The organism is Candidatus Cryosericum hinesii (assembly GCF_003570985.1).
Classification (GTDB): Bacteria; Caldisericota; Caldisericia; order Cryosericales; family Cryosericaceae; genus Cryosericum; species Cryosericum hinesii.
In genome coordinates, this window is the sequence record NZ_QXIW01000024.1 from 22907 (window position 1) to 69405 (window position 46499).

A 46499-nucleotide genomic window follows, 5' to 3' on the forward strand; every position below is an offset into this window, starting at 1 on the left:
GCTCTTGGCGCCTTCGTCCAGGTTGTCTGTCGTGAGCATGAGCTCTGCATACTCACCGAGGCGGCCGGTCGCGGAGCTGATGCGCTCTTCTTCGACCATGAACTTCCTGAGCTCGGCGGGGGAAATCTTGCCGGCTGCAACCCTGCCGTGGTACTCTGCAGCGAGAGCGGCGGCGTCCCGTCGCACCGCTTTCATGTCGCGTGCGATGCGCGGATCGTCAAGGCTCGCGTACAGAGCGCTCAGGTCCCATATGACATTCTCAGACCCCAGTTTTCCTGCTTTCATCGATTCCTCCTCAAGAGCATGGTTGTTCGGGCACCTTATGATACCACACAACACCGGGGCCTCAACTGCGCCAATCCGTCAGGGAATCCAGTCCAGTCATGACGTATGGGTCCCCGCCTTCGAGAGGGCACCACGATGTGGCGGTGGCGCACAACGCGGCTATACTGATATAACACAGGTCGGCGTGTTTACATCGATTGTGGCGGCCTTTGTGAGTTATGTTTTTTCGCTACACTAGTAAATGAGAGCGAAGCGGTCGGTTGCTGCAATCTGGCCCTGCGGGCGGTTCAGAGACTAACGCACTCTCGCCAGAGGCACGGCGGAGAGGGAGGTTGAGATGGCACGAAGACCACGAGCTGTTGAACCAGAGGTAATCGACGAGTCCAGTGAGAACGAGGGTGCCCGTCGCTGCGCTTCGTTGAACGCGTACGGCAGTTATCTGTACGGCCAGGGCAGATGGGAAGAAGCACGTGGTGTCTTTGTCAAAGCCACGAAGGTCCTGCCCGGCGACGACGTGACGCGCAAGAATCTTGCGGTTGCCTCGAGTGCATGTGGCTTGAACGACGAGGCCATCGAGATCTTTGCCGATCTGACTGCCAGGTTCCCCGANNGAGCAGGCCGGGATCGAGTTCGCTCAGGCAGCCGAGCTTGCCCCAACCGAGTACATGTACTGGCACCACAAGGGGACGAATGCTCTTGCCCAGAACAAGACGTCCATCGCGGTAACAGCGCTGGCCCGTGCCATCGCTCTCCCGGGTGCCGCCTCCGTCTGCTACTATAACTTGGCCATGGCTCTGGGTGCGGCACGCGAGACGGAACGTGCCACGATGTTCTTGCAGAAGGCGATTGCGCTGCGACCGGACGACCCTGAACTCCTGATGCGTTCAGTGAGAATCATGAACGGTTGGGGGAGACGTGCCACGGCCATCGAGTGCCTGCGGGCATTCACCCGTTCAGGCAGGCGAAGACACGACGTCGAGCTCCTGCTCAGCGAACTGCTTGCTGACAGCTGATCAGGCTCATGCTTCAGGACGACGTCTGGTCATACTGCACCTCTCTTGAGCTGCTGGTCCCTGGTACCCGGGTGGTCGTCGCCGTTTCGGGTGGGTCGGATTCGGTCGCGCTGCTACGCCTTCTCTGCTCATTGCGGGAAAGCTGTCATCTCGACGTGGTCTGTGCCCATTTCAACCATCAGCTCCGCGGTGCCGAAAGTGATGCGGACGAGGCGTTTGTGCGGGGACTGGCAGGCTCACTGAACGTGCCCTGCGAAACAGGATCCGACAATGTGGGCGCGTACGCTTCCGAACATCATCTGAGCCTCGAAGAAGCGGCCCGGGAACTGCGGCTTCGCTTTCTCCGCATGACGGCGCTCAAGACAGGAGCTGCATGCATCGCAACGGCTCACACGCAGGACGACCAGGCTGAGACGGTTCTGTTTCGACTTCTCAAGGGGACTGGCTTGCGGGGGATGTCCGGCATGGCGCCGCGGGCGGGGATGTTCATCCATCCGCTGCTCGCAGTGTCAAAAGAACAGCTTCAGGGCTGGCTGCGGGCGCAAGGTTTCGTCTGGCGGGAGGATTTGTCAAATGCGGACGAGCGGCACGAGAGGAACTTCATCCGTACGAGCGTGATCCCGTTGATCGAGAGCCGGTTTCCTGCCGCGAAGACGGCCGTCGCGCGAACGGCGAACATGGCGCGTGCCACATGTGAGTTGTTTGAGCGGCAGACCGAGCAGGTGACCGACAACATCGAGATCCTGGAAGCGGGCGATGGAAGGCATCCGGGAGCGTTGCGCCTTGCCAAAGGGGCACTTGCGAGCCTACCTGATCCCCTGCTGCAATATGCACTTGAGGAGATTTTCGCCACGTCGGGCGTCGGTCCCAGCTTCGAACGGTTGACGCGGAGTACCCAGGCCATACGGAACGGCAGGACAGGCGTGCGCGTAACGCTGGATGACCGTGTGACGCTGGAGGTGGGTTACCAGCACGTTTATGTCTATGGCGCCGCGTTCACCGGTCGTGTCCAGGAGCCTCAGGAGATAGCGAAGCTCCCTGCAACAATCGACTGGTTTCGGAGGCGCCTGACCTTCGAGGAGAAGACGCCTGCGGACGTTCCGTCAGACTTAAGGGACGTCGGGCCGAAGGAAGCATGGTTCGACGTGGACGCGTTGCGGTTGCCGCTGACGGTACGCCACGCACGGCCTGGTGACCGCATGACGACGTTTGGGGGGCATCAACACAAGCTGCAGGACCTGTATGTCGACGCAAAGGTCGACCGGGTGCTGCGGGCGCGGCGTCCCGTCGTGTGCGATGCAGATGGCATTATCTGGGTGCCCGCCCTCGCTCGCAGCGCCGCAGGAGTGGTAACAGTTGAGTCGCGCCGCTTCCTGCGCATTGTATACTATAGTTCACAGTGCTAAGTTGTCTCACAGTGGGAGCGGGGTAGAATACATGGACATGAGAGATGAAATACTCGAGGTTCTGGTCTCGACCGAGGAAATCCAGAAACGCACAGCCGAGCTGGGACAGCAGATAGGACATGATTACGAGGGCAGGAACCCGCTGATGATCTGCATTCTGCGGGGCGCCGTCGTGTTCCTTTCCGATCTCATACGCTCGGTGCCGATTCACGTCATGGTGGACTTCATGGGCGTGAGCAGCTATGGCGGTACCAACTTGGATAGCACGGGCGTGATCAAGATCACGCGTGACGTCGACGCCAACGTGGCGCACCGCGACATCATCATCGTCGAGGATATTGTCGACACAGGCCTTACGATGAAGGCACTGGTCGATCTCATGAAGACGAGGGGCCCCAGCAGTATCGAGATCTGCACGTTCCTCTCCAAACCGCAGCGCCGCAAGGTGGACGTGGACATCAAGTACTGCGGGTTTGAGGTTCCCAACAAGTTTGTCATCGGTTACGGGCTGGATTACGACGAGAACTACCGGAACCTGCCATTCGTCGGCGTCCTGAAACCCGAGGTTTACGAGAAGAGAAAAGAGGAGAAGGGATAAGTGGCCAACCAGAAGAAGAACGGAGGCTCAAACCCGAATCTGCTGAAAGAGCTCATCGGATGGGCGCTTCTCTTTGCCATACTATGGGGCGCCTATTCGCTGTTCAAGACTCCTGTGGCCCAGCCGGCGCAACTCACATATACCGATTTCGTAACCAAGGTTCAGGCTGGAGAGGTCAAGGACGTCAAGTTTGAGATTGCCGACGTTGTCCAGACCGGCACGGGGACGCTGAAGGATGGCACGAAGTTCACAACCATCGCGCCGTTGTACGATGCCAGCCTGTATCCGCTGCTGATCGCAAAGGGTGTGCAGGGGGACTTCAACAAGGCACAGACGAGCATCTGGGTGATGCTGCTGACCAATGTCCTGCCGTATGTGCTGCTGATCGGGTTCTTGTTCTTCATGATGCAGCGCATGCAGGGAGGACAGAACAACCAGGTGTTCGGGTTCGGCAAGAGCAAAGCCAAGCTGTTCATGGACAACCGCCCGCGTGTGACGTTCAAGGACGTTGCGGGTCTGGATGAGGCCAAGGAAGAGACGGGCGAGCTGATCGACTACCTCAAGAACCCCAAGAAATTTTCGGTAATGGGCGCCAAGATTCCCAAGGGCGCGTTGCTGGTTGGGCCTCCTGGTTGTGGAAAGACACTGCTCGCGCGTGCAATCTCCGGCGAGGCCAAAGTGCCGTTCTTCAACGTGTCGGGTTCGGAGTTCGTCGAGATGTTTGTCGGCGTGGGCGCAAGCCGCGTCAGGGACTTGTTCGCACAGGCGAAACAATATGCTCCATGCATCGTGTTCATTGATGAGATCGATGCCGTGGGACGCCATCGCGGCGCAGGCATCGGCGGCGGCAACGATGAACGTGAACAGACCTTGAACCAACTACTCGTCGAGATGGACGGTTTTGATGCGAACAAGGGCATCATCATCCTTGCGGCAACGAACCGGCCTGACGTTCTGGATCCTGCTCTGTTGCGCCCGGGTCGCTTTGATCGGCGCGTTGTCGTCGATCTGCCGGATGCCAAGGGACGGGAGGAGATCCTCAAGGTGCACGCTTCGGACAAGCCGTTCGTGGCTGACGTCATGTTTGGCACGATCGCCAAGGAGACCGCCGGATTTACAGGAGCCGATCTGGAGAACCTGCTGAATGAGAGTGCATTGCTTGCTGTCCGCAGGGGAAAGGCGGATATCACGATGGAAGAGGTCGAGGAAGCCATCGACAAGGTCATCGCTGGACCACAGAAGAAGTCGAGAATCATCAGCGACGACGAGCGCCGGCGCATCGCCTATCATGAAGCCGGGCATGCTGTCGTCGGCAAGGCTCTGGCCGCACGTGAAGAAGTCCACCGCATCAGTATCGTGTCACGCGGCATGGCCCTCGGGTTCACGCTGCAGCTCCCCACAGAAGACCGGTACATGCGCACCAGCGAGGAACTCCTCAGGGACGTTGCCGGCCTGCTCGGCGGAAGTGCTTCCGAGAAACTCTTCCTGGGAAGTATCTCGACCGGACCTTCGAACGATCTCGAGCGTGCCACGGACGTTGTCCACCGCATGATCCGTGCATATGGCATGAGTGAGAAACTCGGTCCCCTTACCTATGGCAAGACCAGTGACCTGGTGTTCCTCGGGAAGGAACTCAGTGAGGAGCGCAACTACAGTGAGGAGACCGCTCAGACCATCGACGCCGAGGCCAGACGCCTGGTCGAAGAGCAGTACCAGCGCGCGACCGAAGTCCTGGAGATGAACCGTGTCGTACTGGAGAATCTGGTGACTGTCCTGCTGGACAAAGAAACGCTGCAGGGGCCGGAACTCGAAGAGGCGCTCAGGGGCGTCATCGATCTGACGGCGAGCACTGTCCACATTCAGGCGCCCGCTTCACAGTCTGGTTCGCCGGTGAGCACACAGCCTGCTTCCTAGTCGAGACACAGCAATATCAGGAAAAGGCCCCAGCCTGACGGCTGGGGCCTTTTGAATGTCCTGGAAGCCTGTAGCGTTCTCAGGCGCGGTTGGCAGTGCCGAACAATTCGATTTTGCCACGCACGCCGTCCATGATGGCCTGCAACTGTGGCTTTGCAAGATCCCGGAACCCAATGGCGTCCGGGGTCTGCTCGAACATCGCCTTGACGGCGAGAGCGGCCTTTTTCTGCAGGAAGGTCGCAATATTGATCTTGCTGATGCCCAGCAGGATGACCTGCTTGACATCCTCATCCACTGCGCCGGAGGCGCCGTGCATGACAAGCGGCACAGTCGGCATGGCTTCGTGCAGCTTGCGGCAGAGTGCGATGTCGAGATGGGCTGCCTGGACGGCCATGGCGTGGACTGTTCCAATGGATACGGCCAGGGCGTCGACGTGCGTATCGCCAATAAAGCGAACTGCCTCGTCGACCGCGGTGTAGTGCATATCCTCGGCCTCGGTGCTTGCGCCGTCCTCAGACTTGCCGACCTTGCCGATCTCCGCTTCGACTGCCACGCCTACCTGGTGGGCGGCTTCGACGACCTGACGCGTGATGGCGACGTTCTCGGCATATGGCAGCGACGAACCGTCAAACATGACGGAGCTGAACCCGGCACGCAGTCCTTCGACGCAGCGCAGGAAGCTCTTGCCGTGATCGAGGTGCACGACGACGGGAATGGCATACTTGCCGGCGTAATGACGGGCGATCATGCACAGTTCTTCGAGCCCCGCAAAATCAGAGCTACCCTGCGAGATCTGGAGGATGACGGGCGCCTTCATCTCATACGAGGTTTCGACAACAGCCTTGGCATATTCCAGGTTGTGGATGTTGAACGCGCCGACCGCGTAGTGGTTCTTGAGTGCGTCCTGTGTGACTTCTTTCAACGTTACCAGCATTGTGCCACCTCCACGTGGTTAGACAGCCTTGATGAATTTTCCGTAGCCGGCTCCTGCAGGGAACTCCCCCGAACTGTCGTAGACCTGACTGCCACGCACATACGTCTGGCGGACTACGCCTCGCAGCTCCCGTCCCTCGAAGGGCGTGTACTTGTTCTTGGCGTAGAGGTCTTCGGCGTGCACAGTCATCGGTGCATTCAGGTCGATGCAGGCGAAATCAGCATCGGAACCGACTGCAAGTATACCTTTCCGCGGGAATAAGCCAAGACGCTTCGCCGGGTTGGTACTCATGATTTCGCCAAAACGGTACAGATTCATGCCCCGGACCGTGCAGCCCTCGTAGAGCATCAACGGGACACGGAGCTGAACGCCCGGCATGCCTGCGTAGGCATTCCAGATGTTGTCCGTGACCTTTTCCCGAGGGTAGATGCCGGCTGCATGATCGGTCGTCACATAGTCGATGGTCCCGTCCAGCAGACCCGCCCAGAGCACTTCGTTATCATAGCGGTCGCGCAACGGCGGCGTGCACTTGGCCAGACTGCCCAGGCGCACAAAGTCCTCTCGGTTGAGCAACAGGTAGTGTGGGCAGGTTTCGGTCGTGGCGTCGATGCCCTGACCCTTGGCTTGCCGGACAAGGTCGACACCTGCGGAAGTCGACATGTGGACGATATGGACACGCGTATGCTCGCGTCGGGCGAGAGCAAGAACTGTGGAGACCGCGAGAGGTTCTGCATCGTACGTGCGGCCGTCCTTGTACGCCAGGGGGTCCGAACGGCCCTCCCGAATGATCTTGTCGGTGTAGTACGTGGCAAGGAAGTAGTCTTCGGCGTGCACCGCCACCAGCATGTTGAAATCGCGTGCAGCCTCGAAGAGCATCACCATCTGGCGCGTATCGAGGCGCGGATAGGTCTGCATGCCCGAGATAGTATAGGCCTTGATGCCGACGACGCCCAGCTCCTTGAGTTCCGGCAATAGTCGGCGGAAGGCGCCGCTGTCGATGAAGGTTGGGGTCGTTCCGCCCCAGAATGCGTAATCGACGTAGGCCTTGGACTCGACAGCTCTCATTTTGGTTTTGAAGTTGTCGGGCGTGGTCACCGGCGGAAGCGATGTGCACGGCATGTCGACGATGGTGGTGACACCGCCGGCGGCAGCTCCCATCGTACCGGTGCCGAAGTCCTCACGTTCCGTGAAGCCGGGATCGTCGAAGTGGACATGTCCGTCGACTCCGCCCGGCATGACAAAGAGTCCATGCAGGTCGATGGCGGCGACTTCAGCCGGAGCAGGCTCACCGAGTGCGGGAGAGAACTTCTCGATGATACCGTCTGTGACCAGAATGTCGACTGCCAGGAGCGTGCCGTCAGGCTGTGCTATCTGAGCGTTCTGAAAGAGCTTCTGCATGGTAAACCTCCCTTAGATGAACAGACTGACAACTTTGAATTTCTCAACGTCGATCAGGCCAAAATCCGTGATCTTGAGCTTTGGAATGACTGGAAGAGCCATGAATGCCAGTGTCATGAACGGATCGTCCAGCGGACAACCTGTTGCGTCGCGCATGATCTTTCCCAGATCATCCAGACGGACCGCGACCTCAGGTACGGACAGGTCGGACATGAGACCGCCATACGGGAGAGGGAGAGAACCGACAACGTGTCCGTTGTTCGTCACCGCGAGGCCGCCACCGATGAAGGCGACCTGCTGTACGGCCAGCAGCATGTCGCGGTCGGTAACGCCGCACACGACGATATTGTGGGAATCGTGGGCAATCGATGACGCCACCGCTCCCTGTTTCATCTGGAAGCCGCTGATGAACGCCACGCCCACGCGCCCGGTAGCGTGATGGCGTTCGAAGACTGCCACCTTCAGGACGTCCTGATCGGTGTCCGACACGACATAGCCGTGCGTGTCGACTCTTGCGTTCACGCGGCGCTCGTCGGTTACAACCTGATGGGGTATCAGCTGCAGGACTCGCAGCTGCTTGCCCGGCTCGGCCTTGACACGCAGGCTCTGGTAGGTAGGAGTGGCAATGTTGATGCTGTTCTTGATGCCGTAGCTCCTCGAAGGATGCCCGTCGTCGGGGCCCAGCCAGGCACCGTCCCTCGCTACAAGTTTTCCCTTCGCGTAGGTGGATGACGGCTGGACGTGCTGCGGGTCCGGGAAGATGATGAAGTCGGCCCAGTAGCCGGGGGCAATGGCACCTTTGCGGGAGAGGTTGTAGTGAGTGGCCGGGTTGAGCGAACCAAGGCGTACGGCGGTCGGGAGGTCGATCCCCGCTTCAAGCAGCAGGTTGACTGCATAGTTGATATGCCCTTCCGCAACCAGGTCGGACGGGTGCCGGTCGTCTGTCGCCAGCATGATGCGGTGCATGTTCTCTTTGGTCAGCAATGGGATCAGGGCTTTCACATCCCGTGTCACCGATCCCTCGCGCATCATGATCCACATACCGCGAGCCAGCTTCTCGCGGGCTTCATCCGCCGTCGTGCATTCGTGGTCGGTAGAGATACCAGCGCCGATGTATGCCTCCAGGTCTCGCCCAGTGATGAAGGGCGCGTGTCCGTCGATCAACTGTCCGTCGAAGGCGGCCAGCTTGGCCAGGACTGCCGGATCCCTGAACAGGATGCCAGGGTAGTTCATGAACTCCGCAAGACCCAGGACTCGCGGGTTGTGGCTCAGTTCCGACAGCCGATCGGCGTCGAGTGACTCGCCGTTCGTCTCAAGGTGCGTGGCCGGGACACAGGAGGGAAGCATGAAGTAGAAATCCAGCGGAGAGTTGCGCGTAGCCTCGAGCATGAACCGGATGCCGCGTGCTCCAGCGACGTTGGCGATCTCATGCGGGTCTGCGATCACTGCGCCAGTGCCACATGCGAGCGCCACCTTGGCGAATTCGCCGGGGACGACCATGGTACTCTCGATATGCATATGACTATCGATGAAACTGGGCGCAGCATAGGCGCCTTTGCCGTCGACGACCGTCACGCCGTCATACCGCCCGATTCCTGCGATCTGACTGCCTGACAACGCAATGTCGACATCGTCCTCGATGTGCCCGTCGAAGACGTTGACCAGGTGGATATTCCTGACGACCACGTCCGCCGGTATGCGTCCGGCTGCGACGTCGATCAGCCGTGCGATGCGTTCCTGAGCTGTCTGAGTTTTGCTGTTCATGCGTCTTACCTCAGGCCTTTTCCAGGATGCGGACAAGCTCGGCGTTTGCCTGTTCGATAAGCGCTTCCTCGTCATAGCCGATGACTTGGCCATCACGGTAGACGATTTTTCCATTGATGATAGTGCACGCTATGTTGCTTGTGGATGCCTCGTAGACCAGTCGACAGTACGCGTTCGTGTGAGCTCCCGGCTGAGCGAAAACGTCCCGTCCAGGGTCCACGAGCACAATGTCGGCTCGCTTGCCCGGTTCCAGCGTTCCCAGTTCTTCGTCCATGCCGAGTGCTTTTGCGGCATCCACGGTCACCATGGAGAGGACCTGCTCGGGAGTCATTGTCTGTGGGCCATATTGCGGTCGAAAGGCCGTTGCCAGGACGGTGAGCTCACGTATGGCGTCCATTCTCCCTCCATACAGGGGACTGTCGAATCCGGGCAGAACCGGTGTTCCCTTCCGGACAAACTCGGGGAGGCGGGACAGGGGGCGGCCGAGTTTCAGGTCAGTCGACACGTTGATGACAACGCGCGCACCGGCTTTGCGGATGACGTTCTGTTCCAGTTCCGAGGCAAACGATGGGTTGACGAGGAACGTGTTCTCGCCCAGGACTCCCAGTGTCTCGAGAGAAGCCAGCTCCTGAAAGCCGCTTTCGCGGCGCATGCGCTCGACCTGGCTCTTGTCCGTTGTGAGGACGATCTTAAGGGGGTAGCCGCCTGCGTCAGCCAATGCCTTGGCTTGGGTCAGGCACTCATCAGTACAGAACGGAGGGTTTGTGGTGCTCACCGCATATCGCAGCAAGCCATCCTCGTCACTCGATGCAATGTCGTGGGCAAGCGCCTGTGCGTCGGACATCTGTTCGCGGAGCGACATACGCAGAGCCTCGGGCCAATCCGGCGTTCGGTCGGCCAGCATGCGTCCGCCGATGAGCCTGAACCCGAGCGTGCGGGCTGCCTGGAGGATCTGGTCCGTGTGGCGCATCGAGCCGCCTTCGAAGAGCGTCGTGACGCCGCTGCGTATCGATTGACAGATGCCGAGTTCAGCCGAGCAACGAACCTGTTCGGGAGAAAGGCCTGCAACAAGTCTGAGGGCCGTTCTCTCGCGCTCTGCATCGTCCAGGATCTGGTCGGTCTGACCACGGAGCAGGCTGAAACCGAGGCGAGCATGGCCGAAGATCAGACCAGGAAGGACAAACATGCCTGAGGCGTCGATCGTGACGTCAGGGCGTTCGCCGCGGCCGATGGCAGTGTCGATGCGCTTGATACGTCCATCAGCGACGAGCAGGTCAGCCTTACTGGGCTGACGGTCGCCACCCATGGTCAGCAGTGTTCCGTTCTTTATGAGCAGCTTGTTCATAATGGTTGTTGCTTATTGTACCCTGCGTGCAACTCTTTGTCAAAGCACGGATGCCTTTGCGAAACCATATATACTGTCCTGGGCAAGGAGGTACCATGAGTCAGACAGTCATGATAGAAGCATTGGGACAAGAGATCGATGCTCGCACTCAGGCGCTCGACAATGTGTTCGACTGGATGGAGCCACAGGGGATTGATGGCAAGCGAGTTCTTGTGTTGCTTGGCGACCTCCCGGTACGGCTGGACCTGGTGGAACGGACGGTGCGGACGCTGTCCGGGGCCGCCCGGGTCGATCTTGCCGCAAGGTCTCTGGCCGGCTACGATGAGGCATATCGCAGCGCTTTGACGGGTCTGCTGGGCGAACGTGGCGACCTGATCGAGATCATCTCCGGGGAGTACGAGTCCCTGACGGTACCCATGAGGTCCTATGCACGCCAACTACACAAGATGGAGACCCCCGAGCGTCGATACATCAAGCAGGTGTTCGTGTCACGGTGCCTCGCCGAGGCCGACCTGTTCGTCGTTGCGCGCGGCCTGGATCTCAACAGGTTCTCCGGCGTCCACGGCATCTTCGCCACGGTCCTCGACTGCCTTGCCACAAAGACGCGGACGGAGGTCCTGAGCTATGCTGCATATGGACTGATGGGAGAGGCTCTCCTGGATGTCTGGTCGGCGATCAGGGGAGCTTTCCTGTTCGGTGTCCTCGACGGCGAACGCGCCCGCGAAGAAACGTACGGGAGAACCGTCGAGACTGGCGTGATCCTGGCTGGTATCGATCCCGAAGAGCTGGACGGCTACGCGCTCATCGCAAGTGGCGGCAGGGTTTCCTGGTCGCCATTCAGCTCTTCAGCGTCGGTACGTATCGGCAGGGGGCGTCGTGGCAGAACGGCGGACGTTGCCTCCAATATCGCGCTGGATGAACTGCGGGCACGAGTGCCCGATGGGTTCTGGCAGAGGCCCCCTGTCCACAGTGCATTTGGCGTTCCACCTGTTTTCCGGTTCTCCAGGCGTCCAGAGAACTTCGACACGCTTGTCTGCCCGATGGGCGCGATCGAGGAAGGACAAGACGACATACCACTCGTGCGGCGTGCGGCGTGTGTCGCCTGTGGGTGGTGTCTCAAGGAGTACGCCGAGGTATCGACATACAGGAAGTAGGTTCTCAAGGAGGTCAGCATGAAGAGGGGCGCACACGTGCGCCCCTCTTCATGCTCTGTGTCCGCCCGGGCCTAGCTGAAGGAAATAAGATCCTCGCCGGATTCCGTCGATATCTCTGGTGCCTTGAGACTGGCTGTGTCGACGATACTGACGTCTTTGTAGTTTTTCGAGATGTTCTTGTACGTCGTGAGATAGTTCTCATACCCCATCTTCTTGGCCACCAGCAGAGCTTCGCCGACAAATCCCGGCGTCTCGAGGCGCATTGCCAAGTCCCGGGCAATCGACAGCTCGATGGGGGACAGAGCGACGACAGTGAGCTTGATCACCTGCCGCATCTCCTCTGGCACGTTCTGCAGGTCCTTGGCCGACACGGCGAGTTTGGAGATACGATTGCGATACCCGCCACGGAACAGCTGCGCCAGCGCGCCGGCATCGGTGACAACGCCGTTGTGTAACAGCGTGTCGAGTTCGATATTGCCTGAGAAGACAGAGGGCTGTGGGGCCGGCCTGTTTGCTGGAGCCGGTACGAACGGGGGTACAGGTGCAGCGACGCCTGCTGTGGCGCCAGCCGCAACCATGGTTTGCTCGAAAGACTCTTCGTCATCCAACAGCCGCGATAAAAGGTCGGTGCTGGACGGTGTCGGCGGATTGGTCTCTGGCAGTTGCGCCCCCGGAGATTCGTGGTCCGGCTCAACGGGTTCGACTTCGACAGGGGCTTCTTCATGGACAGGAATAGTCATTTCCTCCGTCGAAACCGGCTCTTCGATGGAACCATGTTGCGGAGCAACAGGTGCTTCTGGAACGGGAGTCTCTTCAGTCTGAAGGGTCTCCTGGGTTACCGAAGTTTCCTCAGCAGGCATGGGTTGCTCGAGAGGCAACACAGTGGCAGAAACGTTGCCCTCCGACTCGATGGGCTGGACCGGAGCTTCTTGCCCGATGGGTCTTAGTTCGGGTTCAGGGAAAGGTTCGAGGAGCGTTTCTGTGGGCGATTCCTGGGCCGAGGAACTCTCCTGTGGAGGCGGGAGGAGGGCTTCCGAAAGAGCGTCGGCTGGAACTGCTGGAGTGGCCGTGACGGGTTCCGATAGTTTGTTCTGAGTCGCGGGCAATTCTGTCTCGGGCGGGGTGAACTCCAAAAGTGGTGGCTCAGCCGATGCAATCATGGTGGCAGGCATAGTGGGCACTGTCGTGGGCATCGTATCTGCGCCGGCGAAGAAGCCAAGTGGCTCCAGGGAAATCTCCGGGACCGACGGTGAATCGAGCCGGGCATGAGATGATTCCTCCGTCATTGCGAGCTGGGCTGCCGGTTCCTGCACAGGCGGTGTTTCCTGGTTCTCATGGGTTTGTGCCAGTTGATTGAACGATGTCGCGGACGACGGTTTTGGGCCTTGTTCCACAAGGCCGAACTCTATGGTGTTTTCTCCCTGCCCTGCTGTCCTGGGTGTCACCCTCGGCAGGCGCTTGCGCATATTGTGCCGGGGACGCAGAGCGAGGATGAGGATGATAAGGGCAAGAACGACGATGATCCAGAACATCCACACAGCCACAAGCTCGGGCGTTACCGAGAGGCCGGACACCGTGCGTTCCAGAATTGGCACAACCAGCACAGACAGAGGCAGAAACAACCGGACGGCGAAATCTGTGATCGCCTGCGTCGCGGTCTGGACAACTTTCAGTGCCTGACCCGAGACGAAGAAATCACGGGTGCTCATATACAGAGAAGCAATCCACGTACCAGTCGAGTGAGTTGCTTCTGCAATCCACATACCGGTCGAGTGAGTTGCTTCTGCAATCCACGTACCAGTCGAGTGAGTTGCTTCTGCAATCCACATACCGGTCGAGTGAACTGCTTTCTGGATCCAAGCCCACGCCGTCTGCCAGGGTCCCGACGATGGTGATTCCACGGGAGCAGCTGTCTGTGCCGAGACGGCGAGCGGATAGGCCGTACGTACGAGATCGGCATTCTTCGTGACGACGATGTTGCGTCCAGCCGAGCTGGACGAATCCGCCTGAACATGCACCACGGGCACAAAGCCCGCAACGACGCAGCAGAGTACCAGAAGTCCTGTCAGAACGCTTCTCGCTCGTTTTCTCATACTATGCGCACCATCCTTGTAGCAAGAATGTTACAGGCCATTCACCGTTTTGCAATAATGCAGGGCCTGCCCGTGTGCTGTCTCGCCCGGTCAGCTTGTGCGGACTGATACAGCAAGTATAATGCCAATATTGAAAAGAGTGATGCACATTCGGACGTCAATGTGGAGGTGCGCATGCCATTGGCTGGTGATCTATCGGGATTCAGCGTCGATGAGGTCGTTTCTCTTATCATGAGGGGCGGCAAATCGGGACGCCTCGTTCTGAAAGACAACGCTGCCGAGAGCTCGCTGTACTTTGACGCAGGGGCGATTGTCGAGGCGATCCACGGTCGTGTTCATGGCCCGGAAGCCCTGGTCAGTGCGCTGGCCGCATTCTCTGCTGGACAGTTCATGTTCTACGAGGATGAACAGATACCGGCGCCCTCGATGCACGTGGACGAGTCCCAATTGTCGAGTGTCTCGCAGCAGACGCACATCGAGACGGACACGATGGCTCCTGTGCTTCCTGACGTCGACGAGAAACTGACGCTGATGCTGTCATTCGCAGACCCGCTTTCACTGACACCATTGCAGTGGCTGCTCCTGGCCCAGATCCCCCAGCGTTGCACGTTGCGGCACCTGAGCGAGGGACGAGACCCGTTCGCGGTCAAGAAGGCTCTGTCCTCCCTGCTCCTCAGCGGACTCGTGCAGCGGACTGGACAGATCATGCCCGCGGGTACCATTCGAGTCCGTCTGACCGTGGTTAAGGGGTACACCCGGGAGGAGGAAGCCGTCGAACTCGACCAGGAGATCGTTGCTGGATGGCGTGCATCGGGGGTTTTCGCGGGACGGGTGCTTGTCGGAGGGCATGTCTTTACTGCGTTGGCGAGACAGGGATTGGGCAAGAGCATCGTAATGTCGGCACCTAGTTGCCGGCTGTGCGGTGTGCGCGACAGTCAGGAGGTCGACGTCACCCTCGCACCTTGAGACGCTGCGTCAGGACCCAGAAAACCAAACCCCCGGCCGTATGGCTGGGGGTTTGCCGCATGACGACTGAGCTGTTCTCGACAATCAGGACGTGACGATGTCCTTCTCGATGAGCTTGAAGACCTTTGTGGGACACTTGGCGACGCAGATGCCGCATGAGGTGCACAGGTGCTCATCCACCACAGGGAGTCCGCGTTCCATGTGGATGGCTCCTTCGGGGCAGGACTTGACACATATCTCGCACTTGATGCAGCCGATCTTGCATGTCGCGATGACCTTTGATTTCACGGGATTCCGATTGGAACAGAGAGGCATAGCGCCCTTCTTGGCGCGTGAGACCCTGGTGAGAACGTTCTGAGGACACGCATCGACGCACTTTCCGCACCCGGTACACTTGACCGTGTCTACATGAGGAAGGCCGTCGTCTCCCATATGGAGTGCGTCGAACGGACAGATTCTGGTGCAGTCGCCCAGGCCGATACAGGACCACTGACACAGCTTCGTGCCCCCCGTCGTTATTTTGGCGGCGCGGCAGGACTGGATGCCCTCATAGTCGGCCTTGAGAGGGGCCTTGTCTTTGGATCCCTGGCACACGAGAACGGCGATCTGGTCGACTGCGCTGGATGTGAGGCCGAGCAGTGCGGCGATCTGGTCGCCCGCTTTCTTGCCGCCCGTCGTGCAACGGTCGGGAGTGGTCGTCTGGTGAGCGACCGCAATCGCGTAGGCGTCACAGCCAGCAAAGCCGCAGGCGCCGCAGTTGGCACCAGGGAGGATGGCTCGGATCTTGTCGACCAGCGGGTCGCTGGGGACCGCGAACTTCTCGCGGAAGAAGCCCAGGGCAACGCCGATAAGCAAACCGAGGACCGCAGCGATGATTGCTGTTTCGAGGATGATTTTCATCGCGACCTCACTTGATGAGCCCAGCAAAACCCATGAACGCCACTGCAATGATGCTTGTCGTGAGGAACAGGATAGGCGTGTCCATCATGAAGGAGGGAATCGGAGAATTCTTGAGCCGCTGACGCACACCCGCCAGGAGGAGCATTGCAAGCAGATATCCCAGGGACACGGCGATCGAAAAGACTATGGACTGCACAAAATTGTAGTTAAACGTGATCTGGTCGAACGTGACGGCCAGGATGGCGCAGTTGGTCGTGATCAGAGGCAGATAGATGCCCATGGCGTGGTAGAGCGTGGGTACGCTCTTCTTGAGATAGAACTCTACCAGCTGGACCAGCGCGGCGATGACCACAATGAAGACCAGAATCTCAAGGAATTCCAAACCATTCGGCTTGAGAATCCAGTAGTAGATGGGCCATGTGACGGCTGAAGCCATCACGGTGACGAAAGTCACGGCCAGCCCCATACCTACGGACTGCCCCACGTCGGATGTCATGCCGATATAGGAGCAGAGCGCGATGAAGCGCATGAGGATGATGTTGTTGATGAGGAACGCTGCGACGAAGATCTTGATCAGGTCAGTCATCTTTCCTCCTATGCCTTTTCGGCCGAACCGTTTTCGGGCAGCGTGCAGCAGCTATCCTGGGTCGGTTCCGGCTTTTTGCCTGCCAGCAGTTTTCGGCGCAGGTTGTTGCTTGCAGCCATCCAGAGGGAAAAGACGAGGAAGCCGCCAGGTGGCAAGATGAAGAAGATCATAGGTGAGAAGGATGCCGGCATGATCTGGAATCCCAGAAGCGTACCATTGCCCAGCAACTCACGGACTACCGCAAGGGCGATAAGGACCCATGTGTATCCGATTCCCATGCCCAGACCATCTACGACGGAGTCAGCTACGGGCTGCTTGGAGGAAAATGCCTCGACACGTCCCATGACGATGCAGTTCACCACGACGAGCGGGATGAAGACGCCCATCGACTTGGAAAGGACAGGGAAGTACGCCTGCATCTCGAGGTCCATGATGGTCGTGAATGCGGCAATGACGATCAGGAAGATAGGCATGCGAATGCTTTCCGGAATCAGGTTCCGGAACAGCGAAATGATGAGCTCGGACATGACCAGGACGAAGGTCAGTGCGACGCCCATGCCAATGCCGTTGGCGACTGTGGTCGTTACGGCCATCGAGGAGCAGAGACCGATCATGATGATAAACAGCGGGTTCTCGATGATGAGGCCGTTGACGAAGACACCAAATAGGCGTTTCATAGTCCACCTCCTGCCAGAGCTGTGACCAGCGCGTCCGCAGTCGCTTTCACGAGCGCTGTGGCCCCCCTGCTGCTGAGTGTTGCCCCTGAGACTGCGTCGATGTTCGTGCCGATCTCGAGAGGGGTGCCTGCTTTCTTGCCCACGAATTGCTGGGCGAATTCCGGCGCGAGAATCGGGCTGCCCAGGCTGTCGGTGCATTCCAGTATTTGCACGCCGGTGATGGTTCCGTCGGTCGAAACGCCGACGAGAACAGTGACATCACCGTCATAACTCTTTGCCGTGGCCTTCCCGGACGCGCCGACGATCGTTCCGGCTTTTGTTCCCACCAAGGTTTCCAGGATGGAGACGCCAGGAACGCTGGACGTCGCGGCCCTGGAGGACGGTCGGACGGTGTCGGCCGATGGAAGGACAGCGCTGGAGCTCGGTGAGGAGGGGACCGGTGCGGAGCCTGCAGTGCCGAGGGCGTCGGAGGCGGCCTTGGCGACGGCCTGAACCAGGTTCGTAATGGATCGGCTCGTAATAGTTGCGCTGGTGATGGCGGTCACATCCTGCTTGACGATGAAGGCATCGCTGACTTTCTTGCCGGCGAACTGGCCCGGGAAGGTTGTCTTGGTCGCTTTGTCGACGTAATATTTGGGATTTGCAGCATTCGCGCCGAGACCGGGGGTGTCCTTGTTTTCGAGGACTTTCACGCCGGTAATGGTTCCATCGGTCGAAACGCCGACGATCAAGGTCGTCGGGCCACCGTAGCTGGGGCCATGGGCCTTGACAGCTATGCCGAGCGAGCCCGAAGGGCCGTCCGCTGTGTACGCCGCATCGAAGACGATCGTGGAGTTCGGGGACTTCACCTTGTCTGTTGGGGTGAATCCAGTGGCCGTGGGGAACACTTCGTGAAGACCGGCCTGAAGATCGGCCTCCTGACGTTGTGCGATGGTCTTGCTCGTGCTGTTGTAGACGAATGCAAGCCCGACGCAGCCGACGATGGTGTACACTGCCAGGATAAGTCCCAGCTTGATCATCTGCCAGCGTTTCATGCGTTCACCTTCCTGGGCTTCACGAATCCAAATTTGCGGGGGATGATCTTGTCCAGATAGGGAACAAGGACGTTCATGAGCAGGATGCCGTAGGTGACACCCTCAGGGAAGTTGCCGAGCTGACGGATGAGAACCGTCATGAGTCCCGCACCGATACCAAAAGCCCACTTGCCAATGGGTGTCACAGGGGTCGTGACATAATCTGTGGCCATGAAAAAGGCTCCCAGCAAGATGCCGCCGGCCAGCACTGAGAAGGTCGGGTCCTGTCCAAACAGCCAGGATGCGACGAATGTCGCGGCGATCATGGCGACTGGTGTCCGCAGGTCGATGACTCGCGTCACCACCAGGAACGCTGCTCCCAGCAGGAGCAGTAACGCAGATGTCTCACCGATACTGCCTGAGTGGTTGCCAAGGAACATCTGAAGGTACAGAGCCGGCTTTCCACTGGCTCCGACACTCTTCATGACGTCGGTGATGGTTCCACCCAGCTTGAGGATACCCAGAGGCGTCGCAGTCGTTGTTGCATCGACGACAGCCGCGTGCAGAGAGGGAGACCAGCGCGTCATGAACGCCGGCCAGCTCATCAGCAGAACGGCACGTCCCACGAGAGCAGGGTTCGCGAAGTTGCCGCCGAGACCGCCGAACAGCTCCTTGGCCACGATAATGGCGAACGCGGAACCGATCGCAGCCATCCACAGCGGTGAGGACACCGGCAGGATGAGCGCGAGCAGCATCCCTGTGACAACGGCGGACAGGTCGGTGACGTGTGTCTCGCGGCGAAGCGCCTTGCGGAACAGGAATTCGGCTGCAACGGCACTGACAATAGATACCGCTGTGACAAGCAGCGCCCGGAGTCCAAAGAAGTAAACGCCGCCTGCCAGGGCCGGGAGCAGGGCGATGATGACCATACCCATCGTTTTCTGAATATCGTAGCCGGTCACGAAGTGCGGTGCGCCGGACAACACAAGCTTCATCGTCTTATTTTCCATGGCGAGCCTCCTTGGCACGCTGGTTGCGCAGAAGATCCTTGCCGAGCTTGAACCGCTGGGTGAGAGGAATACGTGCTGGGCAGACATAGCTGCAGGCACCGCATTCGAAGCAGTCAACAAGGCCGATGGCGTCGGCACGGTTCACGTCGTTTGCATCCAGTGCAGCATTCATCAGCATAGGCATCAGCTGTGCGGGACAGGCATTTGCACAGCGGCCACAGCGGATGCACAGACGCTCCTCGTACTGTTTTGATTCAGCGGCAGTGAAGAACAGGACGCCACTGGTGCCCTTGGCGATCGGAGTCTGCAGCGATGGTACGGTGACGCCCATCATGGGACCGCCGAAAATGACTTTGCGGACGTCGTCGCTCATCTGAATCACGTCGGGAATAAGATCGGCGATCACTGTCCCGATGGGGGCGTACAGGTTCTTTGGCGTCTTGCAGGCTCCGCCTGAGACAGTGAACCCACGTTCGATGAGGGGTTTTCCGTCGATGAACGCTTCTTTGATAGCCTTGAGCGTCCCAACATTCTGGCAGATGACGCCGATGTCAAACGGGAGGCCCTTCGAGGGGACCTCGCGACCGGTAATAGCCTTCATAAGCATCTTCTCGCCACCTTCTGGGTACTTGGTTGCAGCGATGATGGTCCCCATGCGGATGCCGTGACTATGTCCGGCAAACTGCTGTTCGATGACAGGCAGAGCGTCCGCTTTGTTGGATTCAATGGCGACGATTGCTCTCGTGGCTCCCACAATGTGAGCCGCAATGGCCAGTCCCTCGACGACATCTGCCGGCGATTCCATCATCGTCCGGTAGTCGATGGTCAGATATGGCTCGCATTCCGCCCCATTGGCAATAATCGTGTCTATGGGTTTGTCTGCTGGGGGAGCCAGCTTGACGTCAGTGGGGAAGGATGCTCCGCCCATGCCGACGATACCGGCATCGCGCAAGCGTTTGATCGCCTCCTCACGTGAGCAGGCAAAAGCATCGAGTGGCGCCATATATGCTGTCTCATCGGTGCCGTCGGCTTCAATGAAGACGGCCATGCCGTCTTTCAGATTGCTCTGGGGAGCAGGCTCGATCTTGCGGACGATACCGGTGATCGACGCATGGACGGTGGCTGCCGGGCAGGCTTGGACGTCGCCGATCATCTGTCCCTTGACCACCCGGTCTCCGACCTTTACCAGAGGCTGGTTCTGAGCCCCAATAGCCTGTGTCAGGTGAATGACGACGGACTTGGGCGTCGGGACCCGCTCGATGGGCAGGTCTCTCGTTGATTCCTTGTGTTCAGGAGGGTGAATGCCACCTCTGAATGTTTTCAGACTCATCTAGACCAGTTCTCCTTTCACTTCAGGCTGTTCAACCTTGTGCCCGCAGTGGGGGCACGATTTCCAGTTTGTTTCCATGAGTTCGCCGCATGCCGGACATACCGTGTGGAGTTCATTGCTACATGCGGGACAGAACCGGTACCTTGACTTCACTTCGTGTCCACAGACCGGGCATTTTCTGTCCTGCTCGTCCATGAGGAATGCATAGTAGCTTCTCTCGAGCTTGAGAACGTCATTGTTCAACTTGTCCGCCATGTGATCGTCCAGGGTCAGGGGGTCGCGGACCAGAAAGTATATAATCAGTGGCAGCAACCCGAGGCCGATCACTGTGAAGACTGACCAGACAAGGGTATTGGCGCCTCTCCTCGAGGTGTCCTTGATGATCCAGATGAGGATGACAGCGACAAGAACGGCCGCACCCAACAGGATGGAACTGAAGTTCGGGATGACGGTGTTCTGCCAGAATTGAACCAGTAGTGTAGTGATGATGTCACCTCCCGGTGCGAAAGAATATCATGGACGCACGAATGTGTAGAGACCCATGAGCTTGCGGACTGCTCCCACAAGGTACAGGGAGCCTGTCACGAGCAACCACGAGCCATCTGGTGTCAAGCTTCGGGCTTTCTCGTATGCCCTCTCTGCGTCGTCTTCTACGATGATGGAACCGTGGGGATGGTGGCGCAGGAACTTCTCCTCCAGTTCCCACGGGCTGGCAGTCCGGCCGTTGTCAGGGACGCGGGTCAGGACGACGGTGTCTACCTCTGGAGCCAGTATACCGGCGATACCGTCCATATCCTTGTCCATGAGCACGCCAAACAGCATGGTGAACCGCCGGCCGGGGAAATGGGCATGCAGTGATTCCACCAGGTACTTGGCGGCTGTCTGCGTGTGTGCACCATCCAGAAGGATCGTTGGAGTACCGGGAACGAGCTCCATGCGTCCGGGCCAGAAAGTCTGCCCCAGGGCACGTCGCATTGCAGGTTCAGGCACGTCGATGCCATCCTTGACAGCCAGAGCGACGACCGCCGTGATGGCGCTTGACGCGTTCTGGACCTGATGAGTCCCGCGAAGCGAGATGGTCACGTCAGGGAGCGAAACCTGTCGCCTAAGGATCACACCGGCATAGTCGAACGTGACGGAGTCCGGTGTGAACCGCTGCGAGGAGAAGGCGTAGTCTCGTCCAGCAAGGGCAATCTGGTTTTCCATCGTCTCGGCCTGGGCGAGCAGGGTCGCCTGGGCGGCAGGGTAGTCCTGGTGGCCGATGACCGTGATGCCTCCCAGCTTGATGATGCCGGCTTTCTGGGTCGCGATCTCTTCGACGGTGTTGCCAAGCCGGTCTGTATGTTCCAGTCCGATATTTGTGATGACGGCAACCTCGGGCACGGGGATGACATTGGTAGCATCGTACAGTCCTCCGAGACCGACTTCCCACACGACCATGTCGACCTTCCTGCGGGCGAAGTGCACGATCGCCATGGCGGTGAAGACCTCGAAGACCGTGACAGGATCATCTTCCGAGACGCTGCCAATCGCACTCCATACAGCGTCGAACGCGTCAAGGAAGTCCTCCGGCGAGAGCATGGTCCCGTTGACCGAGATGCGTTCGCCGACATCCACGAGTGAGGGACTGATGTAAAGGCCGACGGTGTAGCCGGCTTCCTCGAGGATACGTGCTGTGAACGCACAGACCGATCCTTTGCCCTTGGTACCTGCCACGTGAACGAATCGGAGCTGCCGTTCCGGGTTTCCCAGACAGGCCATGATACGACGAATTCTCTCCAGGCCCAGCTTCGAGCCGAACTTGGAGAGTGAGAAGACGCAATCGAGTGCTTCAGCGTACGTTGTTCTTCGCTCGCGAGTCTGCACGCCGTGCCAGGTCTAGCCCTGCCCCTGCAGGAAGGTTGCGATGAGCTGTTCCTCAGCCTTGAGGTCTTCCAGTTTCTGTGTGTCCTTGTCGACGACTTCGGCCGGCGCACGTGCAAGGAAGTCCTGGTTGCCCAGCCGAGCTTCGAGCTTGGTGGTATCTGCGTGCAGGAGCTCCAGTTTGCCCGCGAGGACCTTGAGCTCGCCTTCATAGTCGAAGTCCGACTTCGCAAGGATCATGACCTGCATCGTCCCGTAGGCGCCTTTGATGTAGCGCTGGGTCGAATCCAGCTCCGTGCCGATGTCGGCAAACCGTCCAACGAACTTGACTGCCTCCGCATTTGCCATGATTGCCGCGATGTCGCTTTCCGCCCCGACCGCCACCACGCTCTGTTTCTCGGTTGGCGGCAGATGGAAGACCGCCTTGAGGTTCCGGACTGCCTTGATGAACCCGATGAGGAAGTCGGCCTGTGTGGCGTTCTTGTCGTAGGTGGTCATTCCATCGGCTTCGGGGTACGCCGTCGTCGCCATCAGATGGTCGCCGCCGTACAGCTGCTGCGTGATGGTCTCGGTGACGAACGGGACAAACGGGTGGAGAAGGCGCATCGTGTTTTCCAGGACATATGCCAGTACCCAGCGGGTTGCGGGTGCTCTGGCCTCGTCGCGGAGCGGGATCTTCGCCAGCTCGATGTACCAGTCGCAGAAGTCGCCCCAGACAAACTCGTAGAGCCGGTGCGAAGCCTCGCCGAAGTCGTACACGTCCATTTTGGCTGTCACGTCGCGCGTTGCATCGGCCAGGCGCGTCAAAATCCATCGATCGAACAATCCAAACTGATCGTCGGATAGACGGGGGCCGGCCAGCGTCTCCTTGACGTCCACATTGGCGACGACGAAGCGTGTCGCATTCCAGAGCTTGTTGATGAAGTTGCGCGACGACAGCAGCTTCTGGTCGGAGGGCAGGATGTCCTGTCCTCCGTAGGTGGAGAGGGAGGCCATCGTGAATCGCAGGGCATCGGTGCCGTACGTACTGATGAGGTCCAGTGGATCCACCTGGTTCTTGAGCGACTTGCTTATCTTCCGTCCCTGCTCATCGCGGACAAGGCCCGTGATGAAGACCGTATGGAAGGGAACGTCATCCATGAACTCGAGGCCGGACATGACCATGCGAGCGACCCAGAAGAAGATGATATCGTATCCGGTGATGAGCAAGGACGTCGGGTAGTAGTAGGTGAGAGAGGCAGTCTGTTCAGGCCATCCCAGCGTAGCGAACGGCCACAAGGCCGAGCTGAACCACGTATCCAGGACGTCACTTTCCTGGGTGATATGACTGCTGCCGCATTTCGGGCACACGTGCGGGGTGTCGACGGAGGCGATGACCTCCCCGCAGTCCTCGCAATGGTAGACCGGGATGCGGTGACCCCACCACAACTGACGGGAAACACACCAGTCGTTGATGTTTTCCAGCCAGCTTTCATAGACTTTCCGCCACTTGACCGGCAGGATTTCGACCTTGCCGTCGCGTTCAGCCTTGAGTGCTCTGGCGGCCAGGTCCTTCATGCGCAGGTACCACTGGTCCGTAACGATGGGCTCAATTGTAGAGGCGCAGCGCGAGCAGTGCCCAACGCTGTGTTCGTAGTCGTCCACCTTTTCCAGCAGCCCCAGGGCATCGATCTCGGCCACGATCTTCTCACGGGCTTCAACCACAGACATGCCACTATAGTGCAAGGCGTTCTCGTTCATGAGGCCGTCGAGACCAATGACAGCCATGCTCGGAAGGTCATGTCGCCGGCCGACCTCGAAGTCTGTGGGGTCGTGGCCGGGAGTGATCTTGAGGGCGCCCGTGCCGAAGTCCAGCAGGACGGCTTCGTCCGCGATCACCGGGATCGTCCGGTTGGCGACGGGGACGATGACCTCTTTGCCGACGATATCCGTGTAGCGTGGGTCAGTCGGGTTGACAGCGACGGCTGCATCGGCGAGGATGGTCTCCGGGCGCGTGGTGGCAATCGTGACGGACCCCGAGCCATCGGCGAACGGGTATCGGACGTACCAGAGATGGCCCTTCTCGTTTGCGTACATGACCTCGATGTCGGAGATGGCCGTGTGGCAATGGGGGCACCAGTTGGTGATACGCTGACCCTTGTAGAGAAGGCCCTTCTCATAGTAATGGACGAAGGCGGTTTTGACAGCGCGCTCATACGGTTCGTCAAGTGTGAAGCGCAGACGGTCCCAGTCAGCAGAGACGCCGAGCTTCTTGAGCTGGGACAGGATAATGCCTCCGTACTTCTCTTTCCACTCCCAGATGCGACGGACGAATTCGTCGCGCCCAAGTCCTTCCTTTGTCAGCCCCTGTTCCTTGATCTGACGCTCGACGACTGCCTGTGTGGCGATGCCGGCGTGATCCATGCCCGGCAGCCACAGAGCCTCGAACCCCTTCATGCGCTTGTACCGGATTGCGATGTCCTGGAGTGTACATTGAAGAGCGTGTCCCATGTGCAGGTACCCAGTGATATTGGGTGGCGGCATCATGACAACGAATGGTGTTCTGTCGGGGTTGGGCTCCGAATGAAAAGCCGCCTGGCTGAGCCATAGACTATAGATCTCTTCCTCGTGCTTTTTCGCTTCGTACAACGGATCCAGTTGGATTGGAGTCATCGCTCAAACCTCCACGACGGTATCCTGCAAGTATAAGCTGCGGCCGCTGTTTGTCAATTGAACTGAGGCTCTTCGCCCCTGATTGCCACGGCCAGGAACGCGGCTATACTTTCGCTGGACCGGACCCTTTTGAGTCGGAGGACACGCGCGACATGTATCTGAAATCCCTTCATATCCAGGGGTTCAAAACCTTTGAGCAGAGTACGACACTGGAGCTTTCCTATCCGGTCATCGCTATCGTCGGGCCCAATGGTTCGGGCAAGAGCAACCTGGTCGATGCGTTGCGCTGGACACTGTGTGAGCAGAATCTGAGGACGCTTCGTGCCCGTTCGATGCTGGATCTCATCTTCGCCGGCAGCGCCACACGTCATCCCGTCAACTATGCCGAAGCCGAGGTCGTGTTCAACAACGAGGGCGACGTGTTCGGCACCGGCACGGACACCGTCACTGTGGCCCGGCGTATCTTCCGTTCCAGAGAATCAGACTTCCTCATCGAGGGAAACGATGTTCAGCTTCGGGATGTCGAAGAGCTGCTGACGTCGACGGGGCTCGGGTTCCGCCACTACCCGTTCATCGGGCAGGGCGAGATGAGCCGCATCTTCACGATGAAGCCGGAGGAGCGCAAGGGCCTCTTCGAAGAGGTCGCCGGCATTGCCGAGTACAAACAGCGCAAGAGGGACACGCTGGTCAAGCTGGAAGAGACGAGGGTGAACATCGCACGTGTCGAGGACCTGCTGGCCGAGCTGAACGGCAACTATGCGCATCTCGGCATACAGGCGGCGGCGGCACGTGAGTATGTCGGCTATCAGTCACGCCTGCGCGATCTGGACATGGATATTGCGCATGCGCGGTATCTGTCTGTACGGCGAGAACAGGAACGCGCCACGGCGCGTCTTGCCGAGGCACAGGAGAAGATGGCGGAGGTCATCACCAGCCTGAACAGCCGGCAGGCAGCGCATGACGATCTCCAGACCGCACAGCGCAAGATCAGTGCATCACTCCGTGAGAAGGCATCAGCTCTCAGCGAGGCGCGGGAGGATGCGTACCGGCTCGAGAAGGAACTGGTATCCGTCCGCGAGAAGGCCAAGTATCTTGTGGCAGAGGAGTCGAGGCTTGTACGTCAGGAGCAGGACTGGGATGCCAGCAGACTCCAGACGACCAAGCTGGCCGGCGAGACGGCATCGTCCATCGATCAGTTGAGGGGCGAAGAGTCACAGGGGGGCGCGGAGCTGGCCGCAGAGCAGCGCACGTACGACGAAGTGATCCAGAGCGTCGAACAGAGGCGCAAGGGCCTGGCCCAGACGCAGGCCCAGGTCCTGCAACTCGAGACCGAGGTCCGCCAGCTGTTCAGCCGGTTCAATCCATTACAATTCGAGCTGGACGAGAAGCGCAAGACCGTTGAGATTTCCGGACAGGCCACTGACGTCCCTGAAACTGAAACAGCCGCTGAACAAGTGAATGTGGTGCGTGAGCAGGCAGCCGCACTCGAGAAAACACTTGAGGAGTGGCGAGGGCAGTCTGAGAACGTTTCTCGGAACTTGACCACGCTCGAACAGGAGCAGGCTGCGCTGGCAACTGACAGCAAGGACAGAGCGATGACTGCCGAGTCCTACCGGAAGTCCCTCAAGAATGCCGCGGCGTTCGTCGCCAGCCTCGAGCGGCAGATACGGAACGGGTCCACGGCACGCCGTGTCCTCGATGTGGTCGACCTGGGTGAACATGGGCCTCTGCTCTTGCAGTTGCTGCGGGAGGAGCTGGCCACCCTGCTGAGCGATGATCCCTGCGGTGCCCTGGCGCTAGCTGTCCGTCGTTCTGGACAAGCGACCATGGGGGTCCGGTACGCACCAGAGGGCGATGCAGCTGACCAGAAGGACGTCGTCACATCTTCCGTGGCCACTATGGCCCGCAGTCTGGCGGGCGCGCCATCTGTTATCGACGAGTTGCTGCGCCGACTCTTCGTCGTCTCGTCTCTCGAGCAGGGACTGGTGTTCGCCCGCGAGCATCGCCACGATTTCTACAAGGTGTACTGCGAAGACGGATTTGTCATCGACAGTGCATTTGTGGTGCGGCCGCTGCGCGGGTCCATCGAACGGTCGTTTGCGGGCAAGGACTCTGCCGAACTTTCCCGGCTCGAGGCAGAGGCTGCCGAAGCCCTGCGGTTAGCTGCTGACCAGGCGCAGGCGGTGACGCTCACGCGCCACAAGCGAAGTGAACTCCTGAGTGGCATCCAGCAGACTGAGCGCGATCTGAAACAGGCTCAGGCGCGGTTACAGGCGATGGTCGTGGAGGAGGAACGCCGCCTCGCGGTCGAGCATGAACGCGCAACCCGTCTGGACGCGGCACGGAGCCGTATCGTGGAACTCGAGAAGGAACTGGCCCCCCTCCGCGAGACTCTTGCTGAACGCAGAAGTACCCTGGCCAGGGCGCGCGACGCCCAGGACAGCGCGGACAGGGCCAGGCAGAAGGCCGAGACAGACCTGCTGGCAGGCAAGGACAAAGTCCAGGCGTTGCAGATCCGGCGAAACTCCGTGTCAGGCCGCATCCAGGCATTGCTGGAGAAGAAACTGGCATATGAAGAGCAGCTTGCGAGCCTTGCAACCGAGATCAAGGCGTCGCAGGACGGATTGGTGCGGGTGCGTGCCGAACGCGTGGCGCTCGAGCAGCGTATCAGTTTGCTGGACACCCAGTTCAGGGAGAAGTCGAACGGATTGGCGGTGTTCCAGGCCGGCATCGACCAGCTGGAACTCGACAAGCGTCACAAGGACGAACAGAGTGCGACCCTGGCGGCGGAGATGGAAGGGGTCAAGGCGAGTCGTACACGCCTCGAGGGCCGTGTACGCGAGCTGGAGGTCCTGCTGGCGGAAGGGAAGGGCAAGCTGGAGCAATTCACGGCGCGCGATGACTTCGCACAACTGACGGAAAGAACTGAACCAGAGGCAAACCTCGAACAGATGCAGAGCGAGATGGACCAGGTGCGCCGCAACATGACGAACCTGGAGCCCGTGAACATGGCTAGTATCAAGGAAAGCGAAGAGCTTGCGGAACGCGTTGCGCATCTCAAAGCGCAGGATGATGATCTCTCTCAGTCGAGAACGAAGCTGCTCGCGCTGATCGATGACCTCGATCGGCGTGCGTCGACATTGTTCGAAGAGACGTTTGTCGTCATCGAGAAGGCGTTCCAGGAGAACTTCGTCAAGATGTTCGATGGCGGCGAGGCAAGACTGGTGCGCCAGGAGAACGGTGAACTCACAGGGATCGACATCGACGTCGTGCTTCCGGGCAAACGGCGGCAACCTCTTGAACTGCTCTCCGGTGGCGAGAAAGTCCTGACGGCTGCGGCTCTGCAGTTTGCTCTCTTCAAGGCGCGCCCCAGCCTCTTCTACCTTCTTGATGAGGTGGACAATTCGCTCGACGAAAACAACGTTCATCGTTTTGCGCGGTTGCTTCGGGAGCAGGAGGGTTCACAGTTCCTGGTCGTGACCCACAACCGTGAGACCATGCTGGCAGCGGATGTCCTCTACGGTGTGACGATGCAGGAGACAGGCGTGTCCAAGGTCGTCTCGCTTCGGCTCGACAGCGACGAGGAGCTTGCTCGCCAGTCCTGACGAATTACCTCCATTGACCATAGGGCTACTGGTGCTGACTCTGATGGTGCCGGGGAGTCGCAGCCTGAAAGACAAGCGGTCCGTTCTCCTGCCCCTGTTCAGTCGTATCCGACGAAGTTTCAACGTCTCCATCGGCGAGGTTGGAGACAGAGACAAGCGCGACCAGGCAGTCGTCGCAATCGTCGGCGTGAACAGCGACAAGGCGCAGTGCAACACGACGCTGCTGGCAATCGAGCACGAGGTCGAGGCCGCGGAAGACTTGATCCTGAGCGACTTCAGTGTGCAGTTCCTGTAGAATCTTGTACCCGGTAGGCGTCGTCGCGCGGTTATTCACCAGACGAGCAACGCGCGCCTGCCGACCACCCTGTTCAGGACCGGCAGTCGTGGCAGTATCAGCGCCAGCGTCGTGGACCCTGCCGACATCGTCCGCGAGGCCCGCGTCCACCACGCCAGCCGTGTCGTCCTCGTCCACAACCATCCCAGCGGAGAGGGGTTAGGAGGTGTCTCTGTTCTGGATCGTATCATCGTGAGCGGTGACTGCGATCGGATGACGTATGCGTCCGGACCATGGAAAGGCTCGTCAGGCGCGACCCCAAGAGTGGGGGGCACCGAGCTACGAATCGCATCGTTCAGGCACTGAGACTCGTCCGGACGAGTCCCGTCCGTCGGCCTGGAAAGGTGCGGATAAGAAGACGTGCGAGGAATTGCTGCTCGCTCGAAAAGAAAGGATATACCGGCAAGACTACAGGAGAATCGCAGAAGACTGCCTCACTAGCCAGAGAACGCTCTTTGTCTTCGCTCCATAAAGGCGTTGGAGTGCCTCGGGCAACAACCAACAGATCCACACTCAACTGGATATGGTGAACACCGCGGCGAGGCAGTTTGCTGTCATCCTTGTCTAGAAGATCTCCGCCTTGCACAGACGTCGGCTCGGCCAACGTGGAGGAGCGTACGACTTGGTACGACGCAGTTAGAAGATAAGCCAAGGAATCTTGTTACACTTTTGTGACATGCCTTGACATTTTGTAAGGACATGGTACACCTCTACTTGGAACCCAGGAGAGGCCCATGAAAGATCAGAGGAATGACATGGAAGTGCAGGAACCTAGGAAGTTCAGCAAGAAGGATAGGGCGATACTTCTAGCGTTGGAGCCAGTCGTAGATGGAGTAGCTACGATGTTTGGCGGCGGATGCGAAGTGGTACTGCACTCTCTGGAGGATTTGGAGCACTCTCTGGTGAAGATTGCAAATGGCCACGTAACTGGGAAAAAAGAAGGTGCTTCCTTAACAGATCATGCCGTTGAAATGCTCAAAAACGCAAGTTCGAGCAAGAATGGCCGGATCGAGACTTACTACACCAAAACAAGCGACGGGACCTTGATGAGGTCTGTTATTGTTCTCATCAGAAATGAAGAAGGGAAACGCTCTCCAAAATACATTCGCCTCAACGGCTGGCATGATTTGCGATGGAGCCAAGACAAGCTGTGCGTTGAAAGCAGCAATGGGAACTAGCACGGCCATAAGCAATGCGCTACTCGCGCTGGACGGTGTTGTTGTGCCTGGCGCAGACGGAATTGTTTCAGGAAGCATAAAAGGCACTATCGGAAATCTTGGTTACCTAGTGACAAATGGCATGGGGGCCGTTGACAAAAGCCTGATTGATATTTTGTCAGGAAGATCTATTTCTGTTCCACTTACGTAACAAGGGAAAGCCTGCAAGAATCGATCTGACAGAAGCATCGTTACAAGCAATAGGGTGCGGGAAAGACGTATCATTCCGCTGTCTAGCAGAAATGGAGGTGTCAGCATGCCAAAGTCAACATTCAAGGTTGTTTCGCGCAAGCTCCCCGGGGGTTTCGCCGTTGAAAGCGAGTCCCGTGGTTTCAAGATAATCATGGACGAACCACCACAGTTTCGCGGAACCGACACAGGCATGAATCCGGTCGAGGCTCTGTTGGCCGCTCTTGGTTCTTGTCAGTGCATGACGGCTGCAGAGTTTGCCAAATCTCAGGATATCGACCTCAAGGAGTTCTGGGTCGAACTCGAAGGAGATATTGGCATTGATGGGTGTCGCAGGGGCGATCCGAATGTGCGTCCCGGCTATCAGGAAGTCCGGTTTACTATGCACATCAAGACAGATGCACCGCAGGACAAGGTCGAAGCATTTCAGCAGTTCATTGAGAATCACTGCTCGGTCGGGGACTCGCTTGCAAAGGGTGTCAGCATGATGCCGACAACCATCGTTATCGAGAAGTAGTCGCTGGAGGAAATGGGAAGCTGTCGGCCGCCAGACCGGGAAGGTTGTACCACGTTCTTCTGGTGAGTTGTTGTTATTTCGATAGCCGAAAAAACGGCTAATCTCTGTGGGGAGGAAGAAGAGTGAAAAAGCTGCTAACAGTACTGCTTTCGTTCATGCTTGTCGCAGTTGTATTCGCAGGTTGCAAGAAGGCCACAACGCCAACAGGCGATGGTACTACTGGGGCCAAGTATCACATCGGTATCGTTACAGGCACCGTTTCTCAGGGTGAAGACGGCCTTCGCGGCGGTGATGCACTTGCAAAGGAATACGGAACCGTTGCCAATGGTGGCATAATCCAGGCGATTACGTATCCAGACAACTTCTCCTCTGAACAGGAGACAGTCATTGCCGATATCGTCGGTCTTGCCGACGATCCACTCATGAAGGCCATCGTCGTCAACCAGGCCGTTCCCGGCACAACCGAGGCATTCAAGGAGATCCGCGCGAAGCGTTCTGACATCCTGCTCTTCGCCGGTTCACCACAGGAGGACCCCAACGTCATCGACGCAGCTGCCGACGTTGTCACTGAGGCCAACAGTCTGGCTCGTGGCTACCTCATGATCTGGTCAGCCAAGCAGTTAGGCGCCAAGAACTTTGTCCACATTTCATTCGCCCGTCACATGAGCATTGAGCTTCTGAGTCGCCGCTGGGCCATCATGCAGCAGGCAGGCATTGACTTGGGCGTCAAGACGTACTTCGAGACCGCCCCCGATCCTACCAGCGATGTTGGTGTGGCCGGCGCCCAACAGTTCATCCTCGAGCACGTTCCGACCTGGGTCCAGAAGTATGGCAAGGACACGGCATTCTTCTGCACCAATGACGCAGAAACCGAACCGCTACTGAAGCAGATCATGAAGTATGGCGGCATGCTCATCGAAACTGACTCGCCTACAAATGGCTATCCCGGTGCCTTTGGCATTGACCTCACGGCTCAGCAGGGTGATTGGCCTGCCATCCTCAAGAAGGTGGAGTCCACCATCGTGGCCGACGGCGGGACTGGGCGTTTTGCCTCATGGGCATGGTCTCTCGACTACACAACCACGGCAGGTCTTGGCGAATATGCCAAGCGCTGCATCGACGGTACAGCCAAGGTTGCGAACATGCAGGATATGCTCTCTGCATTTGAGAAGTATACTCCTGGTGCAGCATGGAACGCTTCCGACTACACGGATCTGAACACTAGCAAGACAGATACCAACCATTTCCTCATCTATCAGGACACGTATGTGTTCGGCAAGGGGTATCTGGGCACCACCAAGCAGGTAGTTCCGACGAAGTACTTGACGTACAAGGCAAAGTAGAACTCTGCAGTCAAACGCTGGGGCGCAGGCCCCAGCGTTGTCTCTTCATATGGGTACGACTTCATGGCGCATGACAACGGCCAATAGCACTGCGGAAATGCTGTGCTGCAGAAAAGGCCAAACACGCTACATAACCAATGGTTCCGAGTACCCCTCCCTTCTGAGCCTTTCAGCGACTCCCCTCTCGTCTCATGAATCGGAAGTGATCGATTTCTTGACTGGTGGCAACAGTTCCTGACAGCGCATTTCTCAAACAGGTACCTCTCTTCTCCCCTCTTCCTCAAAAGGGAAGAGGGGGTTCTTATATCACGCGCCGGGTCCGGTGGTTCCTTCAGTCGTAGTATCAATGCTGCCTTCGGAATCTCACTCCAGATAAGAGTGCGACCCTTCCAAAGAGGACATCGACACGACCAACAAGATCACGCAGGCCCTCAAGTATGTTGGCGTGCGCGTCCTGGACCACATCATCGTGGGCCGTGTCCGTCAGGACGAGTTCAGCTTCGCCCGGGCGGGGAGGGTACAAAAAACCACCCCGGCCAAGTGTGTCTTGTGGCTCCCCGCAGTCGTCCTATGGTTTCAGCAAGGTCCGCAGGATCTCTCCGGCCAGTTTCGGGTTTGCCTTGCCCTTGCTCTTCTTCATGAGCTGGCCGACGAGAAAACCGAGTACTGCCTCCTTGCCGCTCCTGAACTGCTCAACCTGGGTGACGTTCTCCGTTATCACCTCGCGTGCAAATCCTTCGATCGCGGAGGTGTCCGAGACCTGTTCCAGGCCAAGGCTCTTCACCGCCTCGGACGGTGTCACGCCGGAGTCGACCAGCATCGGAAGAACGTCCTTGGATGCAGTGTTGCTGATGGCACCCTTCTCGACCATCGTCAGGAGGCCGGCGAGTGTCGCGGGCGTCAGCTGCGTCTCCGACAGCGTCTTGCCGCGTTCGTTCAGGAGCCTGGCCACCTCGGTCCCCATGTAGCTGGCGAGCTTCTTCGGGTTGTCATACAGAGCAATGGTCTGCTGGAAGAACTCTGCCGTGGAGTGTTCCTCGGTCAGCAGGGCCGCATCATATGGCGAGAGGTTGAGGTCTCGTTCGAAGCGTGACTGCATCTCCCAGGGCAGTTCGGGCATCTGTGCCCGCACGGATTCCAGCTCTGTGGGATCCAGCTGCAGCAGGGGCAGGTCCGGCTCCGGAAAGTAGCGGTAATCGTTGCTGGCTTCCTTGCTGCGCATGGCGGTCGTTGTTCCCTGCACTTCGTCAAAGTGCCTGCTTTCCATCATGATGGGAGTACCGTCGGCAATGCACTGTGCCTGGCGCTGCTCCTCGTAGTCGATGGCCCGCTTGACGCTGCGAAAGCTGTTGAGGTTCTTGATCTCTACTTTTGTCCCTAGCTTCGCAGGATCCGGACTGACGGAGACATTCACGTCACACCGCATGGCACCCTTCTCCATGTCGCCTGACGATACGCCGAGCCACCTGACAAGCCGTCTCAGATTATGCAGGAACTCGTATGCTTCATCGCCGCTTTGCATGTCTGGTTCAGTGACAATCTCGACCAGTGGCATGCCACAGCGGTTGAAGTCGACCAGCGTCTCACCCCCGAGCGTGATGTCCGCGGCATGCATCGACTTGCCGGCGTCTTCCTCGATATGGGCGCGTGTTAACCGGACGCTGCGGCCGCCTTGTTCCGTGACGATGGGAAGCGATCCTCCTGTCGCGATCGGGCGGTCGAACTGGGTGATCTGATAGGACTTGGGAAGGTCCGGGTAGAAGTAGTTCTTGCGTGAGAACTCGGAGACCTCGTGGACAGTACAGCCCAGTGCCGTGGCGATCCTGACGGCCAGGCGCACGGCTTGGGCGTTCAGCGTGGGCAGGGCGCCTGGCAGTCCCAGGCAGACGGGGCAGACATGGGTGTTGGGCTCGTCCCCGAACGCCGTGCTGCAGCCACAGAACATCTTGGTCTGCGTGGCCAGCTGGACGTGAATTTCCAGGCCGATCGTCGTGGTCATGACTCACCTCCAAGCGCTGTGAACAGGACATTCGCGCAGGAGAGAACGTCAGCATCGCTCCAGCGGGGACCCATGAGTTGCAGTCCGACAGGAAGACCGGCGGTGTCCTTTCCAGCGGGAAACGAAATGGCAGGGGCTCCGGCCAGGTCCGCGGGGATCGTGAACACATCCGCCTTGTACATTTCCAGCGGGTCGGTCACCGCTCCAAGTTTGAACGCTGTCGTCGGGGTGGTCGGTGTGAGCAGGACGTCGGCAGACTGCAGTGCCGCGTCCAGTTCGTCGGTGATGAGTTGGCGTACACTGGCTGCCTTTTTGTAGTAGGCGTCATAGTACCCGGCAGAGAGCACGAATGCGCCGATGAGGATGCGCCGCTTCACTTCGGTGCCGAATCCGGTATTGCGTGTCCTGCTGTATGTTTCCGTCATGTCCCGTCCGTCCTCGTGCAGGCCGTAGCGAACGCCGTCAAACCGTCCGAGGTTGGCGGAGCACTCGGCAGGCGCGATGATGTAGTAAACGGGCAGTGCGGACAGAATATGCGGCACGCTGACCTCGACGATCGATGCGCCGCTTTTCACGGCTGCTTTACGGGTCGTCTCCATGGCTGCTGCGATTTCCGGCTGGACATCCAGCCCCTGGAGTTCACGGATGATGCCCACCCGTTTGCCTGCGAGGGTCGGTTGCAGTGCGGCCTCGAAGTCCACGTGGGGTCGTTTGACGCTGGTAGCATCCTTTGGATCATGGGCAGCCATCACGTTCATCATGATGGCAGCGTCCCGGACGCTCCTCGCAATGGGACCGATGCAGTCGAGGCTGGACCCGAAGGCGACCAGGCCGTACCGCGACACAAGCCCGTAGGTCGGTTTGAAGCCGACGACTCCGCAGAACGCTGCGGGCTGCCGCACAGAACCACCGGTGTCGGAACCGATTGCTCCAAGAGCAAAACCCGCAGCGACCGCAGCCGTCGAACCGCCGCTGGATCCACCGGGAACTCGGCTCAGGTCCGCGGGGTTGTGCGTCGGGAAAAAGGCAGAATTCTCCGTGGAGGAACCCATGGCAAACTCGTCGAGGTTGGTCTTGCCTGGTACGACAGCCCCTGCTGCAAGCAACGACTGCACGACAGTCGCCGAATAGGGGGCGACATAGTGTTCAAGGATCCGGGAGCCGCAGGTACAGCGTTCGCCTGCCATCATGATGTTGTCCTTGACTGCTATCGGGGCTCCTGCAAGAGGAGACGAGGGATCGGCGGCCTGCGCATCGGACCGGGCGGCGTCGAGGCGCAGGTGTAGAAACGCCTTCACTTGAGGGTCTCCGCGTTCGATGAGTTGCCGCGTCTCGCCCAGATACTCTTCTGCCGACAGTTCGTGCGCGCGAACAGCGTGACGATACTGTTCCAGGGTGCGTGGAAGTTCGCTACTCATCCTCGCCTCCCATGACGTTCCGCACGACAACGAATCCATCACGCATCGCGGGCGCTCCACCGAGCCCTGCTTCCCGGGTCAGGCCTTCGCCTGGCTCATCCGGACGGAGTTCGGTCATGGCGGGCCGCTTTCTGACGATGGCTGATGTGTCGACGGAGCCCAACTGTGCGACATACCCGAGGATACGTTCGAGGTCCCCCAGAAGAGGCCCCTCCTCTTCTGGGGTTATCTCGAGACGCGCGAGTGAAGCCACGTGTTCGAGCGTCTCTTTGTCGATGATCATACCCATGATACCTCCTGTGCCTGTTTTCTCAGGTCCCCTGCCCGACGAGAGAGAGGAACTGCTGTTCGTCAAGGATCTCGATTTTCAGCCGCCGGGCCCTGGCCATTTTGCTCCCCGCGGCGGATCCTGCGACGAGCGTTGTTACTTTCCGGGAAACGGTCTCCGACGTCTCGGCTCCGAGCGCACGCACTAGTTCCTGTGCTTTGCTGCGGGCCATGGTGGACAGCTCTCCGGTGAAGACGAAGACCTTGCCGCTGAGGGGACCGTGCGCCCCGGGGGCCGCGACGCCCTCCATATGAACTCCTGCCTTCCGGAGGCGCTCGACGAGCGTGCGGTTGTGCTCTTCCTGGAAGAAGGCGGTGATGTTCTCGGCGGTTTTCTCTCCGATGCCGTAGACATGAATCAGGGATTCAGGCGTGGCCGATGCAAGCGTCTCCATGGAGCCGAAGGCCTGGGCCAGATCGCGGGCGCCTACCTCGCCGACCTGAGGAACGCCCATGGCATACAGCACACGGGCAAGACCCCTTCCCTTGCTCTCTTCGAGATGAACTAGAAGTTTGCGGGCCACGAGAGATCCCATGCGCTCCAGTTGAAGAAGCTGCTCCTCCGTCAGGTCGTAGAGGTCGGCGACATCATGTGCCAGTTCCACCGTGACAAGCTGGTCGACCACGGCTTCTCCTATGCCCTGGATATCCATGGCGTCCTTCGAGCACCAATGCAGCAGCCGTTCCCGCACCTGTGCGGGACACGAGGCGTTCACACACTTGGTGGCGGCTTCATCTTCGATACGCACCAGCTGCGAGCCGCACACTGGGCATACGGCCGGCATGATGAAGGGGTGCTCGATACCGGTGCGGGCGGAGAGCACCGGTCCCAGAATCTCGGGGATGACCGAGCCTGCCTTGCGCACGACGACCGTGTCTCCGATAAGGATGCCAAGACGCTTGACCTCGTCGTCGTTGTGCAGGGTCGCCCTCGCAACGATCGACCCGTCGATCTCGACCGGCGTGAGCACCGCGACCGGCGTTGCAACACCTGTTCGACCGATAGAGATGATGATATTTTCGAGGCGTGTTTCCTTTTCTTCGGGAGGGAACTTCCATGCCGAGGCCCACCGAGGTTCCTTGGCCGTCTGGCCCAGCGCACGCTGCAGTGATATCTCGTTCACTTTGAATACAATACCGTCGGCAGCAAACGGCAGCGAACTGCGGGCAGCTGAAATCTCCCGGGTAGCTGCCCACATCTCGGCGGGTGTCCGTACCAGGCGCACAAACGGCGATATACGGAAGCCGACGCCGGCAATCCAGTCCAGCAAGCTCTTCTGGGTGGGAAGTACCAGGTCTTCCGATGTTTCCCCCAGTGCATAGGCCACCAGATGCAGTGGGCGTGAAGCGGTGATGCGTGGGTCCAGCTGACGCAGGGTCCCAGCAGCCGCATTGCGTGGATTGGCAAACAGGGGGTCGCCTGAGGCAGCTCGCGCGGCATTCAGTGCCTCGAAGTCACGCCTGAACATGACCATTTCGCCACGAATCTCGACCAATGTCGGGATACGGCCCCCCATGCTACCCAGGTTCATGGGGATGGAACGCACCGTCCGGACGTTGGCGGTGACGTCTTCGCCCGTTGCGCCGTCTCCGCGTGTGGAGCCCTCTACCAGGAGACCCTTCTCGTACCGAAGTGAGATCGCAAGTCCATCCATCTTGATTTCCGTCAGATACTCGATGGGGTCATCCTGCCCAAGTGCTCGCCGGACGCGGGCGTCGAAAAGGACGACGTCTTCTTCGGAGAACATGTTGCTGAGGCTGAGCATCGGAACGCGATGCCGGACGGTCGTGAATCCCCCGAGAGGGGTTCCGCCCACGCGCTGTGTCGGTGAGTCCGGCGTCACCAGGTCCGCAAACTCATCCTCCAGACTCTTGAGTTCGCGCATCAGGGCGTCGAAGGCTGCGTCTGGTATCCTCGGGCTGTCCAGGACATAGTACTCGTAGTTGTGAAGTTCGATCTCTGTCTTGAGCTGTCGTATGCGTTCGCGCGCTGTGTCGCGGTCCACGGATCCCTCCTGTCAGGGCGTCAGAATGGAAAAACCGCTGCCGAGGGCAAGGGCAGAGCGCATCCCCGGCAGCTGGAACACTCGTACCTCGTCGCTCTCAGCCATACTCCATTGGTGTACAAGTGCTCGCGTTTTCATGTCGTAGATACCAAGGAAATAGACCGCAGTCTGAGAGGTAGATTGTTCCTGGAACAGGAGTGCACACTCTCCATCGGACATCGAGGCGTCGATTGCATTGAAGTTGAGTTTTGAGGCTGACAGCAGTTGCTTGCCATCCTTGTCGAAGATCTCTGCAGTGCGTCCAAAGGTCAGAAAGTCGTTACCTAGCGCGCGAAGGTCGGGATTGTCGGAAGTGGCCGAAATCTGGGCTATCTTCTTGCCCGTCTGGTCGAACAGATAGCGGGGCAGGGAACCGGGGGTGCCCAAGATGCTGCGGCCGTAGCCGGCCAGGATGCGTGTGCCGCTGTCGTCCACAACCGTGACGAGTCCTGCCAGTTTCTGACCTGGGTTGGGGACCGTGAACTTGGCGATGACCTTTCCTTGCGGCGAGACGGTGTAGATGGTGCCGCTTTCCAGTGTCACGACGAGCGTTCCGCTGCGCACAAGGCTGATCTGCGACCCACGGCCGAAATCGGGTACGGTGTAACCTTCCTGGTACTTGCCGGCAATGTCGTACATGACGAATTGCCGGGATTGGTCTTTCAGGAACGAGTAGACGACGGCAACCCCTCCGGTGATGGTGAACACGGCTTGCTCGACCACGCTGGGAGCCGTCGTTTGTCGCGACCATTTCTGGTGAAGGGCATCATCCAGCAATGTCAGTCGCTGTCCTGCTACCAGAAGGTACTTGCCCGACGTACTCAACGTGAATGACGTGGGATTATCCCCCAGTTCCACACCTTCGCTCTGGCTCGCCCATCCACGTAACGCAAATATCTGGCCGGTCGCCGTCAGAGCATATCCCTGGTCCTGTGTGCCTACGATCCCAATAGGATAATCATTGGTCTTGAACTGTGAGGCCACGTGCAGCGTCGTCTCTTTTCCACGAAGTGCCCACAAGGTCATGGCACCCAGGGTTGCTGCCACAAGGATAAAGGCGGCGAGCCAGCGCTGATTTTGGAGGGTTATGTGCAACAGGCCATGCGACTTAACGGTTTTCTTCATCTCATCACCGTGACAATTCTAGCCTGAACGTCAGGTTTGGCAAAGAAGAGGTTGGTGGGCCCAACGGCTTATAGCTCCTGGCGTTGCTTTTGGCGGATGCTCCAATATACTGACATTGTCGACCAGGGAGGTGACCAGTGGACAAGTTCACGGAGCGGGTCATTGCGGGAGCGAAGCGCCTCGGCGCAAGCTACTGCGATTGCCGTCTCATTGATATGGAACGAGAGGATGTGTCGGTTGTCGGGGGAGCACCCCGCGCCGTCGTGCATGCTCATCAGCGTGGATTTGGGGTCCGCGTCATTGCGAACGGGGCATGGGGATTTTCATCATCGTCCGTCGTGACCGACGCCGAGGCCGACCATATCGCCGAAGAGGCGGTGGCCATCGCGCACGCGAGTGCGCTGGCAAAGAAGAAGGATGTCGTCCTGGCGCCGGTTGCTCTCAGTCAAGACATGATACCGCACCAGGCGGACGTGGATCCCTTCACGATCCCTGATTCTGACAAAATCGGACTGCTCGCCGAAGCTACCAGGACGATGATGCTACCGGGAGTCGTTTTGGCGCGAGGTCAGATGCAGTTTCTGAAGGAGCGCAAGATCTTCGCGTCCTCCGAGGGTTCGTATATCGTCCAGGACCGGGTCGAGAGCGGGGCCGGCGTCAGCGCCATGGCTGCCAGCGATGAGGGCGACGTCCAGGTCCGCAGCTACCCCATGTCCTTCTCAGGCGACAACGCGCAGTCGGGCTGGGAGTTCGTGGAAGCAATGAAGCTGCTGGAACATGCCGAACCGACCGCCAGGGGAGCCTTGGCGCTCCTCTCCGCCAAACCGTGTCCGTCAGGCGTCAAAGACCTGGTTGTCGGAGGGCAGCAGCTCGCCCTGCAGGTCCACGAGTCATGCGGTCACCCATCCGAGCTGGACCGGGTCATGGGCATGGAGGCATCGTTCGCCGGGACATCATTTCTGACGCCCGACAAGAAGGGCAGCTTCCGCTACGGGTCCGACATCGTCAATTTGACCGCGGATCCCACGATTCCCCACGCGCTGGGTGGACTCGTGTATGACGACGAGGGGGTGAGGGGCCGCAAAGTGTACCTGGTACGGGGCGGCATCTTCGAGCATTACCTCAACTCTCGTGCATCAGCTCCCGTCGTCGGCGAGGAGCCCATGGGGGCGATGAGGGCCGATGGCTTCGCACGCTGCCCTATTGTCCGTATGGTGAGCATCAACCTCGAACCGGGCGATCTGACCTTTGAGCAGTTGATTGCCGGCGTCGAGGACGGACTCTACGTGGACGGCATCAAGAGCTGGTCCATCGATGATCGGCGCCTGAACTTCCAGTTCGGCAGTGAGATTGGCTGGGAGATCAGGGGAGGGAAATTGCAGGACATGGTCAGGAACCCGACGTATACCGGCGTCACGTATGAGTTCTGGAGGTCCTGTGACGGCATCGGAAACCCTGAGCTGTACCACGTGTGGGGTGTCGACAATTGTGGAAAGGGCGAACCGATGCAGGTGGCGCATGTGTCCCACGGTACATCTCCTGCCCGGTTCCGCCATGTTCAGGTGGGAGTGCTCCATGAGTAGAGAACAGCTTCATGGTCTTATGAATGACGCGCTGAAGGCGTCGGATGCAGACCAGACAGAGATCGTTACCATGACCTCTAACAGCGCTCTCACGTGGTATGCCGAGAACATCATCCATCAGAACGTGGCCGAGCACACGGCGCAGGTTCAGGTGCGCGCCGTCGTTGGGAAGAAGGTCGGAAGTGCCTCGACGGCCGACTGCTCTCCCGAGGGTCTGGCGCTCATTGTTCGGCAGGCATCGCAGGCCGCCCGGCTCATGCCTGACGATCCCGGGTTTCCAGGTCTTCCATCTCCTCAGCCGATAGCTGCAGGACGCGTCGGAGGATGGGTCGCGGCGACCGCCGCCTCCCAGCCCGGAGAACGCGTTCTTGCTGTGAAGAAGGTCATTGAGCGCGCAGAGCACGAGGGCCTTCGGGCGGCTGGGACCTATCAGGTGCAGAACTCTGAACTGGCAGTTGTGAGTTCGATGGGCACAGCAGCCTATCAGCAGTACACGGTCGCAGCTCTGAAAGCCGTCGTCATGGGCGATGACAGTTCCGGATATAGTCTGATGTCGTCGGCTGACGTTGCGGACATTGATCCGGAAGTCACAGGCGAACAAGCTGTGCGCACGGCAGTCGAGACACGGCATCCCGCTGAGGTCGAACCCGGAGCCTTTGAGGTTGTCCTGAGCCCGTTTGCCGTCGAGGAGCTCATGGGCATGCTGGCCTATCTTGCCCTGTCCGCTCGCAGTGTCGAGCAGCACACGTGTTTCCTTGAGGGGCACGAGGGTGAGCAGATCTCTTCCCCCATCGTCAGTCTATACGACGACGGGCTGGATCCTGCAGGAATGCCTGTTCCCTTCGATTTCGAGGGAATGCCGAAGCATCGCGTCGATTTCCTGACTCAGGGCAAGGGAGGGAACGTCGTGTACGATTCCTACTACGCTGCCAAGATGGGTCGCGCGACGACAGGACACTCGCTTCAGCAGCCAAACGACATCGGCCCCTATCCGCTCAACATCTTCATGGGCGCGGGTGACAGCAGTGAGGCCGACATGGTTTCGCATGTCGAACGTGGCATCTATGTGACCCGTTTCTGGTACGGCAACCCTGTCGAGCCGAGGGGCGCGGTGGTCACCGGGACGACGCGTGACGGCACGTACCTCATCGAGAACGGCCGTAAGACGCATGGGGTTCGAAATCTGCGGTTTACGCAGGGGCTCGTCGACATGCTTGCGCACACTGTCGAAATCAGCCGGAACCGCGCGGTCCTGGCTTCATCATTCGGAATCGGCGCCATGGTGCTCCCCAGTATCCGGGTCGAGGGGTTCCAGTTCACCGGCGTGACCCGCTAGCAGAAAGGGAAAGGGAGGAACACAGATGAGACGTATCGCAGTCATGACGGCAGGGGCGGACGCACCAGGTATGAACGCAGCCATTCGCTCCGTTGCAAGGCGTTCATTTGAGCTCGGATACGATGTCCTGATGGTACGGGACGGGTTCGAAGGACTCGTGCGTGGCGAGATCGAGATCATGAACAAGAAGACAGTTTCCGGTATCCTTCCTCTGGGTGGAAGCATCTTCGGTAGTTCCCGGGTGTCGTCCGAGTTTGCGGTCCAGAACCTGGAGAAAATACGCAGTGTCCTGGAAAGCAATAGCATCACGACCAGCATCATCATCGGCGACCGCAGTGCCGTCGCTGTGGCGGCAGTATTTGACGCAAACAGCATTCCATGTGTTGTCGTGCCCAATACCATCGACAATGATATCTTTGGCACCGACTTCAGCATAGGATTCGACAGCGCGATCACGACCATCAGCGATGCGCTGGACAAGCTCCATTCGACGGCGTCGGCGCATCATCGAGTCATGATCGTGGAGGTCATGGGCCGTCAGTCCGGCTGGCTGGCACTGTACGGTGGCCTCGCAGGGGGAGCCGATTTCATTGCCATTCCTGAGCAGCCTGTACCCATAGAGACGCTGGCAACACACCTCAAGCAGCGGAAGGAAGAGGGGAAGGATTTCTCCATCGTCGTCGTGGCCGAGGGATACCCGGTAGCCACACATGAACCGACTGTTGCGGGCAGGCCCGTGGCGGGATACGGACTGGCAGAAGCATTGGCCAGCACAACCAACCTGTCCATACGCGTCACGGTGCTGGGTTATCTCCAGCGGGGCGGCTCGCCCACAGTCTTTGACAGGTTGCTGGCCACTCGACTGGGCCTTGCGGCCGTGAACGCAGTGCGCGAAGGCAAGTCTGGCATCCTTGTGGGCGAGGTTGGGCAGCGCATTGCCTTTACTGACCTCAAGGAAGCGACGAGTCAGCCACACGTCATCCCGGCCGACATTGTCCTTGAAGCCAAGACCTTTTACTAGATTCTGGCCGACCAGCCACACTGCCGCTTGACAGCAAACGCCCCGGCCATCAGACCGGGGCGTTCTTTGTTGATCAATGCCCTGAGGCGGCGCGGACTACTTGCGCCAGTCGCGCGGGTAGAGGAAATCGGTGCCGACGGTGCGCTGTGACAGTTTGGCGATAGGAGGAGGAACGCGTTTGAACTGGGATGTCAGAATCTTGCGCTCGACCCGTTGCACAAGGTCAAGATCAAAGCCTTCTGATATGACTTCGGCAGACGAGCAGCGCTGGTCGACCAGGAGGTACAGGACCTGATCGAGTGTCTCGTAGCTTACACCGATTTCTCCCTCATCCGTCTGGCCAGCCCAGAGGTCGGCGGAAGGCGGCTTGGCGATGACCTGCTGTGGCAGTCCGATGTGACGCGCGAGCGACCGCACCTGGGTCTTGTACAGGTCGCCGATGGGCATGATGGCACATGCCATGTCACCATACCACGTCGAGTAGCCGACCAGCAGTTCGCTCTTGTTGCTGGTTCCGACGACAAGGGCATTCTCCTTCTTCGACTGGTCGAAAATGACGGCCATGCGCAGGCGAGCCAACAGGTTGCCCGTCCGCAACCGGTCGATGCCGGGCTGTAATGCGAGGTATGCATCGGCCATGCCACTGATGTCCAGCTCCTGCCAGGGAATGCCGCAGAATTCGAACATCGTGCGCACATCCCGCTTGCTTTCAGCTGAACTGATCTTGTAGGGAAGGAAGATGGCGTGAACATGGTCGGCTCCGAGAGCGTCGACGGCCAACTTGAGCACCAGTGCAGAGTCCAGTCCACCGGAAAGGGCAATGCACGCCTCTGTGAACCCACTTGTGTGCAGCTCTTCCTGGACGAAACGTTTGAGATAGTCCTCGACAAATGCGTTGTTGAGAGCGAGGGTATCCACTGTCATGAGTTCCTCCTCGTTTCCAGAGCATGGCGTATGATCTCCAGGTCTTCCTCCCGGCGAATGGGAAGCTGATAGCGGTGTCGTGCAATGTGCGACGTGTCGACGGTTCCGAGAAGCTGTACTGCCTCGAACCGTGGGGCTGACACGGTGATCCCTCCGATTGGGTCGCTCAGAGCCGAACCTCCATAGAAGCCGAGCCCGTCGTCGAATCCCACGCGGTTGACATATACGACGAACATCCCGAGGAACGTGCTGGCCGAACCGAGGGCCAAGCCGACGGTCTGCTCGATTCCAAGTTCCTCGCCGCCAAATCCGCGTGCCGGCATGGCACTGGGCGCCAGCAGCAGTTCCACGCCGAGAGCGGCCATCGTGGACACCTCAAGGGGATGGAACAGGTCACGACAGATGACGATGCCAGTGCGCCCGAAGCGTGTGTCGAAGACTGAGAGTTCCCTCCCGCGTCCAAGGAACTTGAGTTCCTCGAACATGCCGTGTGTGGGCAGGTACATCTTGCGGTGGACGTGGCGGACTTCGCCGGCGTCCATGAAGAACGCACTGTTGTAGGGAATGCCGTCTTCGCCTTCTTCGACGAAGCCTGCGCAGATCGCGATGTGGCGCGAAAGCTCACGGAGGCCGGCGAACTCAGGGCAGTCGGCGGGGCGCATGACGTCAAGCGTCTGGTCCTTGAGCGTGTACCCGGTGAGTGACAGTTCAGGGAAGACAATCAGGCCGGCCCCGGCCTCAAGTGCCCGCTCAGTCTGGTCGATGTGCATCTTCACGTTGTATTCCAAGTCACCGCACGCAGGGTTCACCTGGGCAAGAGCGACGGTATAGGTCATCGAACCTCCTTGACGGGATGGATATTGTGACTGACCAGGACAAGCACGGGAAGGCCGAGAAGAATGACAACGGCCGCCTCACCAGCCAGGATCGAGAGCGCCACCGGCGTATAGACTCCCCAGGAGAAGTGCGCCAGGATGAAGCGCAGACTCGCCGTGAGGCTGTGTGTGAGAGGCAGGTTCTCAGCTCCCGGCAGGGTGAGTGTCGATACATAGGCGGACACGATGAGCGCGTTGAGGACGATCGGCGGTATGGCTGCCAGCCAGAGCTTACCGGTTCTGCGCAAACGTCTTGTGAGAAGGGCGGCCAGCGCGGTCACACCGGTACCGATAACGACGTCGATGAGGCCAAACGGGGAGAACAGGTTGGCGACAAGACAACCGATGACTACGCCAACGACTGCCTCGTCGAGCAAAAATGGCAGCAGGACGAGAGCTTCTCCCAGCCGGAACTGCACGACTCCGTAGCTGATGGCATTGAAGGGTGGAACCATTGTGAAGACAATGTACATCGCCGCAATGAGGGCGGCGCGGGTGATCTGCACCGTGCTGTGCCGGTTCATTCTGGAGATTTGCGCTCGCTGGGAAGAGTTGTTACCGTGGTGTCGGCGGTGATCTCCTGGCTCTTGCCACCTGGTTTCAGTCGCTTGTTCTGACCAAGCATCATCGCGCGGAACCTCTTCCGGAGGGCCATGTCGCCGGCGAAAGCGATTATAGTGGCAAGCAGCAGACCGATGAAGAAGGAGGCGTAGGCTACTGCTTTGACTGACGTTTGTATTGTCGGGAAGAACGGAATCGGCAGTTTAACGGGCTCTATTGGCAACTGGCCAATGACAACTGCGAGGACCGCAAACACGACAAGAAAAACGACCAGACTGGTCANNCTAATATACCCCAAGGGGTATATGATGGAGAAGACAAAGGTCTTACATAGCCTTCGACGTGTCGAAGGGCAGTTGCGCGGGATTCAGAAGATGGTCGACGAAGGTCGTCCATGCGATGAAGTCCTGGTGCAGCTTGTGGCTGTTCATGCGGCCATAGGCCGCATCGGAACCGACATCCTTCTCAACGAAGTCGGCTGCCGCGTACAACAGGATCTTACCCCCGAGAAGGAACTGGAGCGCCTGGAGAAACTTCTTCTTACATACAGTGAACTCAAGTAGAGTGGTGAAGCAGACATAGCATTGAGCAGACAATCCTGCAAGGAGGAACACATGGAAGACAACGAGATTGTTGCAACAACCGCGAATTTTCAGAGCGAGGTACTCTCTTCTTCGCTACCTGTCCTGGTCGATTTCTGGGCCCCGTGGTGCGCCCCGTGCCGCATGATTGCACCAGTCATTGCCGAGATTGCCAATGAATATGCAGGCAAGTTGAAGGTCGCTCGTCTGAACGTGGACGAGAATCAGGAGATTTCCGCTCGCTATGGCGTCATGAGCATACCGACGCTGGCATTGTTCAAGGGCGGCGTCGTCGTTGATCAGGTGATCGGCGCCGTTCCAAAGCGGGCCATTACAACGAAGGTCGACGCACTGCTCCAGAAGAGCTAGGACACTTTCACAGTCCTCAGGAGCGGGTGGTCGCCCTCGTGGTGGTCGCCCGCTCCTTGCTTGTCAGCCCAGCGCTAATCGGTACAATAAAGGGGGTGAGATAGATGTTCCTGACAGAACGGCAGAAGAACATATTGCTGGCCATTGTCCGAAAATATATGGACGACGGTGAGCCCGTCAGTTCGGGATTCGTAACCAGCCAACTGGGCAACGACCTCTCGTCTGCTAC

Annotated in this window: 40 protein-coding genes and 1 pseudogene; 19 read left to right on the forward strand and 22 right to left on the reverse strand. The window is 59.0% G+C overall.

What is annotated here, in order from left to right:
• Positions 1 to 950: 950 nt before the first annotated feature.
• From SMC3_RS04625 to ftsH, 4 genes are read left to right on the forward strand one after another with little or no spacing between them, the layout of a single operon-like run.
• Positions 951 to 1298 carry a hypothetical protein gene (locus SMC3_RS04625; RefSeq protein WP_119089889.1) on the forward strand — a complete coding sequence of 116 codons (348 nt, stop codon included), beginning with the start codon at positions 951 to 953 and terminating at the stop codon, positions 1296 to 1298.
• Between the two features lie 8 nt (positions 1299 to 1306).
• Positions 1307 to 2704, forward strand: a complete 1398-nt coding sequence (gene tilS, locus SMC3_RS04630) for a tRNA lysidine(34) synthetase TilS (protein WP_119087125.1) — start codon at positions 1307 to 1309, stop codon at positions 2702 to 2704.
• A 37-nt stretch (positions 2705 to 2741) separates the two neighbouring features.
• Positions 2742 to 3302, forward strand: coding sequence for a hypoxanthine phosphoribosyltransferase (gene hpt, locus SMC3_RS04635; RefSeq protein WP_119087138.1), 561 nt, complete (start codon positions 2742 to 2744; stop codon positions 3300 to 3302).
• Positions 3303 to 5216 carry an ATP-dependent zinc metalloprotease FtsH gene (gene ftsH, locus SMC3_RS04640; RefSeq protein ID WP_207799666.1) on the forward strand — a complete coding sequence of 638 codons (1914 nt, stop codon included), beginning with the start codon at positions 3303 to 3305 and terminating at the stop codon, positions 5214 to 5216.
• A gap of 79 nt (positions 5217 to 5295) precedes the next feature.
• Here ftsH and SMC3_RS04645 read toward each other — a convergent pair whose 3' ends face one another.
• Genes SMC3_RS04645 through SMC3_RS04660 form a run of 4 tightly spaced genes read right to left on the reverse strand, consistent with a single transcriptional unit; the run spans position 5296 to position 10657 of the window.
• On the reverse strand, positions 5296 to 6150 hold the full coding sequence (locus SMC3_RS04645; protein WP_119087126.1) for a class II fructose-bisphosphate aldolase: 855 nt from the start codon (positions 6148 to 6150) through the stop codon (positions 5296 to 5298).
• 18 nt (positions 6151 to 6168) lie between these two features.
• A complete protein-coding gene (gene allB, locus SMC3_RS04650) occupies positions 6169 to 7548 on the reverse strand; it encodes an allantoinase AllB (RefSeq protein ID WP_119087127.1) in 1380 nt (459 codons plus the stop codon).
• Positions 7549 to 7560: 12 nt separating this feature from the next.
• The gene (gene ade / locus SMC3_RS04655; RefSeq protein WP_119087128.1) at positions 7561 to 9312 is read right to left on the reverse strand and encodes an adenine deaminase; all 1752 of its coding nucleotides are present in this window, start codon (positions 9310 to 9312) and stop codon (positions 7561 to 7563) included.
• A gap of 10 nt (positions 9313 to 9322) precedes the next feature.
• Positions 9323 to 10657 carry an amidohydrolase family protein gene (locus SMC3_RS04660; RefSeq protein WP_119087129.1) on the reverse strand — a complete coding sequence of 445 codons (1335 nt, stop codon included), beginning with the start codon at positions 10655 to 10657 and terminating at the stop codon, positions 9323 to 9325.
• Positions 10658 to 10752: 95 nt separating this feature from the next.
• Here SMC3_RS04660 and SMC3_RS04665 point away from each other — a divergent pair, with 95 nt between their 5' ends.
• Entirely contained in the window at positions 10753 to 11811 is a 1059-nt protein-coding gene (locus SMC3_RS04665; RefSeq protein WP_119089890.1) for a hypothetical protein, read from the forward strand.
• A 71-nt stretch (positions 11812 to 11882) separates the two neighbouring features.
• On the opposite strand, the gene SMC3_RS04670 is transcribed toward SMC3_RS04665, so the two are convergent.
• Positions 11883 to 13904: a hypothetical protein gene (locus SMC3_RS04670; RefSeq protein ID WP_119087132.1), complete on the reverse strand. Its 2022-nt coding sequence runs from the start codon at positions 13902 to 13904 to the stop codon at positions 11883 to 11885.
• 174 nt (positions 13905 to 14078) lie between these two features.
• Here SMC3_RS04670 and SMC3_RS04675 point away from each other — a divergent pair, with 174 nt between their 5' ends.
• Entirely contained in the window at positions 14079 to 14870 is a 792-nt protein-coding gene (locus SMC3_RS04675) for a DUF4388 domain-containing protein (protein ID WP_119087133.1), read from the forward strand.
• Between the two features lie 84 nt (positions 14871 to 14954).
• Here SMC3_RS04675 and SMC3_RS04680 read toward each other — a convergent pair whose 3' ends face one another.
• From SMC3_RS04680 to SMC3_RS04720, 9 genes are all read right to left on the reverse strand, one after another.
• On the reverse strand, positions 14955 to 15770 hold the full coding sequence (locus tag SMC3_RS04680; RefSeq protein ID WP_119087134.1) for an RnfABCDGE type electron transport complex subunit B: 816 nt from the start codon (positions 15768 to 15770) through the stop codon (positions 14955 to 14957).
• A 7-nt stretch (positions 15771 to 15777) separates the two neighbouring features.
• Positions 15778 to 16356, reverse strand: a complete 579-nt coding sequence (locus SMC3_RS04685; protein ID WP_119087135.1) for an electron transport complex protein RnfA — start codon at positions 16354 to 16356, stop codon at positions 15778 to 15780.
• Between the two features lie 8 nt (positions 16357 to 16364).
• A complete protein-coding gene (gene rsxE, locus SMC3_RS04690; protein WP_119087136.1) occupies positions 16365 to 17033 on the reverse strand; it encodes an electron transport complex subunit RsxE in 669 nt (222 codons plus the stop codon).
• Complete coding sequence (locus tag SMC3_RS04695; RefSeq protein ID WP_119089891.1) at positions 17030 to 18067, reverse strand: FMN-binding protein; 1038 nt, start codon at positions 18065 to 18067, stop codon at positions 17030 to 17032. Before SMC3_RS04695 ends, rsxE begins: the two co-directional genes overlap by 4 nt.
• Positions 18064 to 19056, reverse strand: coding sequence for an RnfABCDGE type electron transport complex subunit D (locus tag SMC3_RS04700; RefSeq protein ID WP_119087141.1), 993 nt, complete (start codon positions 19054 to 19056; stop codon positions 18064 to 18066). Before SMC3_RS04700 ends, SMC3_RS04695 begins: the two co-directional genes overlap by 4 nt.
• Positions 19046 to 20386 (reverse strand): electron transport complex subunit RsxC, encoded by a 1341-nt coding sequence (gene rsxC, locus SMC3_RS04705; protein WP_119087142.1) that lies wholly within the window; start codon positions 20384 to 20386, stop codon positions 19046 to 19048. Before rsxC ends, SMC3_RS04700 begins: the two co-directional genes overlap by 11 nt.
• Positions 20387 to 20809 carry a zinc ribbon domain-containing protein gene (locus SMC3_RS04710; RefSeq protein WP_119087143.1) on the reverse strand — a complete coding sequence of 141 codons (423 nt, stop codon included), beginning with the start codon at positions 20807 to 20809 and terminating at the stop codon, positions 20387 to 20389. It abuts the gene before it with no gap.
• 90 nt (positions 20810 to 20899) lie between these two features.
• Positions 20900 to 22252 (reverse strand): bifunctional folylpolyglutamate synthase/dihydrofolate synthase, encoded by a 1353-nt coding sequence (locus SMC3_RS04715; RefSeq protein ID WP_119087144.1) that lies wholly within the window; start codon positions 22250 to 22252, stop codon positions 20900 to 20902.
• Between the two features lie 12 nt (positions 22253 to 22264).
• Positions 22265 to 24901 carry a valine--tRNA ligase gene (locus SMC3_RS04720; RefSeq protein WP_119089892.1) on the reverse strand — a complete coding sequence of 879 codons (2637 nt, stop codon included), beginning with the start codon at positions 24899 to 24901 and terminating at the stop codon, positions 22265 to 22267.
• A gap of 152 nt (positions 24902 to 25053) precedes the next feature.
• On the opposite strand from SMC3_RS04720, the gene smc reads away from it, so the two are divergent.
• The 8 genes and pseudogenes from smc to SMC3_RS09930 form a co-directional block, all read left to right on the forward strand.
• Positions 25054 to 28506 (forward strand): chromosome segregation protein SMC, encoded by a 3453-nt coding sequence (smc, locus tag SMC3_RS04725; protein ID WP_119089893.1) that lies wholly within the window; start codon positions 25054 to 25056, stop codon positions 28504 to 28506.
• A 43-nt stretch (positions 28507 to 28549) separates the two neighbouring features.
• A complete protein-coding gene (locus SMC3_RS09915) occupies positions 28550 to 28801 on the forward strand; it encodes a DUF503 domain-containing protein (protein WP_413814575.1) in 252 nt (83 codons plus the stop codon).
• A 111-nt stretch (positions 28802 to 28912) separates the two neighbouring features.
• Complete coding sequence (locus SMC3_RS09920) at positions 28913 to 29146, forward strand: JAB domain-containing protein (RefSeq protein WP_207799668.1); 234 nt, start codon at positions 28913 to 28915, stop codon at positions 29144 to 29146.
• A 428-nt stretch (positions 29147 to 29574) separates the two neighbouring features.
• On the forward strand, positions 29575 to 30018 hold the full coding sequence (locus SMC3_RS04740) for a PAS domain-containing protein (RefSeq protein WP_119086678.1): 444 nt from the start codon (positions 29575 to 29577) through the stop codon (positions 30016 to 30018).
• Complete coding sequence (locus SMC3_RS09925) at positions 29963 to 30208, forward strand: L-serine ammonia-lyase, iron-sulfur-dependent, subunit alpha (RefSeq protein WP_165846579.1); 246 nt, start codon at positions 29963 to 29965, stop codon at positions 30206 to 30208. Before SMC3_RS04740 ends, SMC3_RS09925 begins: the two co-directional genes overlap by 56 nt.
• A gap of 105 nt (positions 30209 to 30313) precedes the next feature.
• Positions 30314 to 30763 (forward strand): OsmC family protein, encoded by a 450-nt coding sequence (locus tag SMC3_RS04750; RefSeq protein ID WP_119086680.1) that lies wholly within the window; start codon positions 30314 to 30316, stop codon positions 30761 to 30763.
• Positions 30764 to 30885: 122 nt separating this feature from the next.
• Entirely contained in the window at positions 30886 to 32106 is a 1221-nt protein-coding gene (locus tag SMC3_RS04755; protein ID WP_207799669.1) for a DUF3798 domain-containing protein, read from the forward strand.
• Positions 32107 to 32497: 391 nt separating this feature from the next.
• A pseudogene (locus tag SMC3_RS09930) lies at positions 32498 to 32605 on the forward strand (JAB domain-containing protein); the annotation flags it as partial.
• Between the two features lie 69 nt (positions 32606 to 32674).
• On the opposite strand, the gene gatB reads toward SMC3_RS09930, so the two are convergent.
• The 5 genes from gatB to SMC3_RS04785 are packed head-to-tail and all read right to left on the reverse strand — an operon-like array spanning position 32675 to position 39020.
• Positions 32675 to 34105 carry an Asp-tRNA(Asn)/Glu-tRNA(Gln) amidotransferase subunit GatB gene (gene gatB / locus SMC3_RS04765; protein ID WP_119089894.1) on the reverse strand — a complete coding sequence of 477 codons (1431 nt, stop codon included), beginning with the start codon at positions 34103 to 34105 and terminating at the stop codon, positions 32675 to 32677.
• Positions 34102 to 35523 (reverse strand): Asp-tRNA(Asn)/Glu-tRNA(Gln) amidotransferase subunit GatA, encoded by a 1422-nt coding sequence (gene gatA, locus SMC3_RS04770; protein ID WP_119089895.1) that lies wholly within the window; start codon positions 35521 to 35523, stop codon positions 34102 to 34104. The genes gatB and gatA overlap by 4 nt, the downstream gene beginning before the upstream one ends.
• The gene (gene gatC / locus SMC3_RS04775) at positions 35516 to 35812 is read right to left on the reverse strand and encodes an Asp-tRNA(Asn)/Glu-tRNA(Gln) amidotransferase subunit GatC (RefSeq protein ID WP_119086683.1); all 297 of its coding nucleotides are present in this window, start codon (positions 35810 to 35812) and stop codon (positions 35516 to 35518) included. The genes gatA and gatC overlap by 8 nt, the downstream gene beginning before the upstream one ends.
• Before the next feature lie 22 nt (positions 35813 to 35834).
• A complete protein-coding gene (gene ligA, locus SMC3_RS04780; RefSeq protein ID WP_119086684.1) occupies positions 35835 to 37856 on the reverse strand; it encodes an NAD-dependent DNA ligase LigA in 2022 nt (673 codons plus the stop codon).
• A gap of 12 nt (positions 37857 to 37868) precedes the next feature.
• A complete protein-coding gene (locus SMC3_RS04785; protein ID WP_119086685.1) occupies positions 37869 to 39020 on the reverse strand; it encodes a hypothetical protein in 1152 nt (383 codons plus the stop codon).
• Between the two features lie 137 nt (positions 39021 to 39157).
• On the opposite strand from SMC3_RS04785, the gene SMC3_RS04790 reads away from it, so the two are divergent.
• From SMC3_RS04790 to SMC3_RS04800, 3 genes are read left to right on the forward strand one after another with little or no spacing between them, the layout of a single operon-like run.
• The gene (locus SMC3_RS04790; RefSeq protein WP_119086686.1) at positions 39158 to 40603 is read left to right on the forward strand and encodes a TldD/PmbA family protein; all 1446 of its coding nucleotides are present in this window, start codon (positions 39158 to 39160) and stop codon (positions 40601 to 40603) included.
• Positions 40596 to 41939 (forward strand): TldD/PmbA family protein, encoded by a 1344-nt coding sequence (locus SMC3_RS04795; RefSeq protein ID WP_165846580.1) that lies wholly within the window; start codon positions 40596 to 40598, stop codon positions 41937 to 41939. The genes SMC3_RS04790 and SMC3_RS04795 overlap by 8 nt, the downstream gene beginning before the upstream one ends.
• Before the next feature lie 25 nt (positions 41940 to 41964).
• The gene (locus SMC3_RS04800) at positions 41965 to 42960 is read left to right on the forward strand and encodes a 6-phosphofructokinase (protein WP_119086688.1); all 996 of its coding nucleotides are present in this window, start codon (positions 41965 to 41967) and stop codon (positions 42958 to 42960) included.
• 96 nt (positions 42961 to 43056) lie between these two features.
• On the opposite strand, the gene SMC3_RS04805 is transcribed toward SMC3_RS04800, so the two are convergent.
• The 3 genes from SMC3_RS04805 to SMC3_RS04815 are packed head-to-tail and all read right to left on the reverse strand — an operon-like array spanning position 43057 to position 45283.
• The gene (locus tag SMC3_RS04805; RefSeq protein WP_119086689.1) at positions 43057 to 43884 is read right to left on the reverse strand and encodes an NAD+ synthase; all 828 of its coding nucleotides are present in this window, start codon (positions 43882 to 43884) and stop codon (positions 43057 to 43059) included.
• The gene (locus SMC3_RS04810) at positions 43881 to 44720 is read right to left on the reverse strand and encodes a nitrilase-related carbon-nitrogen hydrolase (RefSeq protein ID WP_119086690.1); all 840 of its coding nucleotides are present in this window, start codon (positions 44718 to 44720) and stop codon (positions 43881 to 43883) included. The genes SMC3_RS04805 and SMC3_RS04810 overlap by 4 nt, the downstream gene beginning before the upstream one ends.
• Positions 44717 to 45283: a QueT transporter family protein gene (locus SMC3_RS04815; protein ID WP_119086691.1), complete on the reverse strand. Its 567-nt coding sequence runs from the start codon at positions 45281 to 45283 to the stop codon at positions 44717 to 44719. Before SMC3_RS04815 ends, SMC3_RS04810 begins: the two co-directional genes overlap by 4 nt.
• Positions 45284 to 45628: 345 nt before the next feature.
• On the opposite strand from SMC3_RS04815, the gene SMC3_RS04820 reads away from it, so the two are divergent.
• A complete protein-coding gene (locus SMC3_RS04820; RefSeq protein ID WP_207799670.1) occupies positions 45629 to 45883 on the forward strand; it encodes a metal-sensitive transcriptional regulator in 255 nt (84 codons plus the stop codon).
• A 51-nt stretch (positions 45884 to 45934) separates the two neighbouring features.
• Entirely contained in the window at positions 45935 to 46270 is a 336-nt protein-coding gene (gene trxA / locus SMC3_RS04825; protein ID WP_119086694.1) for a thioredoxin, read from the forward strand.
• Positions 46271 to 46499: the final 229 nt, after the last annotated feature.

Excerpts from the sequence above, each read along its gene's own strand:
- SMC3_RS04625 (WP_119089889.1), top strand. The coding sequence starts at position 951 with ATGTACTGGCACCACAAGGGGACGAATGCTCTTGCCCAGAACAAGACG.
- tilS (WP_119087125.1), top strand. The coding sequence starts at position 1,307 with ATGCTTCAGGACGACGTCTGGTCATACTGCACCTCTCTTGAGCTGCTG.
- hpt (WP_119087138.1), top strand. The coding sequence starts at position 2,742 with ATGAGAGATGAAATACTCGAGGTTCTGGTCTCGACCGAGGAAATCCAG.
- SMC3_RS04645 (WP_119087126.1), bottom strand. The coding sequence starts at position 6,150 with ATGCTGGTAACGTTGAAAGAAGTCACACAGGACGCACTCAAGAACCAC.
- allB (WP_119087127.1), bottom strand. The coding sequence starts at position 7,548 with ATGCAGAAGCTCTTTCAGAACGCTCAGATAGCACAGCCTGACGGCACG.
- ade (WP_119087128.1), bottom strand. The coding sequence starts at position 9,312 with ATGAACAGCAAAACTCAGACAGCTCAGGAACGCATCGCACGGCTGATC.
- SMC3_RS04660 (WP_119087129.1), bottom strand. The coding sequence starts at position 10,657 with ATGAACAAGCTGCTCATAAAGAACGGAACACTGCTGACCATGGGTGGC.
- SMC3_RS04665 (WP_119089890.1), top strand. The coding sequence starts at position 10,753 with ATGAGTCAGACAGTCATGATAGAAGCATTGGGACAAGAGATCGATGCT.
- SMC3_RS04670 (WP_119087132.1), bottom strand. The coding sequence starts at position 13,904 with ATGAGAAAACGAGCGAGAAGCGTTCTGACAGGACTTCTGGTACTCTGC.
- SMC3_RS04675 (WP_119087133.1), top strand. The coding sequence starts at position 14,079 with ATGCCATTGGCTGGTGATCTATCGGGATTCAGCGTCGATGAGGTCGTT.
- SMC3_RS04680 (WP_119087134.1), bottom strand. The coding sequence starts at position 15,770 with ATGAAAATCATCCTCGAAACAGCAATCATCGCTGCGGTCCTCGGTTTG.
- SMC3_RS04685 (WP_119087135.1), bottom strand. The coding sequence starts at position 16,356 with ATGACTGACCTGATCAAGATCTTCGTCGCAGCGTTCCTCATCAACAAC.
- rsxE (WP_119087136.1), bottom strand. The coding sequence starts at position 17,033 with ATGAAACGCCTATTTGGTGTCTTCGTCAACGGCCTCATCATCGAGAAC.
- SMC3_RS04695 (WP_119089891.1), bottom strand. The coding sequence starts at position 18,067 with ATGAAACGCTGGCAGATGATCAAGCTGGGACTTATCCTGGCAGTGTAC.
- SMC3_RS04700 (WP_119087141.1), bottom strand. The coding sequence starts at position 19,056 with ATGGAAAATAAGACGATGAAGCTTGTGTTGTCCGGCGCACCGCACTTC.
- rsxC (WP_119087142.1), bottom strand. The coding sequence starts at position 20,386 with ATGAGTCTGAAAACATTCAGAGGTGGCATTCACCCTCCTGAACACAAG.
- SMC3_RS04720 (WP_119089892.1), bottom strand. The coding sequence starts at position 24,901 with ATGACTCCAATCCAACTGGATCCGTTGTACGAAGCGAAAAAGCACGAG.
- smc (WP_119089893.1), top strand. The coding sequence starts at position 25,054 with ATGTATCTGAAATCCCTTCATATCCAGGGGTTCAAAACCTTTGAGCAG.
- SMC3_RS09915 (WP_413814575.1), top strand. The coding sequence starts at position 28,550 with ATGGTGCCGGGGAGTCGCAGCCTGAAAGACAAGCGGTCCGTTCTCCTG.
- SMC3_RS04740 (WP_119086678.1), top strand. The coding sequence starts at position 29,575 with ATGAAAGATCAGAGGAATGACATGGAAGTGCAGGAACCTAGGAAGTTC.
- SMC3_RS09925 (WP_165846579.1), top strand. The coding sequence starts at position 29,963 with ATGATTTGCGATGGAGCCAAGACAAGCTGTGCGTTGAAAGCAGCAATG.
- SMC3_RS04750 (WP_119086680.1), top strand. The coding sequence starts at position 30,314 with ATGCCAAAGTCAACATTCAAGGTTGTTTCGCGCAAGCTCCCCGGGGGT.
- gatB (WP_119089894.1), bottom strand. The coding sequence starts at position 34,105 with ATGACCACGACGATCGGCCTGGAAATTCACGTCCAGCTGGCCACGCAG.
- gatA (WP_119089895.1), bottom strand. The coding sequence starts at position 35,523 with ATGAGTAGCGAACTTCCACGCACCCTGGAACAGTATCGTCACGCTGTT.
- gatC (WP_119086683.1), bottom strand. The coding sequence starts at position 35,812 with ATGGGTATGATCATCGACAAAGAGACGCTCGAACACGTGGCTTCACTC.
- SMC3_RS04785 (WP_119086685.1), bottom strand. The coding sequence starts at position 39,020 with ATGAAGAAAACCGTTAAGTCGCATGGCCTGTTGCACATAACCCTCCAA.
- SMC3_RS04795 (WP_165846580.1), top strand. The coding sequence starts at position 40,596 with ATGAGTAGAGAACAGCTTCATGGTCTTATGAATGACGCGCTGAAGGCG.
- SMC3_RS04800 (WP_119086688.1), top strand. The coding sequence starts at position 41,965 with ATGAGACGTATCGCAGTCATGACGGCAGGGGCGGACGCACCAGGTATG.
- SMC3_RS04805 (WP_119086689.1), bottom strand. The coding sequence starts at position 43,884 with ATGACAGTGGATACCCTCGCTCTCAACAACGCATTTGTCGAGGACTAT.
- SMC3_RS04810 (WP_119086690.1), bottom strand. The coding sequence starts at position 44,720 with ATGACCTATACCGTCGCTCTTGCCCAGGTGAACCCTGCGTGCGGTGAC.
- SMC3_RS04815 (WP_119086691.1), bottom strand. The coding sequence starts at position 45,283 with ATGAACCGGCACAGCACGGTGCAGATCACCCGCGCCGCCCTCATTGCG.
- SMC3_RS04820 (WP_207799670.1), top strand. The coding sequence starts at position 45,629 with ATGGAGAAGACAAAGGTCTTACATAGCCTTCGACGTGTCGAAGGGCAG.
- trxA (WP_119086694.1), top strand. The coding sequence starts at position 45,935 with ATGGAAGACAACGAGATTGTTGCAACAACCGCGAATTTTCAGAGCGAG.